The following is a 54,944-nucleotide window of genomic DNA, read 5'->3' as shown; positions in this document are numbered from 1 at the left end:
CGTGCAGGCGGAGATGATGGAACCGGCAGGCCAGGGCCTGACAGTGACCTTCTTGGACCGGGACTCCTTCTTCTACTCCGACGGGCGCAGGTCGTATCTGGCGCACCCGGCGACGTACTCCCTGATCGTCAACTACCCGTCGCCGAATCAGGCCGTGCTCGGGCCGCTCTTCGTGATGCGCGAAGCGGTCCGCTTCGAAACCCACTTCCACCCGTACGTCACCCGGTTCGCCACCGCCCTCAACACGGGCGGCGTGCCCGGCCTGCTCTCCCTGGAGACTCAGCGGCTCAGCGACTCCGGGCCCATCACCGGGCCGTTCGGTGCGGCGGTTCACGTGGCCGCCGGTGCGAGGTTCGTCAACGAGTACGCGCCGCGCTGGGACAACGTGTACCCCTTCGACTGGCCGAAGGAGACCGTCGACTTCACCGCCGACGGCGCCTACTCCTCGTACAACTGGGAGCTGTTCTTCCACGCGCCGCTGCTGATCGCGACGCGGCTCGGCAAGAACCGGCGCTTCGCCCAGGCACAGCAGTGGTTCCACAAGATCTTCGATCCCACGATCAGCTCGACCGACCCGAGCCCGGCACGCTACTGGCGGCTGCTGCCGTTCCACACCGCCGTCCTCGCCCCGCCGGTCCAGGAGTTGGCTCGGCTGCTCGCCGACAAGAACAGGCCTTCGTGGGCGCGTGAGGAGATGGTCGCCCAGGTGCGCAACTGGCGCGACCACCCCTTCGACCCGCATGCCGTGGCCCAGCTGCGGCCCAGCGCCTACCAGCAGAACGTACTGATGAAGTACCTCACCAACCTGGTGGAGTGGGGCGATCAGCTGTTCCGGCAGGACACCATCGAGTCGATCAACCAGGCCGCGCAGCTCTACGTCCTGGCCGACCAGATGCTGGGCCCGCGCCCCGAGCAACTGCCCGCCCAGGCCGGGCCGGCCCCGCTGACGTACCGGGAGCTGGAGCCGTCGCTCGACGAACTCGCCAACGCGCTCGTCGCCGTGGAGGGCCTGCTCCCGCCGCCGGCCGCCGCGCCCGGCCCGGCGAACGGCCAGGTCAAACCGCCGATACCGGTGCCGCTCACGCTGTACTTCTGTGTCCCGCACGACGACGCACTGCTACGTCATTGGGACATCGTCGCCGACCGGCTGTTCAAGATCCGGCACTGCATGAACCTCGCGGGAACCGTGCGCGAACTCGACCTCTTCGGCACGCCCATCGACCCGTCTGCCCTCGTCCGCGCACTCGCCGGCGGGGCCGACCTCGACCAGGTGCTGTCGGACGGGGCAGCGGGCCCGCCTTGCTACCGCTTCGCCGCACTGGCCCGCAAGGCAATGGAACTCTGCTCCGACGTACGGCAATTGGGCGCGCTGCTGCTCGCCGCCCTGGAGAAGCAGGACGCGGAGCGGCTCGCCGTGTTGCGTTCCGGGCACGAGCTGTCCCTGCTCGACGCGGCGCGCTCCGTACGGGAACTCCAGATCCAGGAGGCTCAGGCACAGGTCGACGCGCTGGCGAAGTCCATGACCATGGCGCGCACCCGATGCCTGTTCTACGTCGAGCAGCTCAAGGCGATGGAAACGATCACCATCCCGCCACCCACCGGGCAGACCCGCAGCCAGATCCTCGGGGCCATGCGCGAGGTCGTGGACGGGCTGCAGCCGCGCACCCCGCTGACCCGGGTCACCGACCAGCTGACCACGCTGTTCCGCGCCGAGATGGACAGCATCCACGCCAGCTTGGAGGAGGCGATCTCCCAGAAGGACCAGGACGAGGACCCGGGCGCGAGCGAGAGCTTCACGCTCCCGATGAACAGCTTCGAGCGTCGGCAGCTCGCGGAGCTGAAGACCTCGAACGAGAAGCAGCTGCGCGCCATGGACCACGAGGCCGCCGCCCAACTCTTTGCCCTCATACCCGACTTCACGCTGGGCCTGCAGGGCTGGGCGGCAAGCCCGGTGATCCAGGCGCAGATAGGCGGCACGCTGCTGTCGACGGCGGCTCGGCTGGAGGCAAGCGCCCAGAACTACGCCTCGAACGAGCACGCCTACCGCGCGAACCTCCACCAGCTCCTGGGCGGCTACCGGAGGCGGGCGGACGAATGGCTGCACCAGGCCCATCTGGCGAGCCAGGAGGGCGCGCAGATCGGCGCCCAGCTCTCCGCCGCCGGGCTGCGGTTGGCCATCGCCCGGATGGAGCTGCTCAACCACGACACCCAGACGGCCGGCGCCCGCGAGGCCGACGCCCTGCTGCGGGACAAGTACACGAACGAGGACCTGTACGCGTGGCAGGTCGAGCAGATCTCGGCCGTGCACCACGCCGCGTACGAGCTCGCCTTCGACCTGGCCCGCCGCGCCGAGCGCGCCTACCGCTTCGAACTCGGCAACCAGGACAGCGACTTCATCAGGCCCGGCCACTGGGACGGCCTCAAGCAGGGCCTGCTCGCCGGGGAGCGGCTCGCCCAGGACCTGCAGCGGATGGAGGTGTCCTACCTCGACCAGCACCGGCGGGAGTACGAGATCACCCGCCATGTGTCGCTCGCACAGCTCGACGCGGCGGCGCTGATCCGGCTCAAGGTGACCGGGGCCTGCGAGGTGGACATCCCGGAGGGTTTCCTGGATCTCGACTGCCCCGGCCACTACGCCCGCCGGATCAACTCGGTCGCGCTCAGCGTCCTCGGCGTGGCCGGCCGCCACACCAGCGTGAACTGCACCCTGACTCTGCTGCGCAGCTCGGTCCGGGTCAGTCCCGATCCGAGCGGGGGCTATCCGCGGACCGGCCCCGGAGACACCCGCTTCGTCGACGACCTCGCCGCCGCCCAGTCCATCGTGACGAGTCGCGGCACCGAGGACGCTGGGCTCTTCGAGGCGCAGGGCGCCGCCGACGAACGGTATCTGCCCTTCGAAGGGTACGGCGCGATCTCCCGATGGCGACTCGAACTCCCCTCGGAGTTCCGGCAGTTCGACTACGCGACCATCGCCGATGCCGTGATTCATCTGCGCTACACGGCGCGGGACGGCGGACGGCGCCTGGCCGACGCGGTCCGCGCCGCGCAACGCGCCGACCTCGGCAAACTGATGGCCTCGGCCGACGGCAGGGGCGGCTTCACCAGGGCCCTGAGCCTGCGGCACGAGTTCGCCGACTGGTATCGGCTCACGGCCGCCACGGGTGACCGCGAGATCACCCTGGAGATCGCGGACCGATTCCCGTTCCTGCTCCGCGACGGCACGCTCACCATCGACGAGGTGGGGGTGTTCATCAAGGCCGAGGACCGGCTGACGGACCAGCACGTGCAGCAACTGCGCAAGGCGACATTCGACGGCAAGGCCCTCACAGGCCTGACAGGCTGGCTGCGCCGCACCGACGTCGTCCAGACCGTTGTCCCGGTGCCGGATCCGGGCTGGGACCCCCGTTCGGGCAAGAAGCTCTCCCTCAAGGAGGTCGCACCGGAGACCCTGCCGTACATCGACGACCTCTGGCTGCTGTGCCACTACACGTTCAAAGCAGGACCGTCCTGAGCCCGGCGCAGCCGCGAAGCGCCCGTCTCACGGCTCTTCCGGCCCGTCCTCGTCCAGTTCGAACCACACCGTCTTGCCCTCCGGCTCCGGGCGGAGGTTCCAGCGGTGGGCCAGGAGGTCGAGGAGGACGAGGCCGCGGCCCGAGGAGGAGAGTTCGCCGGGGGCGCGGCGGGAGGGGACCTCGTCGCTGCGGTCGGAGACCTCCACGCGCAGCCGGCGGCGGCCCTCGGCGCCGCTGATGTCGGCGCGCAGGACGGCGGCCTGCTCGGTGTGGATCAGTACGTTGCCGAGGAGTTCGGAGACGAGCAGGAGGACGGTGTCCACCTGCTCGGGTCGGGCCCAGTCGTGGAGCAGGCCCTGGAACTCGATGCGGGCGTCGGCGATGCCCTGGGCCTGGTCCTGTTCGAGAGTGAAGCGCAGGTTGCGCCCCGGCCCGTCCGCGTGGTCGTCGCGGGGGTCGCGGCGCAGGAGCAGCAGGGCGATGTCGTCCTCGGTGAAGGAGGTGACGGGACGGTCGCCGGGCTGTGTGGCCTGCGGGGACACGACCGCGTTCAGGAGCCGGTCGGCCATGCCGTCGATGTCGTCGGGGCCGCCCGGCGTCAGCGCGCCGCGCACCCGGAGCCAGCCGGAGTACATGTCGTGGCCGCCGGACTCGATCAGGCCGTCCGTGCAGAGCATGAGGATCTCGTTCTCACGCAGTGTGACGACGCTGACCGGGTAGTCGTCCTCGCCGAGGTCGAGCCCGAGGGGCAGTCCGCCGCGCACGTGCTTGAGCAGGCAGGTGCCGTCCGGCAGCCGCAGGACCGGATGCGGGTGCCCCGCGCGGGCGATGCGGAGCATTCCGGTCGCGGGGTCGGCCTCCAGGTAGATGCAGGTGGCGAAGCGGCCCTCGCCCAGTGAGGCGAGGAAGTGGGAGGCGCGGACGAGGACGGCGTCGGGGCCGTGCCCCTCGGCGGCGTAGGCGTGAATGGCGGTGCGCAGTTGCGACATCAGCCCGGCGGCCTGGACATCGTGGCCCTGGACGTCGCCGATCACCACGCCGAGGCGCCCATTGGGCAGGGTCATGCTGTCGAACCAGTCGCCGCCGACCATGAGCCCGCCACCGGTGGGGACGTAACGCGCGGTGACCGTGAGTCCTTCGGGGCCCGGGCCGACGCGGCCCATGCTGCTGCGCAGGCTCTGCGAGAGGGCGTGATCGGCCTCGCCGTCGTACGTCTGCTCGATGCACTGGCCCAGCAGCCGGGCGAGGGTCACCAGGAAGGTGCCGATGCCGCCGGTCATCTCGACCGGGGCGTCGAACGCCGCCATCCACACGCCGGTGTGCTGGCCGTACGTGGTGAGCGGCAGGAACGCCCACGCTTCGTACTGCGTGAGGTACGCGTACTCACTGGCGGAGGGGAACCGGTCCAGGTACTCCTGCGGCGAGGTCAGAACCACGGGCCGCCCGGTCCTCGCCACCTGCGCGGCGGGGTGGGCGGTGCGCAGCGGCAGCCGGAACGCGTCGGCCTCGCCGTCCCCCAGACCGAACCGGCCGACGCAGTGCAGCATGTCCCGGTCCGTACGGAAGACCGCCTGCCCGCGAAGCGGGAAGGCGGCGTCGGCCAGCTGGGAGATCAGGGTGAGGGCCTCCCCCAGTGACGCGATCCCGGCCAGGGCGTGTCCGGTGACGAGGACGTCGGTGTCCCGGTGGCTGGTCCGTCCCGGCGCCCGGTCCGAGTCGGCGCCGGGGCCTCCGGAGGCCGGGCCCGCCAGCCGGTTGAGCACGTCGACCTGGCGCACCTCGGCGTCGTCCGCCTCGGGTCCCCCGTGCCCGTCGAGGTCGTCTTCGGGGATTCCGCGCTCGCGCCCGCCACCCACCTGCGGCACTCCCCTCGGCTCGACGCACTCCGGCTCCCCCCATGGTCCGACGATCGTCCGCGCCTCGCCTGATCTCGGGCGCCATGCGGGCGACCGTGCGGCGCGCCCGACCAGGACGGGGCCCGGTCGGGCGGCCAGAGGCTGTCATGCGGATCCGTCCTGAACCGAACGACAGACCCTGCGCGCGGCTACGTCACCAGGAGGACTTGGTGACTCCCGGCAGGTGTCCCGCGTGGGCCTCCTCCCGCAGTCGGACGCGGGACAGGCCGAACTTGCGCAGATGCCCGCGCGGCCTGCCGTCCACGCTGTCGCGGTTGCGGACCCGCGTCGCGCTGGCGTCGCGCGGCTGGCGGCGCAGTTCGGCCAGGGCGTCGGCACGCTCCTGCTCCGGGGTGCCGGGTCGGCGGACGATCTCCTTCAGGGCCGCGCGCCGGGCGGCGTACCGCTCGACGACCGCCTTCCGCTTCTCGTTCTTCGCGATCTTGCTCTTCTTCGCCATCAGACCTTGCCCCCTCGCGCGCGGATCCGCGCGACCGCGGCCTCGATGCCGATGACATCGACCGTCTTGACGCCCCTGGCGCTCAGGGTCAGGCGCACGTTGCGGCCCTCGCTGGGCAGCCAGTAGCGCTTGCTCTGGATGTTCGGGTCGAAGCGGCGCGAGGTGCGCCGGTGCGAGTGGGAGATGCGGTTGCCGAAGCGCGGTGCGGCGCCGGTCAGTTGGCAGTGGGCGGACATACGGGCCCTCTCTGTCGTCAGCTGTCGTCGTCTGTCGCGCCGGCCGACGCCGGTCACGACCATGGCCCCGTTATTGAACATGGAAACCATTGCCATATAGTAGCGGCATGGCACGCAACGAACTGCGCCCGATCCTCAAACTCCGCTCGACGGCAGGGACGGGCTACACCTACGTCACCCGCAAGAACCGCAGGAACGACCCGGACCGCCTGGTCCTGCGCAAGTACGACCCCGTGGTCGGCCGCCACGTCGACTTCCGCGAAGAACGCTGAGCACCGGCCGGATCCGCACCACCACCCGAACGACCCGAACCACCCGAACCAACTGGAGTCCGCCATGAAGCCCGGCATCCACCCGGCCTACCGGCCCGTCGTCTTCCGCGACAAGGCCGCCGGATTCGCCTTCCTGACCCGTTCCACGCTCACCACCGACCGCACGGTCGAGTGGGAGGACGGCAACACCTATCCCGTGTACGACGTCGAGGTCTCCTCGGCGAGCCACCCCTTCTACACCGGCACCGCCCGCGTCATGGACACCGCGGGCCGCGTCGAGCGCTTCGAACGTCGCTTCGGCCGTCGAGGGGCCCGGTGATGGGGGGCCGCGACCGGCTGCCCGTCGTGATCGTCGGCGGCCTGCACAGCGAGGCGCGCCGGGAGGTGGTGCGGGGGCTGCTCGACGCGGTGCCGTCCAGCGTGGCCCTGCACCACGACCTCGGCACCGCCCCGTCGGGCACCGTGACCCGCACCATCCGTGACGCGTCCGGTGAACTGGGCCGCGGCGAGGCCCCGTTGGTCAACGACTGCGCCTGCTGCGCCCTGCGCGAGGACCTCGTGCCGGAGCTCGAACGTCTCGCCGCCGACGGGCTGACCCGGCTTGCGGTCGTGGAGCTGTGGGACTCCGTGGAACCACAGGCCATGGCGGATGTCGTGGCGGCCCACGGCGCTCCGGCGCTGCGACTGACCGGTGTGATCACGGCCGTCGACCCCGCGCTCGTGCTCCCGTATCTGGGCAACGGGGACGACCTCGCCGAGGCCGGTCTCGCGGCGGCCGCCAGTGATCAGCGGACGGTCGCGGACACCTGGGCCCGGCAGCTGGAGTACGCCTCCGTCGTCGCCGTCACCGAGAGCCCGGAGGCGGACGAGGAGGACCGGGCGCTGCTCTCCCAGCTCCATCCGACGGGGCAACAGGTGCCGGCCCGGTCGAGCGAGCTGGCCCGGCTCGCCCTGGCCGGATTCGACGTCGAGGCGGCCCGCACCGCCCAGCATCCGGCCAGCGCCCGGCTGCCTCAGGAGGCGGAGGAGGCCGGGGTCGGCACCCTCGTGTGGCGCCGGCACCGGCCGTTCCATCCGCAGCGGCTGTTCGACGCCCTGGAGGATCTGTGCTGTGCCGCGGCCCGCAGCCGGGGGCGTTTCTGGCTCGCGGACCGGCCCGACACCCTGCTGTCCTGGGACGCGGCGGGCGGCGCCCTGGGCGTCGACGACTGCGGGCCCTGGCTGCACTCACTGCCCGACGCCGCCTGGGAGCTGGTGCCGCCCGAGCGGCGCGCGGCGGCGGCCATGGACTGGCACCCGGAGCACGGCGACCGCTGCCAGCACCTCGTGTTCACCTCCCCCGCGCTCGACCGCGAGGGTCTGGCCGCCCTGCTCGACTCCTGCCTGCTCACCGACGACGAGTACCGCGCGGGCCCGACCGGTTGGAGCCGGCTCCCCGCCGCCTTCGACCCGCTCCTCGACCCCGCGCGCTGACCCACCGAAAGGAACCGACATGCCCCGTCCCCGCACCCCGCGCAAGCCCGCGAAGCCGCGCCCGAATCCGCTCGACGCGGCCGGCATCACCTACGTCGACTACAAGGACACCGACCTGCTCCGCCAGTTCATCTCCGACCGCGGCAAGATCCGCAGCCGCCGCGTCACCCGCCTGACGGTCCGCCAGCAACGCCAGGTGACGGCCGCCGTCAAGAACGCCCGCGAGATGGCACTGCTGCCGTACGGGAACAGGTGAGGCGGGGCGGCTGCGGGCGTGTCAGGCGCAGGTCCGCAGCCGCACCGTCGTGCCCTTCGCGCCCGGGCGCACCTGCACCGTGTCGCACAGCATGCCCGCGCCCCACAGGCCGAAGCCGGAGTCGGTGACGGAGTCCGGTGGGGTCCAGCCGAGGTGGGCGTCGGGCTGCCAGTCACCGGAATCGGTGATCTCGCAGATCAGGCCGTTGTCGGGCCAGGCGCGCAGCGTGACGGGGGCGTCGCCGTGGCGGATGGCGTTGGTCGCCACCTCGGTGACGGCCACCAGGAGCTGGTGCAGGGCGTCGCCCGTCACTCCGCAGCCGCGCGCCTGTTCGGCCACGAAGGCGCGCACCGCGTGCAGGTCCGCGGGCAGGATCCGCATGGACGCGGTGGCGTGCGGCGACGCGGGCAGCGGCCGGCGGTCGAGTTCCGCGAGGAGGGCCGTCTGGTCGCCGTACACGGGGCTGTCCCGCAGGGCCTCGCCCTCGAAGACCTCGGGGTGGGTGCGGCGCACGTGATCGACGACTTCGGGTGGCAGCACCCGCGTGTCGTAGCAACAGCGGCTGTGGTAGGGCTGGTTGGGGAAACTGACGTTGAGCATCGCTTCGTAGCGGACCCATTCGATGGGGTCCGGGTAGCGCTCCCAGTCGTCGGTCGCCACCACCCAGGCGGGGCGCGGGCCGAGCGTGCGGGCGACCGCCGAGATCGCGGTCATGGCCCGTACGGGGTTCGTATAGACGTCCAGAGGGTTGATGAACTGCACGGCGGGGGCGTCCGGACCGAGCGCGTCGCGCAGCGCGTCGCTCTCGCGCACCGGGGCCACGGCGATCGTCGGCGCTCCCGCCTCGATGCCCTCGCGCAGGTGCGGCACGGTGCCCGCGAGGAACTCCGGCATGCCGTCGTACAGCACCGCCTGGTGCTGGTGGACCAGCGGCTCGTCGAAGCCGGGGGCGTCCGCCGGACCGAGCCGTTCCAGCGCCTCGATGATCTCGTCGATGGTCATGCCGTCCCCTCCACTCCCGGCACGAGGCCCGGCAGCCGGCCCCAGCCCACGATCGCGATGACGCCCGCCACCTCCGGTGCCACGTGGTCGAGGACGAGTCCCCGCTGCGGGCCGCGGCGGTGTCCGATGCCCGCCAGCAGGCGCAGCGCCCCGAGGTCGATGAAGGTCAGCCCGCGGAGGTCGAGGTGGAGTTCGCCGTCCACCTCCGAAAGGTCCGCGAGGGCCTGCGCGACGACGTCGTGCCGGGTGGCGTCCAGTTCCCCTTCGAGGCCGAGTCCGGGCGGGTCGTCGGTGCGGGTGATCCGCAGGATGCGCTGCTCGCCGGGTGCCGTGGCGTCCATGAAGCCTGCCGAGTGGTGAGGTGGGTCCTTGTGCAAGGTGTCCTTGAAGGTAGCGGGGTCCGGTAGAGCGGCGGTAGATCCGGGCGGTGCCGGCCGGCCGCCGTTCACAGCGGCGGCGGGGCCAGGGCGCCCGGGCCCATCCGCAGGCTCAGGCACGCGGGGAAGAACGCGCTCCAGGCGTGTCCGCGCCAGCGGACGTACGCGGTGAGGTCGCTGCCGAGGCTCGCGGCGCGTTCGAGGAGCTTGCCCGCCTCCGCGTTCCTGCCCTCGTACAGGAGGATGCGGCTGATCTCGTGCAGGGCGAAGCACTGCAAGCCGTCGTCGCCGGTCTCGTCCGCGATCCGGGCGCTCTCCTCGTAGGCCTCCAGCGCGTCGTGGGTGCGTCCGAGTCCGCGCAGGGCGCGGCCGAGGTCGCCGAGGCCGACCACCAGGGCCGTGCGGTCGTCGGCCGCGCGGGCCAGGGCGAGATGCGACCGCTGCACGGTGAGGGACTCCTCGTACTTCTCCGTCTCGGTGAGCGCGTCCGCGAGGCAGTACAGGGTGCGCCGCTCCCCCTTGGCGTCGGCGATGTCGCGCCAGATGGCGAGCGCCGCGTCCAGGCACTGGCGCATGTGGTCGAGCCTTCCGTGCAGCCAGTACACGGCTGCCAGGTTGTGCAGCCCCTGGGCCTCGCTCCTGCGGTCGCCGAGCCGACGGGCCGTGCGGATGCCGAGTTCGCCGAGGCTGCGCAACTCCCGTGCGCGGGCGTACGGGTACAGGTACCAGTGCAGGAGTCCGATGAGGCGGACGGCGTGGCGGGCCGCGTCGTCGGACACGGTCGCGGCGTGCGTGATGGTGGCGATGAGGTTGGCACGCTCGCTGTCGAGCCAGGCCTCGGCCTGCCCGAGGTCGTCGATGCGGACCGGTGTCGGGTCGCCGGCGCGGCGGGCGAGGCCGGGCGGCACCTCCAGGTGGGCCACGGCGCATCCGGTGGTGGCGGCGTAGAAGCGCAGGACGCGCTCCAGGGCCCCGGTGCGTTCGGCCTCGGGTTCCTCGGCGCACACCTCGCGGGCGAACAGGCGGAGCAGGTCGTGCATCTGGTAGCGGCCGGGGGCCGTGCTGTTCAACAGGTGGGCGTCGACGAGGCGTTCGAGGGCGTCCTCGGCGCGGGCGGCGGGGACGCCGAGCAGCGCGGCCGCTGCGGGCAGGCTGGTGCTCGATCCCGGGACGACGCCCAGAAGCCGGAAGGCGCGGGCGGCGGCCTGGTCGCTGGGGTGGGCGCCGTGGCACAGGGCCTGGTAGCCGGCGTGGAAGCTCGCGCGGACCGAGATGTCGCCGACGCTGATCTCGTCGAGGCGTCCCTGGGCGTCGCCGAGCCGCTCGACGAAGGCGCTCAGCGGCCAGCTGGGACGGGCGGCGAGGCGGGCGCCGACGATCCGCAGGGCGAGCGGGAGCCCGCCGCACATCCGGATGATCGCGTCGGCCGCCTCGGTCTCGGCACCCACCCGGTCCGCGCCGAGCAGCCGCTCCAGGAGCGCCATCGCCTGGTCGTGGAAGAGCACGCCGAGGTGCAGATGGCCGGCCCCCTCCAGCGTGGTGAGCATCTCGCGGCTGGTGACGAGGACGGCGCAGCCGGGCCCCGCGGGCAGCAGGGGGCGCACCTGTTCCACGCCCGCCGCGTTGTCGAGGACGACCAGGACACGCCGGTCGGCGACCATGGAGCGGAACGCGGCGGCCGCTTCCTCCGTGTTCGTGGGCACGGCGACGCGCGGCACGCCCAGCGTGCTGAGGAACCGGCCGAGCACCTCCCCCGGTTCGAGGGGGGTGAGACCCGCGGTGGCGCCGTGCAGATCCACGTAGAACTGTCCGTCGGGGAAGCGGTCGGCGAGGCGGTGCGCCGTGTGGATGGCCAGGGCCGATTTGCCGACGCCGCCCGTGCCGTCGATCGCGGCGATGGCGAGGCGGCCGCGTCCGGTGCCGCCGAGGATCTCCTGAAGGACGGACACCTCGCCCGTGCGGCCGAGGAACTCGCCGGTGGCGTGCGGCAGTTCGCGGGGGACGCGGGCGGCCGTCCCGGCGGGGGCGCGGGCGGCCTCGGCGGGCTCGCTCTCGGGCGGTTCGGGTTCCAGGAGGAGGGTCGTGTCGCCGGTGAGGATGCGCTGGTGGAGGTCGCGCACCGCAGGACCCGGTTCGATGCCCAGGTCGTCGGCGAGGCGTCGGCGCAGGTCGCGGTAGGCGCTCAGGGCGTCGGCCTGGCGACCCGATCGGTACAGGGCGAGCATGAGGCGACCCCGCAGCGCCTCTCGCAGGGGGTGTTCGTCGGACAGGGCCTGGAGTTCGTCGAGTACCGCCTCGTGGTGGCCGAGCCTGAGGCGCGCCTCGATGAGGAGTTCGCGGGCCTGGGTGTGCGCGGCGAGGAGGCGCGCGGTCTCGGTCTCCACCGCCGGGGTCGGCGGCACATCGGCGAAGGGGGTGTCGTGCCACAGGTCGAGGGCCTCGGCGAGCCGTTCGGCGGCGGCGTCGGCCGCGTTGCGGTCGAGTTCGCGTTGGGCTTCCTTGACGAGGTCGGCGAACCGGTGGGCGTCGACGGCGCCGGGTTCGACGACGAGCCGGTACCCGTGGGCCCGGTAGCCGTGCACATGCGTGACCAGGACGTCACCGGAGGCGTCGCCGAGCGCGCGGCGCACCCGCGAGACGTAGCCCTGGAGCAGTTTGTGGACGCTCTGCGGCGGGTGCGGGCCCCAGAGTTCCTCGACCAGCCGGTCGGTGGAGACGAGCTGGTTGGACTCGCACAGCAGGACGGCCAGGAGCATGCGCCATTTCGCCGGCGCGAGCGGCACCTGTGCGCCGTCACGCCACAGGCCGAGCGGCCCGAGCAACCGATACCTCATGACCTCGCGTCACGTTCCGTTTGCCGTCGCCCCGCCCTGTCGGCCGGGCGGGGTGGACCCCGATTGTGGGGCGAACCCGGGTTCGGGGCAAGGAAGTTCACCAGGGGACGTGAACATCGCGGTCGAGTTCGCCCTTGAGCTCGCGGATCAGTTCCCGTGAGTCGTCCCGTGACAGCGCGCGGGACAGGATCAGCTGGAAGGCGCGCCGGTGCTCCCCGATCCGCCCGGCGTCGACCGTGGTCCGTGCGCCGAGGGAGGACTCGCCACACAGCACGTCGGGCTCCTCGTCGAAGCCCATGAGCCGGAAGGGCGGCAGCGCCCCGGGGTGGCCCGGCACATCGAGGGGAAGCACGTGGAGGTGGATCCGGGGCAGGGCGCCCCGGTCGACGAGGTGCCCGAGCTGCCCGCTCATCACACCCGTTCCGCCGACGCGACGGCGCAGGACGCCCTCGTCGAGGAGCACCAGCAGGTGCGGCGGCTCGCGCCGGTCCAGGATGCGCCGGCGCCGGGCGAGACCCGCCAGACGCAGTTCGGTCCGCGGCGGCGGGTCGAGAGGGCGGGCCGTGGCGTCCAAGGCGCGTGCGTAGTCGTCCGTGCGCAGCAGTTCGGGGACGGCGGCGGAAGCGAACTCGTGGATGACGGCGGCCCGTTGTTCGAGTTCGGCTAGGTGCGGGGCGCGGGCCGGGCGCGGCGCCGCCGCCCCGTGGGGCAACCAGGCGACGGTGCCGTCGGGCCCCGGGGCGGCCCACGCTATCGGCGTGCGCGGGCCGGCCGCCGGGGCCTCCCCCGTTCCGGAGCGCACGCGGCTGAGCAGGCCCCATGCGTACGCGTCCGGGTCCGCGGCACCGGTCAGGGCCGCCTCGACGCAGGCCCGCGCGCCGTCCTCACTGACGCTGGTGCCGCAGGGGCCGTGCTGGTGGCGGCTGCCCGCGACCCGGTGGATGTCCCACCGGTAGACGCTCGGCCGCGGTGTGTTCATCGGGCCCGCCGCGCCGCATCGCCGCCGTCCAGGGCGAGCGTGCACCAGGTGGTCTTGCCCCGGCCCGGTTCCCTGCGCGAGCCCCAGGCGGAGGCGACGGCCTCCACGAGCTGCATCCCGCGCCCCTGTTCGTCCTCGGGCCCCGCCGTGCGCAGCGCGGGGCGGACCGGCGAGGAGTCGGTGACCTCGATAAGCAGCCGGTTGCCGAGGTGCACCACGTTCACGGAGACAGTGGTGTCGGTGGTGTGCACGACGGCGTTGGTGACGAGTTCGCTCACGAGCAGCTCGCCGTCGTCGACGGCGCCCGGCGGGCATCCCCAGGAGGTCAGCGCGGCGAGCACCGCCGCGCGCACCCGGACGACCTCCGCGGGGACCGCCCGGACGTGCCGGTGCAGTTGCCGGCCGACGCCGAGGTCGCAGTCGGCGCACGGGCGCCGGGTGCTGGAGTACGCGTACGGGCCCGCGACCAGCAGAGGCGTGCGGGGTCGCGCGGACGTGCCTTTCGAGGAACCCATGACCCTCCCCCTTGAGGTGCCGCCGCTTCGGGCGGTGTGGCTGCGTGCAGCGTGCACGGTGGGGGGAGAGCGGCGGTACAGCGCCGGTAGGCGGGCGGGGAGCCGGCCGCGGACAGCCGGATCCCCACGCCCTCAGTCCTTGTAGTCCGGCGCGATCCGCTCCACGAGGCGCAGCAGCGCGCCCCAGGCCAGGTCGTACGCGATGTCGTCCTGGACGTCCGAGGACGCCTCGCCCTCGCCGGTGAGCTGCTGGGCGGTGTACTCGCAGACCTGCTCGGAGGGGATGATCAGCTGTCCGCCCGCCTGGGCGGTGACCTGGATCTCGCAGGCCTTCTCCAGGTAGTACATGCGCAGGAACGCCTGCTTGGCGCTCTCGCCGACGGTCAGCAGGCCGTGGTTGCGCAGGATCAGCGCCGGGTGCGTCCCCAGGTCGTCGACGAGGCGCTTCTGCTCGTCGAAGTTGAGGGCGACGCCTTCGTAGTCGTGGTAGCCGACGCGGTTGTGGAACTCCATCGACATCTGGTTGACGGGGAGCAGCCCGCCCTGCTGCGCGGCGACGGCGCAGCCGGCCTTGGTGTGGGTGTGCAGCACGCAGTGGGCGTCGGGGCGGGCCTTGTGGATCGCGCTGTGGATCATGAAGCCGGCCGGGTTGACGGGGTGCGGGCTCGGCTCCACCGCGTTGCCGTCGAGGTCGATCTTCACCAGGTTCGAGGCGGTGATCTCCTCGAAGAGCAGGCCGTAGGGGTTGATCAGGAAGTGGTTGTCCGGACCCGGGAGGCGCTGCGAGATGTGCGTGAAGATCAGGTCGGTCATGCGGAAGTGCGCGACCAGGCGGTAGACGGCGGCCAGTTCGCGGCGCAGGCGCAGCTCTTCCTGGGCGGCGTCCTCGGCCGTGACGGGGGCGCTGAGGGTGTCGGTCACGCGAGGGCTCCTTGGGTCTGGGTCGTGGGGTCCACCACGGGGGTGTTCGGGCGTCCGGTGGTCCACCAGGCGATGACGTTGCGCGCGGGTTCGGTGACGTAGGCGCGCAGCGAGGCGTCGGAGAGGAAGGCGCTGTGCGGGGAGAGCAGCAGGCGGGGGTGGCTGCGCAGGCGGTCGTCCGGGGCCGGGGGTTCGACCGGGAAGACGTCGAGGGCCGCGCCCGCGATCCGGCCGCTGTCGAGGGCGGCGAGCAGGGCGTCCGGGTCCACGAGGTCGCCGCGCGAGACGTTGACGAGGACGCTGCCGGGGCGCATCCGGGACAGGAGGTCGGCGTCGACCATGCCCTGGGTCTGCGGCGTGGACGGGACGTGCAGGGAGAGGATGTCGGCCTGCTCCACGAGCGTGTCCAGGTCGAGGCGTTCGACGCCCGCGGGCCAGTTCGTGGCGCGCGGGTCGTGGGCGGCGATCCGGCCGAAGAGGGGCCCGGCGATGCGGGCGAGGGTGCGGGCGATGCGGCCCATGCCGACCAGGCCGAGCGTCAACTCGCTCGTCCGGCGCGGCACTTCGTGCAGGTCGGTGCTCCAGCCGCCGGAGCGGACCACGGCGTCGGCCTGCGGGAGGCGGCGGGCCAGGGCGAGCGACTGGGCGAGTGCGTGCACGGCGACGTCCTCGGTCGCGGCGCCCGGCAGGTTCGCCACCCACAGGCCGCGCCGCTCCGCCTCGGCGATGTCGATCATGTCGTAACCGGCGGACATGGTGGCGAGCAGCCGCACCGTGGGCAGGCGGTCGAGCAGGGCCGCGTCCACGCGCGCGTACCCGACGATCAGCGCGTCGGCGTCGTGCGCCGCGGCGGCGATCGCCTCCGGGTCCCGGCTTCCGGCGATCCGCACCTCCCAGCCGGCATCGGCGAGGAGACGGACGCCCGGTGCGGGGTCCAGCTCCTCGGTGTCGGTGATCACGACGACGGGTCGCGGCACACCATCCTCCAGGGCCATCAGAAATGATTCGGTCGACTTACAGGAGTCGAACTTACGTTTCGACTGCCATGCTTGTCCAGACCGAACGAGACGGTCGCCCTCCCGGTGACCGACAATGAGCGGGCGTCCGGCCGGGCGCGCACCGGACCACCAAGGGGAACAGCACGTGGATCTCGACGAGACCGACCTGGGCATCGTGCGCGAGCTACAGGGCGACGGCCGCCTCACGTACGAGACGCTCGCGCAGCGGGTGGGCCTGTCCCGGCCCGCGGCACGGATGCGCGTACAGCGGCTCCAGGAGTCGGGCGCCGTACGGGTCGTGGCGATCGTGCACCCGGCCGTGCGCGACCTGTCGGCCTCCGCGCACCTGGCGATCGACACCGAAGGGCCGGCGGGCCCGGTGGCGCGCGCGATCGCCGAGCTGCCCGAGGCGCCGTTCGTGACGCTGACCAGCGGGCGGCGGGCCATCATGACGGAGCTGCGCACCGCGGGCTTCGGCGCGCTCGACCGGACCATCGAGCAGATCCGCGCCCTGCCGGGCGTGCGCGCGGTGGACGCGCTCGTCGCGACCCGGCACGTGAAGGACCCCTACCTCCTCACCCGGGAGCCGACCGTGAGCGCGCTCGACGCGACGGACGAGCGGATCCTCGCCGAACTGGAGGACGACGGCCGCCTGGCCTTCGCGGAACTCGCGGCGCGCGTCGGCCTGTCCGCGGGCGCGACCCGCGCGCGCACGCTGCGCCTGCTGGACGGCGGGGTCGCCAAGGTGGTGGCGCTGGTCCGCCCCGACGTGCTCGGCATGGGCTACCTGTGCGGGTTCAGCCTGCGGGTGGACGGTGCGGCGGCGGAGGTCGCCGACCGGGTGGCCGCCTTCGACCGCGTGACGTTCCTGTCGACGTGCCTGGGCGGCGCGGAACTGGTCGGCACCATCACCGCCGAGTCGTTCGCGGCGGTGCGCACCACGCTCGAGGACATGCGCGGACTGCCCGCCGTCCGCGAGGTGGAGAGCTGGCTGCACCTGGAACTCGTCAAGGAGAGGTACGACTTGGGGCCGCGCACGGACTGACCGACCGCCCCGTACCGGGGTGCACAGTCGATACGGAACCGGATGGGCGATTCAACTTTACAAACATTCCTCGCCCAACCCTCTGGTCAACCAGGCGTTCGCTATCTATGGTTCAGCGAGCCGAATCGTCTGTCGGCGCACCCCCGTACGTTCCCGGTCGAAAGCAGCCCTGCCATGCCCCGCTCCCCCGAGCACACGCTCCTCGTCACCGGCGCCGCCGTAGCGGCCGCCGGCACCACCGTCCGGGCCGAGGCCCTCGCCGTGCGCGGCGAGCGCATCGTGCACGTCGGCACCGTCGAGGAGGCCCGCGCCGCGCTCGGCGGCCGGGTCGACGAGGAGCTGCGCCTCGACGGAGGCCTCGTCCACCCCGGCTTCGTGGACGCCCACTGCCACCCGGTGATGTACGGGCAGGCGCTCGCCTGGGTCGATCTGCGGCCCGAGCGCGTGCCGGACATCGACACGTTGGTGGAGGTGCTGCGCGAGGCCGCCCGCGAGCTGCCCGCGGGCGTCCCGATCCGCGGCTTCGGCTACGAGCACCGTCGGCTCGCCGAGGGCCGCCACCCCAGCTGCCACGACCTGGACCGCGTCGCCGAGGACCGCGAGGTCTACGTCATGAACGCCTCCGGGCACGGCGGCGTCGTCAACTCCCGCACCCTGCGCACCTGCGGCATCGACGCGAGCACCCCCTCGCCCGAGGGCGGCACCATCGGCCACTTCGCCGACGGCGAGCCCGACGGTCAGCTGTGGGACGGCGCCTGCGACCTGCTGACAGGACCGGCCGGCGTGAAGATCGGCAACCACGGTCCGAACTTCCACCTGTCCGAGCCCGACGAGATCATGGCCGACCATCTGCTGCGCGCCCAGGAGGTGTTCCTCGCCGCCGGTGTGACCACGATCGGCGACGCGCAGGTGTCGCGCCGCGAGATGGAGACGTATCTGCGGGCGCACGCCGACGGTTCGCTGCGCATGCGCGTCTCCGCCTATCTGACCTCCGCGCTGCTCGACACCGCGCTCGAACTCGGCGCGGTGCGCGGCTTCGGCGACGACCGGTTCCGCATCCAGGGCGTCAAGTTCTACGCCGACGGCACGCTCGGCGGCTGGACCGCGTACTTCCCCGAGGGGTACGCCGCCGACTGCTGCCACCACGGGCAGCTGTACCACTCGGTCGAGGAGTACACGGAGATCGTGCGGCGCGCCCACGCCGCGGGGCTCCAGACCGCGACGCACGCCCAGTCCCCGTACGCCATCGGCATGGTGCTCGACGCGATCGAGAAGGCGCAGGCCGATCGGGAGCGGCCCGGCATGCGGCACCGCATCGAGCACTCGGGGCTTCCGACGGACGAGCAGATCGAGCGGATGGGCACGCTCGGCGTCGTCCCCGTCATGCAGCCGCAGCACCATCTGCGCACCGGTGACGGCACGTTGACCGCGATCGGCGACATGGGCCACCGGTACAACCCGGCGGGGCGCTGCGCCGGGGCCGGGGTGCCGGTCGTGTTCTCCTCGGACGCACCGGTGGCTCCGCCCGCGCCGCTGGAGGCGGTGTCCGCGGCGGCCACCCGGCGCACGGTGCTCGGCACGGTGCTCGGTGACGAGTCGTTGCGGTTGCCGGTCGAGGCGGGGTTGCACGCGCACACCGCGGCCGCGGCGAGCGCGCTGCACCGTGAGGATGCGGTCGGTTCGCTCGCGCCCGGCATGCTCGCCGACTTCTGCGTCCTCGATGCCGATCCGTTGACCGTGCCCGCCGAGGAGTTGGCCGGGATCCGCGTCCGGGAGACGTGGATCGGCGGCGCCCGGGCGTGGGCGCGCGGCGCGTAGCGGGTGTCGTTGTGGCCGAGTCGTGGTGTGGCCGTGCCGGATGGTGCGCCACACCGTGGCTGGGCTCGCGCAGTTCCCCGCGCCCCTGAATGCCGCACCCACACCGCGCCCGACCGCATGACGCGCCCAACCGCGGTTGCGCTCGCGCAGTTCCCCGCGCCCCCGAAAGCCGCACCCACACCGCGCCCGACCGCATGACGCGCCCAACCGTGGTTGCGCTCGCGCAGTTCCCCGCGCCCCTGAAAAGCCCCCCACTCCCGTCCCCGACCGCACTCTTTCGCCGGAGGTCCCCTTGTCGGACCGCACCACGTCAGACCGTTCACCGCAGAGTCCGTTCAGGACGGCGTTCGCCGCTCTGTCCGGTACCTCCATCGAGTGGTACGACTTCTACGCCTTCGCCACCGCCGCGGCGATCGTGTTCAACGACGTCTTCTTCCCCGCCGACATGCCGACGGCCCTGAAGACGATCTCGTCCTTCGCGACCTTCGCCGTCGGCTTCCTGCTGCGTCCGCTCGGCGGCATCGTCTTCGGGCACATCGGTGACCGCGTCGGCCGCAAGAAGACGCTCGTCATCACGCTCCTGATGATGGGCATCGCCTCGTTCGCGATCGGTCTGCTGCCGACGTACGACCAGGTCGGCGTCCTGTCCCCGATCCTGCTGATCACGCTCCGCCTCATCCAGGGCATCGCGATCGGCGGCGAGTGGGGCGGCGCGGTGCTCATCGCCGTCGAGAACGCGCCCAAGGGCAGGGCCACCTTCTTCGGCTCGTTCGCCCAACTCGGTTCGTCCGTGGGTGCGTTGCTGTCGACCGGCATGTTCAGCCTCATGAACCTGTTCGGCGAGTCCGCGTTCAACAGCTGGGGCTGGCGCGTGCCGTTCCTCGCCTCCGCGGTCCTCGTCGTCATCGGCCTGGTGGTGCGCACCAAGCTGGAGGACTCGCCGGTGATGGAGGACATCCACGCCGCCGAGGCCGAGAAGGAGGGGCCGAGCCGGCTGCCCGTCGCCGAGGTGCTGCACAAGGACTGGAAGACGGTCCTGACCGGGGTCTTCGCGCTGGCCACCGCGACCGGCGGCTACTACGTGGTGACCAGCTATCTGCTCTCGTACGGCACCGAGTCGCTGCACCTGTCGGAGTCGATGCTGCTCAACGGCCTCTCGCTGGCCGCGTTCCTGGAACTGGTGGTCACCCCGCTGCTCGCGCTGCTCGGTGACAAGGTGGGCGCGCACAAGGTCGTCGTCGCGGGCCTCGCCGGGGTCGTACTCCTGTCGATCCCGCAGTTCATGGTGCTCGGCGGCGGCAGCGTCGTGCTGATCTATCTCATGATGCTGGCGATGCGCCTGGTGATGTCGGCGTTGTACGGGCCGATGGCCGCGATCCTGGCCGACGGCTTCGCCCCGCACGTGCGCTACACCGGCATCTCGCTCTCCTACCAGGTCTGCAACATGATCTTCGCGGGCTTCGCGCCGGTCACCGCGGTCTGGCTCTCGTCCCTGGCCGGCGGCGCGTACTGGCCCCCGGCCGCCGCGCTGATGGTGGTCTCGGCGATCGGCATCTGGTGCACGCTGCGGCTGCGCGTCCACTTCGAGCGCCGGGTCGCGGCCGAGTCCACGGCCGCGACCCAGGAGACGGTGCCCGCCTAGTAGCGCTGGGCCTTCGCCACACTCGCCTTGAGGTGCGGCTCGGGGGGCTTGGTGCTGATCGCCAGCGGTTGCGCCCTGTCCCCCGCCTTCAGGTCCTCGGCTCCGACGACCTTGGTCTCGACGACCTTGCCGTCGGAGTCGCTGAAGTCCACCTGCACGGCGTACGAGGCGGTCTTGTCGGTGGTGTTGGTGATGTGGACGACGACGGCGCGCACGCCCTTCGTGTCCGCGAGGCGTTTGCCGGTCAGTTCGACGTCGCGCACCGCGTTGCCCTGCCCGTCGGCCTTGTCCAGCTGCTTGGTGAACTCCTGGCGCTTGCGCTCCAGATTCGCCGAGACCGAAGCCTCGAACTCGCTGGCCCGTGCCGAGGCCGACTTGGCGGCCTCGGACGCCGAAGCCTTGATCGACTCCTTCTTCGACGCCAGCGCCGAGGGCGGCGTACCGGAGAACCTCGACGCGTCCGGGGAGCTGGCCGAAGCGCTGGCACTCGCACCCGTGTCCTTCTCGCTGTCGGAGCCGCATGCCGCGAGCGCCAGCACACCCACCAGCGCGCAGGCGAGCGGCGCGACCGTCCTGTGCCCGCGCATCAGAACCTCAGCACCGCGGCGACGCGCCCGGCGTCCGCGAGGGTGTCGTCGGGGACGAACACCACCTCGGCTCCGGTCTCCAGGGCGGATTCGACGACCTCGTCGACGATGTCGTGCACGGCGTCGAGATCGTCGTCGGCGGCCGGTTCCAGGTGGCCTTCGCCGGCCCGCACGGTGATCCGGTAGTTCTCCTCGACGACGAGCCGGCGGATCCGCCCGTCCTGGGCCTCCTGCCACACCTCGTCCACGCCGGCCGCGTACTTCTTCTCGCCGCGCGCCTGCTCCAGCTGGTCAAGGGCCTCGGCGACGGCGAGCCGCGCCGCTTCATCCCGGGCCGGGGCCACCGCCTGCGCCACCTCCTCGGGGGTGCCCTGCGCGAGGCCGCCGACCGGCACCTCGATCGCGCCCTGCGCGGCGCTGCCGACCTCTGTCAGAAGCGTGAGTGCGGCCGGTTCCCCGGTGACGTAGAGGGGCCTGGGTTCCTCGCCGAGCACATCGCTCAGCTCGGTGTCCGCGTCCCGGAAGAACTGGCGGGCCTGCTCGTCGCGGAAGGTGCTGGGCAGGTCGCCGATGCGCTCCTTGCGTTCGGCGTCCGGGTCGTCGAGGCTGCGGGTCAACGGGAAGCCGTGCTCCGTGTTCTCGGTGACGCGCTCGCCGCGGCCGTCCCACAGGGTGATCCGGTCGGCGGCCAGGGCCAGCACCCAGTAGGGGCGCCGCGCGGCGTCGGCTGCGACCAGGTTGCGGGTCAGGAAGGTGTCGGCGACCACGACCCGTTCGGGGACGCCGCGGTCGACGGCCCAGGCCTGGTGCTCGCCCGGCGCGGCGAAGACCACGAGGCCGTCGCGCGCATGGGCGAGGTCGATCTCCTGGACCGCCTCCCGCAACTGCGCGAGGACGTCCTCCTGCCGTTCCTTGGTCACCGCGGGATCGGCCGCCAGCTGGCGTTCCGCCTCGCTGACGAGGTTGCCGAGGCGGACCGGGTCCTGGCTGTTCTCCGGTCGACGCCGATGGGTGGGCATCGCCAGGGACACGGCGGGATAGGTGCGCGGCTCGCGCAGCTCTCTGAGGATCACCGGGGTCAATGAGGAGTGCATGGCTGCTTGTCCTTCTTCTGAGACGGCTCGCACCATGCTGCCCACAACTCGCACAATCGGCCATTTGGGATGGACAGGCCGTGACGCTCGAAAGCACCTAAAAGGTGCAGTCATCAACGTATGGGTAGAAAACTGTTCTCCGAGCGTTCCAGCTCCCCCGCACCGCAACCGAAGGGGACGTGATGGAGCAGCAAGGCTCTACGGACTCCCAGACCTCCCCACCGCCCGCCAAACTGGCCCTGTTCACCCTCACCACCATGGTCATCGGCTCCATGGTCGGCGCCGGGGTGTTCTCCCTCCCCGCACGCTTCGCCGAGCAGACGGGGGTGGCGGGAGCGCTCATCTCCTGGGCGATCGCCGGTACGGGCATGCTCATGCTCGCCTTCGTCTTCCAGTCCCTCGCCGTGCGCAGGCCCGACCTGGACGCGGGCGTCTACGCCTACGCGAAGGCCGGCTTCGGCGAGTACGTGGGATTCTTCTCCGCCTTCGGCTACTGGGCCAGCTCCTGCGTCGGCAACGTGACGTACTGGGTGCTGATCATGTCGACGGTCGGCACGATCTGGTCGGGGCTCGGCGAGGGCGACACCGCGCTCGCCGTGATCCTCTCCTCCGTCGGCCTGTGGGCGTTCTTCCTGATGATCCGCCGCGGCGTGAAGGAGGCCGCGGCGATCAACAAGATCGTCACCGTGGCGAAGGTCGTGCCGATCATCATCTTCGTGATCCTGGCGCTGGTCTTCTTCGACCCGAGCGTGTTCGCCGAGAACTGGGGCGGCGCCGACTACGCCGGATCCCTGTTCAGCCAGGTCAAGGGCACGATGCTGGCCACCGTCTTCGTCTTCCTCGGCGTCGAGGGCGCCAGCGTCTACTCGCGGCACGCCAAGCGCCGCGAGGACGTCGGCAAGGCCACGATCCTCGGCTTCCTCAGCGTCTTCGCCATCTTCGCCTCCGTCGTGATCGTCTCCTACGGGATCATGCCGATGAGCGAGATCGCCGAGCTGCGCCAGCCGTCGATGGCCGGTGTCCTGGAGAACGCGGTCGGCACTTGGGGCAAGGTCTTCATCAGCGTCGGCCTGATCGTGTCCGTGCTCGGCGCCTATCTGGCGTGGACGCTGATGGCCGCCGAGGTGCTGTTCGTCGCCGCGAAGGACGACGACATGCCGCGCTTCCTGCGCCGCGCCAACGCCGCGGACGTGCCGGTGCCCGCCCTCCTCATGACCACGATCCTGATCCAGGTCGTGCTCGTGGTCACCGCGTTCTCCGACGACGCCTTCAACTTCGCGCTCGATCTGACCAGCGCGCTCTCCCTGATCCCGTATCTGCTCGCGGCCGGGTTCGCCGCGAAGATCGGCATGCGTCCCGATCCGCTCACCACCGGCGGCCGCACCTCGAACCGAGAACTGACCATCGCGTGCGTGGCCGTGATCTACACGGCGTTCCTGCTGTACGCGGCGGGGCTGAAGTTCGTGCTCGTCTCGCTGATCTTCTACGCCCCCGCCACCATCCTCTTCGTGATGGCCCGACGCGAGCAGGGCCGCCGCCTGTTCTCCCCTCGTGAGTTCGTCATCCTCGCGGTCTCCGTCATCGGCGCGGTGCTCGGCATCGTCGCCCTGGCCGCCGGCTGGATCAGCCTGTGACCGCCCCGTCCCATCCTCTCCCCGGGAGGCACCCCGTGACCGAGCCCGACAGCCCCACTCCCGCCGCGTACGGCGTCCACTCCGAGGTGGGCCGGCTGCGCAAGGTCCTGGTCTGCGCGCCGGGGCTCGCGCACCGCAGGCTGACGCCGACCAACGCGGACGATCTGCTCTTCGACGACGTGATGTGGGTGGAGAACGCCCAGCGCGACCACGCCGACTTCGTCAACAAGCTGCGCGGGCGCGGCGTCGAGGTCGTCGAGCTGCACGAGCTGCTCGCGGAGACGATGGCGGTCCCCGGGGCCAGGTCCTGGCTCCTGGACCGGAAGATCGTCGCCAACCAGGTGGGGCTCGGTCTGATCGACGACACCCGCGCGTTCCTGGAGGGACTCGATCACCGGCAGCTCGCCGAGTACCTCATCGGCGGTCTCGCCACCACCGACCTGCCCGACGACTACCGCTCCCCGTACGTCTCGCTGGCCCGCGAAACCGCGGGCGTGCGCGAGTACCTGATGCCGCCGTTGCCCAACACGCTCTACACCCGCGACACCACGTGCTGGCTCTACGGCGGCCTCACCCTCAATCCGCTGTACTGGCCCGCGCGGCACGACGAGACGCTGCTGATGAAGGCGGTCTACGAGTTCCACCCGGACTTCGCGGGCTCGACCGTGTGGTGGGGCGATCCCGAGCAGGACTGGGGGCAGGCGAGCTTCGAGGGCGGCGACATCATGCCCGTCGGCAAGGGCGTCGTCCTGATGGGCATGAGCGAGCGCACCTCGCGGCAGGCCATCACGCAGGTCGCGGCCTCCCTGTTCGAGAACGGGGCCGCCGAGCGCGTCATCGTCGCCGGGATGCCGAAGCTGCGCTCCGCGATGCACCTGGACACCGTCTTCACCTTCGCCGACCGCGACATCGTGACGCTGTATCCGAAGATCATGGACGCGGTGCACACGTTCTCGCTGCGACCGAGCGACAAGGCGCCCGGCCTGGAGATCACCGACGAGGGCTCGGCCGCGTTCACCGACGTCGTCGCACAGGCCCTCGGCATCGGCGACCTCCAGGTGATCGAGACGGGCGGCGACGTGTACGCCTCCGAGCGCCAGCAGTGGGACAGCGGCAACAACGCGGTCGCCCTGGAGCCCGGCGTGGTCTTCACCTACGACCGCAACACCCAGACCAACACGCTGCTGCGCAAGGCGGGCGTCGAGGTCATCACCATCGTCGGCGCCGAACTCGGCCGCGGTCGCGGCGGCGGCCACTGCATGACCTGCCCCATCAGCCGGGACCCGCTCGACTACTGAGGCGGCCCCCGGACCGGTACCGTCGACGGCATGGAGAAGGTCGCGCTCCATCCGCTGCTCCGCGCGGTGGCCCTCGTCGTGGCCGCGCTCGCCACGCTGACCGTGTGCGTCACGGCCACCGTCCGCGGCACGCTGCTCGACCCCGGCTTCCACGCCGCCGTCCTCGACGAACAGCACGCCTACGACCGGCTCTACAACGAGGTGCTGGTCGATCCGAAGGCGTCCCCGGTCACCCGCGACCTGCTGGCGGGGCTCGCCGTGCCGGAGGCCCAGATCACCTCCAACCTCAAGCTGGTCCTGCCGCCGGACACGCTGCGCGACCTGACGCGGCAGCAGATCGACGCGGTGGTCGGCTATCTCAACGGCGACCGTGACGACCTGCGGCTCGTCGTCGATCTGCGCCCGGTCATCGCCAATCTCGGCGACCTCGCGCACACCTACTTCGGCGATCTCGTCGCGGGCGTCCAGAACCGCTCGGAGCCGGACTTCGACCGGTTCCGGGAGACGCTCGCCGACGAGGCCCGCGAACTCGCCGCCGGGCGGGCGCCCGAAAACCTGCCGCGGCTGCCGCTGTCACCGGACCAGGCGGACCGCGTGGCCGACGCGCTGCTCGCCCTCGTACCCGCGAGGGAGCGCGCGGAGCTGCGCCCGGAGATCGAGACGGCGCTCGCGGACGGCGACGTCGGCACCGCGCTCGCCGCCGTCGCCCCGGCCACCGTCACGGACCGCGTCCAGGGCGCGGCGACCCAGCTGCGGGCGCTGGTCGACGGCGGCACCTGGGACCTCACCGACACCCTCAAGGCCTCCGGCAACGACCTGTCGGGGCTGCGCGAGGCGCGCCCGTACACGGCGGTCGGCCTCGGGGTGCTCGAAGTCGTCGCGGCGGCGCTCCTGTTGCTGTCCCTGGCCGCGCTGTGGCTGCTCGGTCCGCCGCAGCCGGGGCGCCGGCTGATCCTGCTCGGCATCCCGCTCGCGGCGGGCGGCGCGCTCACCGCGCTGGCCGCCTGGGTGACGCGCCTGGTCACCGACGGACGGCTCGTCGCGCCTCCCGATTCGTGGCCGCCGAGCCTGGCCCGCCTCGTCGACGACGTGCAGCGCGCCGCCGTGGGCCACCTCACCGGCACCGCGCTGTGGGCCGCGCTCGTCCCCGTGCTCGCGGGGGCGCTGCTCGCCGGTGTCGGCCTGCTCATGCGGACCGGGCTCGCGGGGCGGGCGCCGCGGGTGGCGCGCGAGCGGCTCGGATCGCCGCGGCGGGCGGTCGGCCTGGGGTTCGGCTCCGCGTGCGTGGCGGTCGCGGGAATGGTGCTGATGCCGCTGGCCGCCTCCCCTGCGGCGGCCCGCGAGTGCCAGGGCAGCACCGAGCTGTGCGACCGCCGTTACGACGAGGTCGCGTACCTGACCATGCACAACGCGATGTCGACGACCGCCGACCACTTCATCGGGCCCCTCCAGGACCCTCACATCAGCACGCAGCTGGACCACGGGGCGCGCGCCCTCCAACTGGACACCTATCGCTGGGAGACGCCCGAGGAGATCACCGGGCGCCTCGACGGCTCCGAGTTCACCGCCGAGCAGCAGGCACTGGTGCGGTCCGCGGTCAACCGGGTCAACCCGCCGCGCAAGGGTCTGTGGCTGTGCCACTCCGTGTGCCGGGCGGGGGCGATCCCGCTGGTGCCGACGCTGCGCGAGATCGGCGACTGGATGAAGGACCACCCCCATGACGTGGTCACCCTGATCGTCCAGGACGCGATCTCCGCCAAGGACACCCGAAGGGCCTTCAGGCAGGCCGGGTTGGACAAGCTGGTGCACCGGCCGGACGCCGACCCGGCGAAGCCGTGGCCGACGCTCGGCGAGATGATCGACAGCGGACGGCGTCTGGTGGTCTTCGCCGAGAAGGCGGACGACGCGGGCTCCTGGTACCGCAACTTCTACCGGTACGGCATGGAGACGCCGTTCGCCTTCCGCTCCCCCGACCAAATGAGCTGCGTCCCGCACCGCGGCGGCGACGACAAGCGGCTGTTCCTGCTCAACCACTTCATCACCAACAACGGCGGCAGCCGCATCGACGCGGGCGAGGTCAACGCCCGCCGGTACGTACTCGACCGGGCGCGCCGCTGCGAACGCGAGCGCGGCAGGCCGGTCAACTTCGTCGCGGTCGACTACTCGACGATCGGCGACGCGCAGGGAGCGGTGGACGCGCTCAATGCGGGCCGGTGAGGCGCTGCGCCGAGGAGTTGTCCAGTCGGGACGCTTGGAGCCCGTGTTCATGCCGGCAGGCGCCGTTCCGTCTACTGCCGGGCAACGCCCGCGCCGTCGGCGCTCCCCTGCGAGTGGGTGCCCCCAACGGGTGACAAGCCCGGCGTGTCCACGGGGCCGAACGCCGCGGTCGTGCACGGGACGTTGCAGTCTGCCCGGAAAGCAACGATTACGAACGGATGATCCGACTATCGTAAGGAACCGCATGGTGCCCAATATCGTCCGGGACCGCCGCCGCACCGGGATCCTCGGAGCGGTCGCCCTGACCATCGGCCTGGCCGCCGTTCCAGTCTCCCAGGCCCTGGCCGCTCCAGGCGACAACGGCGACATCAAGGTCCACAGCGCGGACACCCCGGTGGGCGACGAACGGGACGAGCCCCAGGTGTGCGAGTTCTACCTGGACGCCTTCGACTTCGATGGAGTGAAGGCCGTCTACTGGCAGATCGATGAGATTCCGCCCACTGGGAACGACACGGTCAGCCAAGGCGTACTGCGCGTCAACGACGACGGTTCGGCGCACACCGCCACGATGTCGCTGCCGGACGGTCACTACGGGGTGACTTGGCGGTGGGCCACCGAGAGCGGGCAGGCCAAGTCCAAGAACTTCAAGGTGGACTGCGGCGACAATCCTTCGCCGTCGCCGACTCCCGACCCGACGAAGACTCCGACCCCCGACCCCACGCAGTCCCCGACTCCCGACCCCACGAAGTCCCCAGCTCCCGACCCCACGAACACTCCTGACACGCCAGATGGCTCCGACACACCGGGCCGCGGCGATCAGGGAAGCCATCCTGTCGGCGGGGTCGACGCGGGTGGAGGCGGCCTGAGCCGCCCCGGATCCGCAGGCTGACCGAGGCCGCCCGGTGAAGCGATCCACCCCGAGTCCGGGTGGTGCCGGGTCCCGCAACACGCAGGACCCGGCACCAGCCGAACCAGGTTCAACGTCCGCCACACAGAGGCTGGTGCGGCCCACCGCACTGCTCCTCGCCCTGCTCATCATTACGGTGACGGGCTGGTCGCAGATGACGGGCTCGCAGAGCGAGCCCCCCGGCGAGCGGGGCGCGGCCTCACATGCACAGTCCCGGAGTGGGAGTACCGCCGCGCAGGGGAACTCCCGTTCCGGCACCACGCGGACTGTCCCGACCCGCATTGTCATCCCTTCCATCGGAGTCGACGCCCCCCTGGTGGCCATCGGCCTCGATCATCTGCGACGCCTGGAACCACCCCCACTCGACCGCCCCGACATCGCGGGCTGGTACAGCGGTGCGCCCGTCCCGGGGCAGAACGGAACATCGGTGGCCGTCGGCCACCTCGACACCCGCAAGGGTCCTGCCGTCTTCGCGCGCCTGAGCCGGCTTCGCCCCGGAGCCCGGATCGATGTCGCCCGCAGCGACGGAAACGTCGCACGCTTCGAGGTCGACAAGGTTCGCAGCTACGCCAAGAGGTCCTTCCCCACCCGAGAGGTTTACGACTCCACCGGACGCCCCGAGCTGCGCACCATTACCTGCGCCGGCGCGTATGGGGCCGACACCGGATACCGCGACAATCTGGTGGTGTACTCCCATCTCGTCGGACAGCTCTCCCACCCATCGGCGCGCTCCCGCCCGGGCCCGCCCCCTCCTTGAACCGACAGTCAAGTCCGTGAGCGAGTGATGCCCGGGACGGGACGCGTGATAGCTTCGCTGAGCCAGTCTTACCTTTGTGTGTTTTTCTACGCACACGGGTCAGGGAATCCGGTGCGAACCCGGAACTGACGCGCAGCGGTGAGGGTGACGGGCGGAGCCACTGCCACTGGGCCGGCACATCGGCCTGGGAAGGCGCTTCGCGCGGACGACCCCGAGTCCGAAGACCTGCTGGCGGCCTCCAGCGCCGCGTGGCGTGGGGGCGGACCGTAGGCCGGCTCCGCGTATGAGCCCTGGACGCGAAGGAACCTCCGTGCTGTTCGCACGTCAACTCCGCCGATGCGCCCCGCTGTTGGCGCTCACCCTGCTGCTGGCCGGGTGCGGCACGACCGCCGCCACCCGGGACGATGCCGCGAGCGGCGACGGTGTCACGCTCGACAACTGCGGCGAGAAGGTGCGGGTCGAGCACGCCCCGCGCCGCGCCGTCGCCCTCGACCAGGGCTCCGCCGAGATCATGCTCTCGCTCGGCCTGGAGGACCGGATGGTCGGCACCGGCACCTGGACCGACCCGGTACTGAAGAACCTGGCGAAGGCCAACGCGAAGGTGCCGCGCCTGGCCGACCGCTACCCGTCGTTCGAGAAGGTCCTCGGCACCGAGCCGGACTTCGCCGCGGCCTCGTTCACGTACACCCTCGGCAAGGGCGGCGTGGCGCCGCGCGCGGAGTTCGAGAAGCTCGGCGTACCCACGTACCTCTCCCCCAGCGACTGCGCGGGCAAGGACAACGGCGGCGACGGGGACGGGGTGCGGACCAAGGCCCTGGGGCTCGACGTCGTGTACGGCGAGATCCGCGACCTGGCGCGCGTCTTCCACGTGCAGAAGCGCGGCGAGAAGCTGATCGACACGCTCAAGTCCCGCGTCCGCACGGCCACTTCGGGTGTCGACGCGCACGGCGTCGACGTCCTGTACTGGTTCGCCAACTCCGACTCGCCCTACATGGCGGGCTGTTGCGGCGCGCCCGGCGTCGTCACCAAGGAGCTCGGGGCGCGCAATGTCTTCGACGACACGCGTGCGGAGTGGCCGCAGGTCAACTGGGAGACGGTCGCGGACCGCGATCCCGACGTCCTCGTCATCGGCGACCTGACGCGCCGCTCGCAGTCGGCGGAGTCGGCCGCGCAGAAGATCAAGTTCCTGGAGTCGAATCCCGTCACCCAGCACATGACCGCCGTGAAGAAGAAGCGGTACGTGCGCCTGAGCGGGCAGGCCATGAACCCGACGATCCGGACGGTCGACGGCGTGGAGCGCGTGGCCGCGGGGCTGCGCCGCTTCGGGCTCGCCCGGTGACGGCCCGGCCGGTCACAGCTCGCACGGTCGCGGCTCCCCCGGCGACGGCGGCGCATCCGCCGGCCTCGCCCCGGATCACCCTGCGCGCCACGCTCGTCTGGGCGGCCGCCGTGGCCGCGCTGTGCGCCTCCGTCGCCTTCGCGATCACCATCGGCCCCGCGCAGATCCAGGTCGGGGACGTGTGGGCGGCGGTCGGCGACCGGATCGGCCTCGGGACCTCGGACCTCTCTCCGATCCGGGACGGCATCGTATGGAACCTGCGCCTGCCGCGGACGCTGCTCGCGGCGGTGTGCGGCGCCGGGCTCGCGGTGTGCGGCACGGTGCTCCAGGCGCTGCTGCGCAACCCGCTGGCCGATCCGTTCGTGCTCGGTGTCTCCTCGGGCGCTTCGACCGGGGCCGTGCTCGTCGTCGTCCTCGGCCTCGGCGGGGGCGCCGTCTCGGTGTCCGGCGGCGCGTTCGCCGGCGCCGTCTGTTCGTTCGCCCTGGTGCTGGTGCTCAGTCACACGCTGGGCGGCAGCACGGACCGGGTGGTGCTGTGCGGGGTCGCGGCGATGCAGCTGTTCTCGGCGCTGACCTCGTTCGTCGTGCTGACATCCGCCGACGCGGAGACGACGCGCGGGGTGCTGTTCTGGCTGCTCGGCTCGCTCAGCGGGGTCGGCTGGACCGAGGTGTGGCTGTGCCTGGCCGTGCTCGCCGTGGCGCTCGTGGTGTGTCTGGCGTACGGGCGCACGCTCGACGCGTTCGCCTTCGGCGCGGAGGCGGCGGCCGCGCTCGGCGTCCGGGTGGGCCGTACCCGGATCGTGCTGCTGTGCGTGACGGCGCTGCTCACGGCGGCGCTGGTGAGCGCGGCGGGGGCGATCGGCTTCGTCGGCCTGGTGCTTCCGCACGCGGCGCGCGCCCTGGTGGGTCCGGGGCACACCCGGCTGCTGCCGGTGACGGCGCTCGCGGGTGCGGTGTTCCTGGTGTGGGTGGACACGGTGGCGCGGACGGTGCTCGAACCGCAGGAGGTTCCGGTGGGTGTGGTGACATCGCTGATCGGTGTGCCGGCGTTCGTGCTGGTGCTCTACCGCCAGCGGGGTGTGCGATGACGGCGGGGCTGCGCGCGGAGCGTGTGTCGTGGTCGCCGGGCGGCGCGCTGGTGCTCGACGGGGTGTCCGTGACGCCGGAGCCCGGCACCGTCACCGGCGTCCTCGGCCCCAACGGCTCGGGCAAGTCCACGCTGCTGCGCATGCTCGCCGGGGTGCTGGCGCCGACCGCCGGCCTGGTCACGCTCGACGGCGACCCGCTCGCCTCGGTGGGCCGCAGGCAGGCCGCGCGGCGCATCGCCATGGTTCAGCAACAGGCCGACGCGCAGGTCGAGTTGACCGTCGCCGACGTCGTACGCCTGGGCCGGGTCCCGCACCGCCGCGCCTGGCAGCCCGCGTCGGCGGCCGACGAGGCGGCCGTGCGCGAGGCCCTGGAGCGCAGCGGTCTCGCCGACCGGGCACACCGGCTGTGGCACACCCTGTCCGGCGGCGAACGCCAGCGCGTCCAGATCGCGCGGGCGCTGGCGCAGGAGCCGCGCGAGCTGCTCCTGGACGAGCCGACGAACCACCTGGACATCCAGCACCAGCTCGAGCTGCTCGACCTGATCGGCACGCTGGGCATCACGTCCGTCGTCGCCCTGCACGACCTGAACCTCGCCGCCACGTACTGCGCGCGGGTCGTCGTGCTGCGCGAGGGCCGGGTGGTGGCGGCCGGCGAGCCGGGCGAGGTCCTGACCGAGGAGCTGATCGCCGAGGTGTACGGGGTGCGCGCCGAGGTCACCCGCCCCGGCGCCCGCCCGCACATCCGCTATCTGGGCACGACGGCGGGGCCCTAGGTCACTCGAAGCGCTCGACGTCCCCGGCCCCGCGCCGCACGATCTCGGCCTCGCCGCCGGAGAAGTCGATGACCGTGGTGGGCACCGTGCCGCAGTCGCCGGAGTCCACGACGGCGTCGACCTGGTGGTCGAGCTGCTCCTTGATCTCCCAGCCCTGCGTCAGCGGCTCCTCCTCGCCGGGCAGCAGCAGCGTGCTGGAGAGCAGCGGCTCGCCGAGCTCGGCGAGCAGGGCCTGCGTCACCACGTGGTCGGGGATGCGCACACCCACCGTCTTCTTCTTCGGGTGCTGAAGCTGGCGCGGCACCTCGCGGGTCGCGGGCAGGATGAAGGTGTAACTGCCGGGCGTGGCCGCCTTGATGGCGCGGAACACGTCGTTGTCGATCTGGACGAACTTGCCCAGCTGGGCGAAGTCCTGGCAGACCAGCGTGAAGTGGTGCCGGTCGTCGAGCTGCCGGATCGAGCGGATCCGGTCGACCCCCGCCCGGTTGCCGAGCCGGCAGCCGAGCGCGTAGCAGGAGTCCGTGGGGTAGGCGACGAGCGCGCTGTCGCGGATGCCGTCGGCGATCGCGGAGATCAGGCGCGCTTGCGGGTTTGCTGGGTGCACGTCGTAGTACCTGGCCATTCGGCGAGCGTACGGGATCGGACGCGCCACGCCGGGGTACACGGAGGGCGAATCGGGCGCACACGCGCGACAATCCCGACACCGGCCCACCCTGCCCTGGCCACGGCGCGTCCTCGGACCCATACTGGTCGCGCCCCGATCACTCACAGAACGACTCCATGGCGAAGAAGAACTCAACCCCGACACCCGTCCCCGACACCGTGTGGCTCGGACGCGGACGCCACCTCGGGCCCGAGCCCGAGCGCGACGTCCGGCGCAACCTGATCGCCCTCAAGGCGGCGGGTGTGCTCGACGACTTCCTCGACCTCGACCCCGAGGACGCGGCGCGCTCCACGGTGCTGCATCCGCGCGAGCCGGAGGCCGGTCCAGGACCCGGCGCCCGCCGGGTGTTCGAGGCACGGTGGCGCGTCGCCGACAACGTCACCGTGCGCGGCCAGCTCACGACGTACGACCCGGACTCCCGCGCCAAGGGCTCCGAGGGCGTCACCTGGGTCCTCGCCGCGGAGGCGGAGCGGCCCTGGGAGCTGTCCTGGCCGTCGCCCGCTCCGATGTTCTGGCCGGACAGCGAGCGGGTGCCGTGGGACCACGACACGGTGGCGGGGCTGCGCCTGCGGGCGCCGAACCACCTCCCCAAGGACGACGACGCGCTGCGCCGTCTCCTCAAGGACTGCTCGCGCTCCAGCTGGTACCTGCACGTCGTCGTCCACGAGGCGATGACACCGGACGCCCAGGGGCAGCGGTCCCTGACGCGGTTCCTGCCGCCGAGCCTCCAGCACCGCGTGATCGAGCACCGGGCGACGCCCGACCAGGCGCAGATCGTGGACTTCGGGCTGCGCAAGGACTTCAAGGCGGGGATGCCGCGCGGCGGCGCCGTCGTGCTGCCGACCACGCCGCCGCACCCGGACTACGCGGCGGACCGTTTCACCGTGCGCAGCGTCTTCCTCGACGGCAGCGAGCCGACGGAACTGCTCGACCGGATCCGGGAGTTCACCGCGTTCCCGCGGCCGCTGACCGACGAGGCGGAGGCCGCCCTCACGCGGCTGCGCGACGGCTGGCATCTGCTCACGCCCGACGAGGAGCTGACGCACGCGCAGGACATGGTCACGAAGTACGCCGAGGCGCTCGACGCCATGACCCGCTCCCGGGACAGCTACCGTGAGGCGGCCGAAGCGGCACGGGCCGCGCTCGCCGAGGCGCCGCGCGCGGAGAGCCCGTCGCACGCGCCGGCGGACCCGGATGGCAAGGACGCCTCACCGTTCGGCACGCTCGGCAAGGCGTTCGGACGGTTCCGGGGGCCGCACAAGTAGGTGGCAGGACTCACTGGTTCAGGTCCGGTGGGTTCGGGCGCCCGCCGCACGAGCGGGCGCCCGAACACTTCACTCCTCCTCCGCCTCCTCCTCGGCTCCCGGATCGGACATCCGCAGCGCGATCTCCTGCAACAGCTCGCTGGAGTTGACGTCCATGCGGCCCTCGTCGTGGACCTTGGCGAGCTGCGTGAAGAGGAACGCGAACGCCTCCACGAGCGACACGCTCGCCGGCATCAGCGCGGAGATGGTCAGTTCCGCCGCTTCCTCCGCGCTCGCCCCCGATGGGATCTCGATGGTCGGGAACACCTCCGACACGAGCCGCCCCAGCTGCGTCAGGTCGGTGTCCAGTGCCTCGCCGTCGCTGAGCCTGCGCACCATTTCGTGCGTCTCGGTGAGCACGCCGATGGCCCGCAGAATGATCTCCCTCTGTTCCATGTGCGGAGCTTATGCCGGGGCCCGCGCCGCGCGTGCAACGTGGTCGCAACGTCCCACCCCTTTGACTGTCCGGCATGAGCGACGTACCCCGCGTGGAGCTGACGGACGCGGCCGCCGAGCTGGTGCGGCGGCTGCGCGAGGCCCACGGTCCGCTGATGTTCCACCAGTCCGGCGGCTGCTGCGACGGCAGCGCCCCGATGTGCTACCTGGCGGGCGAGTTCCGCACGGGCGCCTCGGACGTGCTCCTCGCCGATCTCACGGTGGAGGGGGTGGCGGAGCCGGTGCCGTTCTGGATGTCCAAGAGCCAGCACGAGGTGTGGAGCCACACCCGCCTCATCGTCGACGTCGTCGAGGGCCGCGGCAGCGGCTTCTCCCTCGAAGCACCCGAGGGCGTACGTTTCCTCATCCGTTCCCGACTTGTCGGTACGTAGCCATCGACGCGCGACCCCGCGTCTGCTGAACTCCCCGCATGCAGACGAGAGTTGGCAAGAGAGGCAGAAGAGTCCTTGCGGCCCTCGGGGTCGCGTCGATGCTGGCCGGTGCCGCGCTGTCGGGTGCGGCACCGGTCGGCGCCACTTCGGGCGAGCGGGTCGCCCCCGGCGTCACGTACACGGAGTTCGACGTCCCCGCCGCCAAGGGCACCGCGCACGCCCATGTCCTCACCGTCGATCTGACCGACCCGCGTGTGCGGGTCGACCTCCTGCACCCCGGCGCGGTCGCGGCCCGCGCCACCGTCTCCTCGATGTCCGACACGGCCGGCGCCGTCGGCGGGGTCAACGGGGACTTCTTCAACATCACGGAGAGCCAGCATCCGGGCGTCGAGGTCACCGGAGCCTCCGTCGGCCCGGCCATCGCGAGCGGGCACACCCTCAAAGCGGCCGTGCCGAACGGGCAGCGCTTCGGCCCGGCCCTGCCGCCGGGCACCTCCACCCGGGACGTCCTCGGCGTCGGCGTCGACCGGCGGGCCCGCCTCGACAGCCTGGACCTCGACGGCTCGGTGCGCACCCCGGACGACCGGTTGCCGCTGGGCGGGCTGAACCAGTACGCCCTGCCGGTCGGCTCGGTGGGGGCGTTCACGTCCGACTGGGGCAGCGTGTCGCGGGTGCGGGCGACCTGCGGCACCGACACCCAGCGGGCGGCTCCGTGCAGCACGGACACGTATGAAGTGACCGTGCGGCGCGGGCGTGTCGTCTCCTCGGCCGACACACCCGGCAGCGGGCCCATCGCTGCCGGTTCCACGGTCCTGGTCGGCAGGGAGGCCGGGGCGCAGTGGCTGCGCAAGCTGTCGCCGGGCGACCCGGTCTCGGTCCACCACCGTCTCGTCGCCGCACGCTCGGACGTCCCGTACCGCTTCGCGGTGGGCGGCTATCCGGTGCTGCGCGACGGCGCGCCGCTGCCGGGTCTGGACGCGACGACGTCGGCGGTGCGCACGGCGGCGGGCATCGGTGACGGTGGCCGGAAGCTGATCCTGATGGCGCTGGACGGCGCCCCGGCCTACCGCACCGGCATGTCGATGACCGAAGTGGCCGCCACGATGCGGTCATTGGGCTCGTCCGACGCGTTCAGCCTGGACGGCGGCGGTTCGTCGACCCTTGTGGCACGCGCGCCCGGCGCGCCTTCGGTGACGGTCCGCAACCACCCCAGCGACCCGCCGGAGCGTGCGGTCGCGAACGGGATAGGGGTGTTCTCGGCCGCGAAGTAGAGCCACTGGAACGTCGGTCGCCCGGACGCACGACTGAGGTTCGTCCGGGCGACCGCCGGCGAGCGGGTTGCCTCAAGGGCTGAGGCTGCTGACCAGCCCTGCCGTGGACGTGATGCCGTCGTGGATGGTCGGGGCCGCGTCGGTGCCCGCGAGCAGGAAGCCCAGCAGGACGCACACGAGGGCGTGCGAGAACTTCATTGCCCCGTTGCGCAGGAACAGCACCGCGACGATGAGCAGCAACAGCACGACGGAAATGGACAGAGACATCGCCGAACCTCCTCCGCCACGTCAACACCGTGGCTATCGGCCGCAAGTGTGACGCAGCGGAGGGCGCCGACCGGGGCATGACCTGTCCCCCGAACGGGTGTTAACCCGGGGTCACCGGCCCGGACTCTTGTCGTGGGCCTCCAGGAACGCCCGAAGGCCGGCGAGATCGTCGGTGTTGAGGTGGTCGACGTCGGCGGCGATCAATTCGGTCCAGACGGCGTCCCGTTCGGGCCCGGCGACATCGGGTGTCGCCCAGAAGCGGACGCGCTGGCCGCGCGCGTGGGCGGCGCCGACGATCCCGCGCAGCTTGTCCCGCTCGGCGGCGGGCATGGGGCCGCTGCCCAGCCACGTGAAGTTGTTGGCCCAGTTGTCGCTGATGAGCGGGATGAACGAGGCGGGCGCCGGGGTGCCGAGGTCGGTGAGGCGGCCGTCGTAGAAGGCGCTGCGCCTGGTCTGCGCCTCCATCGGCGGGCGGGCGGCCCGGTCCCCTGAGACGACGACGGTGACGGCCCCGGTGTGCACGCGCCCGCGGTCGTACGTGGTGAAGAGGCGACCGTAGCGGCGCAATTGGCGGTCGAGTTCCTGATACGTCGCCGCGCCGTCGGTCTTGATGTCGACGAGGAGCTGCAACGGCGTGCGCCAACCCCGGTACACGGATCCGTGGTTGGCCTTCACGCGGGCCGCGAGCGGGTCGAGGTAGAGGGAGGCCAGGGTGCGGGAGGGGTCGAGGTCGACCGGGTCGTGGGCGACGAGGAGGTCGCCGTTGACGAGGTAGATGTCGGCCTCGACGCTGTTGAACCGCTGGTCGAGCGCGTCGAACAGGGGTCTCGGGTGCTCGTAGTCGTTGTGGGCGTGGGCGCGCCGCAGGGGTGCGGGCCCGCGCTTGGGCCCGGCGGCCTGGGCCGGGCCGGGTGTGGTGACACCAACTGCCAGCGCGGCGGCGAGGGTGCCGAGGGCTCTGCGGCGGGTGGTCGGGGCCATGCGTGCCTCCCGTGGTGGGCCGGTGGGACACGGCGAGTATGCGGGGCCCGGGTGGGCAACCGGCAGTAGTGGGAAGGGAGTTGGCGTGACTGGCACCCCCGGTTCACCGCTGGTCCACCACAACCCACTGGTCACGGGCGTGCATGATGGCGGGGAGGGGCGAAGGATCGACGGAAAGCGAAGGGAGTCGGCGGTGCGCCTGGCGGAGGGCGTGGTGGAGGAACTGCGCGAGGTGCTCGGTCCCGAGCTGGTGGCCGCGTATCTGTACGGCTCGGCGGTCTCCGGCGGCCTGCGCCCGCACAGCGACGTGGACGTGTTCGCGGTGACCGGCGCCGCCACGACACACGGTCAGCGCGCACGCCTCGTCCGCGGGCTGCTGGCCCTGTCGGGGGCGGGTGCGGCGCACGGCCAGGAGCGCCCGGTGGAACTGACGCTCGTACGGCTCACGGCGGTGCAGCCCTGGCGGTTCCCGCCGGTGCGGGAGTTCCAGTACGGCGAGTGGCTCCGGGACGCGTACGAGCGCGGGCGGACGCCGTCACCCGAGCCGGACGAGGACCTGGCTCTGCTGGTCACAATGGTGCGGCAGAGCGGTGTCGCCCTGTTCGGACCTCCGGCCGCCGAGCTGCTCGAACCGGTGCCGGCGGCCGATGTGCGGAGCGCGACGGTGGCCGGGATCCCTGCACTGCTCGACGAGTTGGAGACGGACACCCGCAATGTCGTCCTGACCCTGGCCCGCGTCTGGGCCACCCTCACGACCGGCGAGATCCTCTCGAAGGACGCGGCGGCGGACTGGGCACTCGCCCGCCTCCCGGAGCAGGGCCGTGCGGTCCTCGCACATGCCCGCGCGGTGTATCTGGGCGAGGCGAAGGAGTCGTGGGAGCGGCTGCGTTCCCGGCTGCGGCGCGAGGCGGAGGCACTGGTGACGGAGATCGAACGGGTCGTGTGAGCGTCAACTCCTTCAGGCGACGGCGTAGTCGCCGAGCGCAGGCTCAAGGAGGCCGAAGGCGGCTTCCGCCTCCTCGGTGACGATCCGGGCGATCTCGGTCTGGGACCGTCCCGCCAGCGTGAGGTCCTGGATGCGCTGGAACAGGATCCGGTGGGCCGTGCCGAGCAGTCCGGCGACGGTCTGCACGGTGATGTCGTCCGGCGCGGCACCGACCGCTTCCGCGAGCGCCTCGGCAAGGGCGCGCTCGCGCTGGTCGTGCAGGCCGCGCAGGCAGACCACGAGGGCCGGGCTGTCGGCGACCATGCGGGCGAAGTCGGGGCCCGAGAACCCGGAGACCGGATCGGCGGTCTCGACGGCCTCGACGAAGTCCCGGCGCAGCGCCGCGAGGGCGGACTCGCCGGCCTGCCGGGCGGCCACCGTCCGCGCCAGGGACTCGACGAACGCGTCCTGGTGATCCAGAGCCAGATCCTCCTTGCGCGGGAAGTAGTTGGTCACCGTCTTCTTGGCGACACGCGCGGCGACGGCGATCTCGGCGATGGTGGTCCGCTCGAACCCCTGGGACAGGAAGAGCCGGGTGGCGTGGTCGGAGATGAGCTGCCGGGTCTCCTGCTTCTTGGTCTCCCGCAGGCCGGCGGGGTGTGCGGGCGCGGTGCTGTCGATAGCCATGAAGAGAAACTTACCACCGTGGCATTTTTATATTGACACCCCCGATGAACCCCAGCTAACTTTACGTCCGTCGTAAGTTTGCCCCGAGACCCCACAAAGGAGACCCCTCTTGCAGATCACCGCGTCCACCGTCTCGCTCACCGTCGCCGACGTCACCGCGTCCCAGCGCTTCTACACCGCCCACCTCGGCTACGCCGTGCAGGCCGAGGCCGACGGCTTCGCCTCCCTGACGCGCGAGGACGCGGCCCTGGACATCGTGCTGCTGGCACGCGGCACCGAGGCGTGCTCCCCGCCGACCAGCGCGACCAGCACGCCTCGGGTCTGATCGTCGCGTTCACCGGCACCGGCATCGAGAAGGAGGAGCAGCGGCTGCGCGAAGAGGGCGTCGAGATCACGATGCCGCTGCGCGAGGAGCCCTGGGGCGAGCGGCTGTTCCAGGTGACGGACCCGAACGGGGTGGTCGTCCAGTTCGTGGAGTGGGCCGCCGCTGCCGAAGGAGCAGGCGTGGAGGCCTGATCCCATCGACTAGTCCCCCGCCACCTCCGCCCACTCCACGGTCCGCCCGCACCACCGCTCGAGCAGCACCCGGTCGTGGCCCACGGCAAGGAGGCCCGCCCCGGTCTCCCGCCGGTAGTCCTCGACCACGCCCACCAGCGCGGCCGTGGTCGACGCGTCGAGCATCGCGGTCATCTCGTCGCAGATCAGCCAGCGGGGGCGCAGGGTGAGGGCGCGGGCGAGGCAGGCGCGCTGGAGCTGGCCGTCGCTGACCTCGTGGGGGCGGCGGGCCAGCAGGTCGGTGGAGAGGCCGACCGTGTCGGCCAACTCCCGTACGCGGGCGGTATGGTCGGCGCCGTTCGCGCGCAGGGGTTCCGCGATCAGGTCCGCGAGGCGCAGGCGCGGGTCGGCGGACAGGCGGGGCTGCTGGAAGACGACGCCGAACGCGGTGCGCTGGGCGCGTGGGGCGCGATGTCGCCAGCCGCGCACCTCCTCGCCGTCGACGACCACACGGCCTGCGTCCGGGGCGTGCAGCAGCGCCGCGACGCGGGCAAGGGTCGACTTGCCACAGCCGCTGGGGCCGAGGAGGCCGACGCTCTCGCCGGGACGGACGGTCAGTGTCGCGTCGCGGACGACCGGGGCGCGGCGGTCGTAGCCCGCGGTGATGGAGTGCAGTTCAAGCACGGGTGGCCTCCTGGTGGGCCGGTACGGGGTGGTGGCAGGCCACGCCGTCCGTGAGCGCGGGCAGCGCCGCGCACCGGTCGTCGGCGCCCGGGCAGCGCGGCGCGAACGCGCAGCCCTCCCCCAGCGCGCCCAGTTCCGGCGGCATCCCGGGGATCGGGGTGAACTCGCGGTCGGGCAGGGCGTTCAGGAGCCCCCGGGCGTACGGGTGTCGGGGGCCCGGCGCTCCGAAGAAGGCGTCCGCGTCGGTGAGTTCGACGATGCGGCTCGCGTACATGACCGCCACCCGGTCCGCGATCCGTTCCGCCGCCGCGAGATCGTGCGTGATCAGCAGCAGCCCGCGGTCGCCGCCGATGTGGCGGCGCAGTTCGTCCACCGTGCGCTCGACGAGCTCGCGGTCGAGGCCGGTGGTCGGCTCGTCCGCCAGAAGCAGTGGCGCGTCCCCGACGAGGGCGAGCGCGGTCGCGGCGCGCTGCGCGAGTCCGCCGGAGAGTTCGTGGGGGTGGCGGTCGAGGTGGTCGAGCGGGAAGGCGGCCCGCTCGGCCGCCGTCACGACGGCTTCCTCCAGGCGCGGGCCCCTGCGCGGAGCTCCCGTCAACTGCCGCAGCGTCTCCGACAGTTGGGAGCGGACCGTGCGGACCGGCGTGAGGTGCGCGGCCGGGCTCTGCGGCACCAGGCCGATCCGGCGACCGCGCACCGTGCGGGCGAGCGTCGTCTCGTCGGCCGCCATCAGGTCCAGGTCGCCGAGGCGCGCCGCCCCCGCCGTCTCCGCATTCTGCGGCAGCAGGCCGAGGAGCGCCGAGGCCAGCACGGACTTGCCGCAGCCGCTCTCGCCGACGAGGGCCAGGCACTCCCCCGCCCCCAGGTCGAAGGTGGCGTCGCTGACGGCCCGTACGTACGCGCCGTCGCGCATCCGGAACCGTACGGACAGGCTTTCCACCGAAAGCACCGTGGTCACAGGGTCAGCTCCGATCGGCGGCGGGGGTTCAGGCGCTCGCGCCAGGCGCCCGCGAGCCCGGCGATGGCCAGCGTCGGCACGATGGTGAACAGGCCGGGGAACAGGGTCGGCCACCAGTCGCCCGCGAGGAGCGAGCCGCGTGCCGTCTGTACGAGCGTGCCGAGACTGGCCTGGTGGGTGGGCAGGCCCAGGCCCAGGAAGGACAGGGCGGATTCGTGCCAGATGGCGTGCGGGACCATGAGGACCGCGGCGAGCGCGGCCTGTGGCAGGACGCCGGGGAGGAGGTGTCTGGCCGTCACCCGCCACCGTGACGCTCCGCCGGAGATCGCCGCGTCCACGTAGGGACGCGAGCGCAGCGACAGCACCTCCGCGCGCACGATGCGGGCGGTCGACAGCCAGTGCGTGAGGCCCACCGAGATCACGACCGGCCACACGCCCGGCCGGAACATCGCCACGATGAAGATGCCGAGCAGCAGGTGTGGCACGGACGAGAAGGTGTCCACGACCCGCATCACTCCGCGGTCCACCCAGCCGCCGAGCGCGCCCGCGAGCGCCCCGACGGCGGTGCCGATGACGGTCGCGACGACGGCGGCGACGACACCGACGAGCAGCGAGACCCGCAGCCCGTACACACAGCGCAGCAGCAGATCCCGGCCGACGTCGTCGGTGCCGAACGGGTGCGCCCAGGACGGCGGCCGGAGCTTCGCGGCGAGGTCGACGGCCTGCTGGTCGAGATCGGTGAGCGGCGGCACGAGCAGCACCGCGAACACCACCGCCGCCACGATCACGGCGGACGAACGCACCCGCCACGCGCGCGTGGAGCGGCGCCGCGCCCCGCGCGTACGCCAGGGAAGAGTCAGGTCAGCCATCGAAGCCCACCCTCGGATCGGCGATGCCGTACAGGAGGTCGGCGGCCCAGTTCCCGGCGAGCACGGCGAGCGTCGCGAGGACCGTGACGGCCGCGAGCAGCGGGAAGTCAACGGACGTGGCCGCCTGCACGGTCGCGGCGGCGATGCCCGGCCAGCTGAACACCGTCTCCACGAGCAGCGCCCCGGTGATGAGTTCGGGCACCCGGGAGCCGATGAGCGTGAGCACGGGCAGCGTGCCGGAGCGCAGAGCGTGCCCGAACAGGACGGTGCGCGGTGCGATGCCGCGCGCCCTGGCCCCGCGCACGGGGTCCTCGTCGAGCGCGTCGCCGACGCCTTGGCGGACGTACAGGACGAACCACGGAAGCTGCGAGATGGCCAGCACGCCCGCGGGGAGCGCGAGATGGGACAGCACCTGGCCTGCGGTGATCGTCGACGAGCCGGTATCGGTGAGGCCGCCTGCGGGCAGCACGCCGAGTTTCAGCGCGAACAGCCACACGGCGAGCAGGCCGAGCCAGAACGGGGGCGCGGCCTCCAGCGTGTACGCGAGCGAGGTGATCGCCCGGTCGAGCCAGCCGCCCTGGCGGCGCGCGGCCAGCACGCCCAGGAGCGTGCCGAGGACGACCGCGACGAGGAACGCGGTGGCGGCAAGCAGTACGGACCAGCCGAGCCGTTCGCCGATGACCTGCGCGACCGGCTGCCGCATGACGGCCGAGTCGCCGAGGTCGCCGGTGAGCGCGGACGTGAGCCAGTCCCACCAGCGCGCGAACAGGGGTTGATCGACGCCGAGGTTGACCCGCAGCTGGTCGAGGTTCTCCTGTGACGCGGTGAGCCCGGCCGTGCCCGCGTAGGCCTTGACCGGGTCGAAGGGGGACGCCGCGGCGATCGCGAAGACGCCGAGGGTGACGGCGGCCAGGACGGGCACGGCGAACACGATCCGCCGGCCCGTCAGGCGCGCCATCGGCCCCCAGGGGAGCCGCCTGCTCATGCCTTCCAGTCCTCCACGTTCCACCACGGCCCGGAAGCCAGCCCGTGGTCGTGGGGTTCGACCTGCGTGGTCAGCTCGCCGAACTTCTTGTCGACCACGTAGAGGTGGTCGATGTGGGTGAGGAAGGTGTAGCCGGGGTCCTTCACCAGTTCGCGCTGGACCGTGTCGTAGGCGGTCTGCCGCTTCGCCTTGTCGTCGGTGCGGCGGGCGTCCTCCAGGGCGGCGTCGACCTTCTTGTTGTCGTAGTGCGCCATGTTGTTGAAGCCGTCGCCCGCGAGGGAGGACTTGAGCATCGTGTACTGGTCGAAGTCGGGGTCGGCGGGGGCGCCGCCGCCCGCGAGCACCGCATCCTTGGGCATGCGGGGCATGATGACCTCCCAGGTGCCGCTCTCGACCTTGACGTCGATGCCGAGCTTCTTGGCGTCGGAGGCGTAGGCGAGGGCGTGGTCCTGGCGGAGCTTGTCGCCGGTGAGGTACCAGAGCGGGAACGCGGCGCGGACGCCGTCCTTCTTGCGGATGCCGTCCTTGCCGGGCTTCCAGCCGGCCTCGTCGAGCAGCTTCTTGGCCTTGGCGAGGTCGTGCGCGCGCTCGGTGCCCTGGGTGAACCAGGGGCTGTCGGTGGGCACGGGCCCGTAGGCCGCCTTGCCCGCGCCCTCCAGGATCTGGTCGACCATGGCCCTCCGGTCCACGCCGATGTCGAGGGCGCGGCGGATGTCGTTGTCGCCGGTCACCTTGTTGCCGGTGGGCAGGGTGACGACGCGGTAGTCGAAGGAGTTCGCCGCGTAGGTCTTCTTCGCCGTGTCGGACTTGAAGGTCTTGGCGAGGTTGGGCGGCAGGATCGCGCCGTCCAGGTCGCCGGAGCGCAGCCGGGTGGCGCGCACGTCGTCGTCCTTGATGATCGCCATGGTGAAGTTCTTGATCTTCGGCGCGCCGCCCCAGTAGTCGGGGTTGGCCTTGAAGACGAGCTTCTCGCCCTTGGACCACTTCACCAGCTCGTACGGTCCGGTACCGATGGGCTTGGTGGTGAACCGGCCGTTGTTCACGTCCTGCCTCCCCGCCACGTGCTCGGGCGCGATGGGCAGGACGGTGCGCTCGGCGAACGGCGCGTAGGGGTACTTGAGGTGGAAGACGACGGTGTCGTCGCCCTTCGCCTCGACGTCCTCGACGGCGTCCAGCTCGGTCTTGGAGGCGTTGTTGGTCTTCTCGTCGAGGATGCTCTCGTACGTGAAGACGACGTCCTTCGACGTGAACGGCTTGCCGTCGCTGAACTTCACGCCGTCGCGCAGCTCGTACGTGTAGGTGCGCCCGTCGTCGGTGACCTTCGGCAGCTCGGCGGCGAGCGCGGGCTTGAGCCTCATGTCGGCGTCGTGCGTGAGCAGTCCGTCGAAGATCTTCGAGTTGCCGTCCTTGCCGTAGCCGAGGAGCGGGCTGAGGCTGTCGGGCTCGTAGGCGATGCCGACGACGGCGCTGTCACCGCCGCCGCCCTTGGCGTCGTCGTTGGGCGCCGCGCAGGCGGCGGTCAGTGTCAGTGCGCCGACCGCCGCCCCCGCTATGACGCTCCTTGCCGGACGTGCCACGCCACCCACCCCTATTCAAGATCAACGGTTATTGCGAACGAGTCGCAATAATGTCATCTCGTCAAGGAGAGGTAAAACCCGGCTGTGCAGTTGTTGTGCGCGCGGGACCTGCTCAGGGAGCGCGCAGGTCGACCAGTTCGGCCAGTTCCTCCCGGTGCCGTCCCGCGGTGCCGAGCGCGATCGAGTCGGCCTTGGCGCGCTTGAGGTAGAGGTGGATCGGGTGCTCCCACGTCATGCCGATGCCGCCGTGCAGTTGCAGGGCCTCCTCGGCGGCGTGCACCGCGACGGGCGCCGCGTACGCCTGGGCGACGGCGACCGCGATGTCGGCATCCTCGCTGCCGGTGGCCAGCGCGTCGGCGGCATTGCGCGCGGCGGCACGGGTGTTGACCGTCTCCAGCCACAGCTGGGCGAGGCGGTGCTTGAGCGACTGGAAGGAACCGACGGGCCGGTTGAACTGGTTGCGCTCCTTCGTGTAGCGCACCGTCTCCGTCAACAGCCAGTCGGCCAGCCCCAGTTGCTCGGACACCAGCAGCCCGGCACCGGCGCGCAGCGCACGCCGCACGGCCGTGGCCGCGCTGCCGGTCAGCTTCCGCCCGGCGGCCCCCGCGAAGGTCACGGCGGCCAGCGGGCGCGTGCGGTCCAGCGAGACCTGCGGCTCGACCGTGACACCCTCGGCGCCCGCGTCGACCGCGAACAGGCCGCTCGCGGTCGGCACCAGGAACACATCGGCGGCGACCGCGTCCGCGACTCCGGTCACGCGGCCGGTCAGGGCCCCGCCCTCGTCCCGTACGTCCCTGAAGTCCTGCCCGGCCGTGGCCGACAGCGGCACGGTGAGCGCGCCGACGGAGCGGCCGGAGGCGAGCGCGGCGAGCACACCGGTCGCCTCGTCGCCCTCGCACGCGAGCAGCGCCTCCGTGGCGATGACCGCACTGGTCAGGTACGGGACCGGGGCGACGGCCCGCCCCAACTCCTCCAGGACGACGGCCGCCTCGCGGTGCGAGGCACCCTGGCCGCCCTTGTCCTCCGGGACGAGGAGCCCGGCCAGGCCCATCGTCTCGGCGAGGTTCTTCCACAGCTCGCGGTCGTGCGGCGCGTCCGTGTCGACGCGGGCGAGGACCTCGGTGGCATCGCAGTGGTCGGTGAGCAGGTCGCGGACCGCGGAGCGGAGCGCTTCCTCCTCCTCGGAGTAGAGGAGGTGGGGCTCACTCGTGGCAGTGGTGGTCATCGGGCGAGGTCCTTCCAGGCGACGTCCTTGTCGGTGCGCGGCTCGGACGGCAGGCCCAGGACGCGCTCGGCGACGATGTTCAGCAGGATCTCGCTCGTCCCGCCCTCGATGCTGTTGCCCTTGGCGCGCAGATACCGGTATCCGGCCTCGCGGCCCGCGAAGTCGACGATCTCGGGCCTGCGCAGGGTCCAGTCGTCGTACAACAGCCCTTCCTCGCCGAGGAGTTCGACCTCAAGGCCGCTGATCTCCTGGTTGAGACGGGCGAAGCCGAGCTTCATGCCGGCGCCCTCGGGTCCCGGGTGTCCGGCGACGAGCTGCTGACGCAGTCGTTCGGACGTGAGCCGGGCGACCTCGGACTCGACCCACAGCTTGACGAGGCGCTGGTGCAGGTCGTGGGTGCGCAGCTCGGGGCGCTCGCGCCAGGTCTTGGCGACGATGCCGACGAGCCCGCCCTCGCGCGGCACCCGCATGCCACCGATGGAGACGCGCTCGTTGTTGAGGGTGGTCTGGGCGACTCGCCAGCCGTCGCCGACCTCGCCGAGCCGGTGGGCGTCGGGGATGCGGACGTCGGAGAGGAACACCTCGTTGAACTCGGCCTCGCCGGTGATCTGGCGCAGCGGCCTGACCTCGACGCCGGGGTCGGTCATGTCGCACACGAAGTACGTCATGCCCTTGTGCTTGGGCACGTCCGGGTCGGTGCGGGTGACGAGGATCGCGAAGCGGGCGTTGTGCGCGTTGGACGTCCACACCTTCTGGCCGTTGACGACCCAGGTGTCTCCGTCGCGGACGGCGCGGGTGCCGAGCGCGGCGAGGTCGGAGCCCGCGCCGGGCTCGCTGAAGAGCTGACACCAGATCTCCTCGCCGACCCACAGCGGCTTCAGGAAACGCTGCTTCTGCTCGTCGGTGCCGTAGCGCAGGATGGTGGGGGCGGCCATGCCGAGGCCGATGCCGTTGCGCCGCGGGTTGTTGTCGGGCGCGCCCGCGGCCGTCAGCTCGGCCTCGACGACGGCCTGGAGCGCGCGCGGCGCGTCGAGCCCGCCGAGGCCCTCCGGGTAGTGCACCCAGGCGAGCCCGGCGTCGAAGCGGGCGCTGAGGAAGTCCTCGCGCGACGTGCTCGCGGGCGGGTGCGCGGCGAGGAACTCCTGGGTCTTCTCGCGCAGATGTGCTGCGTCGACGGTCATGCCGCGGCTCCTTCCGTCGTACGGGAGTTCAGGCCCGGCACGACCACGACGCGGCCCGTCGTGACGCCGTCGGCGACGCGCTGCACGGCGGACGCGGCGTCGCTCAGGTCGACACGCTCGCTGACCAGGGGCTTGATGGCGCCGCTCGCGGCCAGCTCGGTGAGCTTCTGGTGGCAGTGCGGGATGAGCTTCGGGTTCTTGGTGGCGTACAGGCCCCAGTGCAGCCCGAGGATCGAGTAGTTCTTCACCAGCGCGTGGTTGAGCGCGGCGGTCGGGATGACGCCGGAGGCGAAGCCGACGACGATGATGCGCCCCTCGAAGGCGACGACCTTCGTGGACTGCTTGTACGCGTCGCCGCCCACCGGGTCGTAGATCACGTCGGCGCCGCGGCCGCCGGTGGCCTCCTTCACGGCGGCGATGACGTCCTCGGAGCGCCGGTCGATCACCACGTCACAGCCGAGTTCGGCCGCGACCTTCGCCTTCTCGGGCCCGCCGACGACGCCGATGACGCGGGCGCCCGCGGCCTTGCCGAGCTGTACGGCGGCGCTGCCGACCCCGCCCGCGGCGGCGTGCACGAGCAGCGTCTCGCCCGCCTGGAGGTGGGCGCGCTGGTGCAGGCCGAACCAGCCCGTCTGGTAGCCGATGTGCAGGGCGGCGACCTCTGCGTCGTCCAGCGAATCGGGCGCGGGCAGCAGGGACTTCGCGTCCGCGACCGTGTACTCGGCGAGCCCGCCGCGCGGCAGCACGGGGTTGGCGATGACGCGGCGGCCGTCCTCCGTCTCGCCGCAGATCTCCACGCCAGGCGTGAACGGCAGCGGCGGTGTGACCTGGTACTGCCCCTTGCAGAGCAGGGCGTCCGGGAAGTTGATGTTGGCGGCGCGCACCTTGAGCAGAACCTGCCCCTCGCCGGGCACGGGACGCTCCACCTCTTCGAGGCGCATCACCTCGCTCGGCTCGCCGTTCTCGTGCACTTGCCATGCCTGCATGCGGAGCCTCCACGGGACTGCTTCGTCAAACCGGGTTCGGCCGCATACTAAGCGGTCGCTTGCCGATCTGTGAATGCCCTGGAGGGGTACGGATGCCGGTCGGGCGGCGCGGAGCTCAGTCGGACTTCTTGCGCGCGGGCCGCGCCCGTACGTGCATCCGCTCACCCTGCGGTCCGAACAGCACCAGGAACTCGGCGGGGCCCTCGCCGGTGGACCCGAACCAGTGCGGCACGCGCGTGTCGAACTCGACGGCCTCCCCCGGCTCGAGCACCACATCGTGCTCGCCGAGCAGCAGCCGGAGCTTCCCGGAGAGCATGTACAGCCACTCGTAGCCCTCGTGCGTCTTCTGCTCGGGCTCGATGCGGCGCTTCGGCTCGATCACCTTGTACGCCTGGAGCCCGCCCGTCTTGCGCGTCAGCGGGATCATGGTCCGGCCGCCCCGCATGATCGGCTTCGCCTGTACCCGCGGGTCCTCCACCGGCGGGGCGCCGACCAGCTCGTCCAGCGGCACCTTGTGGGCGCGGGCGATGGGCAGCAGCAGCTCAAGGCTGGGCTTGCGCAGGCCCGATTCCAGGCGGGAGAGCGTGCTCACGGAGATGCCGGTGGTCTCGGAGAGCCCGGACAGCGTGGCCCCGCGGTCCTTGCGCAGCGCGCGCAGCCGGGGCCCGACGCCGGACAGGACGGCGTCCATGCTCGCCTCGGACTGCTCGTCTTCCAGATGCTCATGACCTTGCCGATTCATGCGTCCATTGCAGTTTCAGCAAGCTTGTTTGTCAATACGGCGAGTTCGGGTGCACCTTCGGGAGCAAGGCAATTTCGAGTGCGAGGTGGGCACCATGCAGACTCCGATGCAGGTCGACGTCCAGGTCGAGAAGAACGCGTACGACGTCGTGGTCGTCGGCGGCGGGACGGCGGGCCTGTCGGCCGCGCTGATCCTGGGCCGCTCGCTCCGCTCGGTCCTGGTGGTCGACGCGGGCGAACCCCGCAACGCGCCGGCCGCGCACATGCACGGCTTCCCCTCGCGGGACGGCATGCCGCCGGCCGAGTTCCTGGCGGAGGTGCGGCGCGAGGTCACCGGGTACGGCGTCGAGCTGGTGCGGGACCGGGTGGCGGCGGCGGAGCCCGACGGCGCGGGCGAGTTCGAGGTGACCCTGGCGCAGGGCGGCCGGGTGCACGCACGACGCCTGATCGTGGCGACCGGCCTGGTGGACGACCTCCCGGACATCCCCGGCCTCGCCGAACGCTGGGGCGACGACGTGATCCACTGCCCGTTCTGCCACGGCTACGAGGTCCGCGACCAGCCCATCGCCGTCCTGTACCGCAAGGCGACGGGCATCCACCAGGCTCTGCTCTTCAGCGGCCTGTCCTCCGACGTGACGCTGTTCCTGAACGGCGCGGACGAGGACGACCTCCCCGACGAGCACTGGCAGAGCCTTGCGGCGGCCGGGGTGAGCGTGGTGAGCGGCAAGGTCGACGGCGTCGAGGTGACGGACGGCCGGCTGAGCGGGGTGCGCCTCGAGGGCGGCCGGGTGTTCCCGCGCTCGGTGGTGGTCGTCCCGACCGTGATGGTGCCGCGCGACTCCCTGCTGAGCGTCCTCGGGGCCCGGACCAAGGAGACCCCGATGGGGCCGTTCGTCGAGGTGGACCCGACCGGCCTGACCAGCGTCCCGGGCGTCTGGGCGGCGGGCAACGCGACCGGCCCCGCGGAACAGGTCGTCAACGCGGCGAGCGCGGGCTACCGGGCGGGCGTCGCCCTCCACGCGCAGCTGCTCCAGGCGGACCTGGACCGGGAGGTGGCCCGGCGCCGCGCCGGGGTGTTCTCACCGGAGGGCGAGCAGGCCGTGGCGCGGGCGCGCGGGGTGTCGGCCGCGGCGTGAGGGCGAAGCGGCGCCGCCCGGCTCAGGCGTACTCGGCGACAGGAGCGTCCTGCGCGAGGGGCCGGTTCCGCCGGTGCCGGCGGTGGGTGAGCAGGAAGACGAGCAGTCCGAGCAGCGTCATCGCGGCGCCGACCACGGCCAGCACCGGATAGTGCGGGCCGTGGTCCAGGACGAGGCCGCCGACCGCGGACCCGAAGGCGACGCCCGCGTTGAACGAGGCGGCTGCGAGGGCGGAGACCAGGGCGGAGGCAGCACCGGCGAGGTACAGGACGTAGGACTGGAGCGGGGGGACCATCCCGAAGCCCGCGCCGCCGAGCAGCACCAGCAGGACCAGCACGGCGGGAAGGACCGAGCCCAGCGCCCACAGCGCCAGCAGTGCGGCGATCAGGAGGCCGAGGATGACGATCACCGTTCGGGTCACCGACCGGTCCGCGTACCGGCCGCCGAGGGTGTTGCCGGCGATCAGGCCCGCGCCGAACAGGAGCAGGAGCCAGGTGACGGAGCCGGTGGACACACCGGTCACGGTGGTCAGGTACGGGGCGATGTAGGTGTAGACGACGAACAGGCCCCCGTAGCCGAGCGCGATGGCGAGGAACGCGGCCCACAGCGCTCCGCCGCGCAGGACGCCGAAGCCGCGGTCCTCCCCTTCCCCGGCACCGCCCGCGGTCGTGCCGGGCAGGAGCAGCCACATGGCAAGGGCTCCGACGGCAGCCAGGGCGGAGACGACCCAGAAGGCGGACTCCCAGCCGGCCGCGCGGCCGACGACGTTGCCGATGGGAACACCGATCACGTTGGAGACGGTGAACCCGGTGAAGACCACGGCGATGGCCGTGGCCCGCCGGTTCGGGGCGACCAGACCGCCCGCGATGGTGATCGCGGTGCCGAGGAAGCCGCCGAGCATCGCCCCGGCGAGCGCGCGGGAGACGGACACCATCAGCAGGCTCCCGGCGAGGGCGGTGAGGGCGTTGGCGATCAGGAAGACGAGGGCCAGGCCGGTCACGAGGGGCTTGCGGGGCAGCCGGAGCGTGGCGGCGGCGACGAGCGGGCCGCCGATCATCGCGCCGAGCGCGAAGCTGGTGGTCACCCAGCCGGCCTGGGAGACAGGGACCCCGAGATCGTTGCTGATCAGGGGCAGCAGGCCGTTGGGGACGAGCTCCGCCGTGCCCAGGGCGAAGGCGGTCAGAGCGAGGGCGAGGATGGGGAGTGGCATGCGTTCGATCGTGGGAGATGCGCAGCTCAGCTACCAGATCCCGGTTTTTGCCCTCCTGCGCGAGGGTGGCACTCACAGGGATATGGTCGCGCGTCGGCACCCCGCATACGGTTGATATATGAACGATCCGGGTGATCTGGCCGTGTTCCTGCGGGCCAAGCGCGCCGTGCTGGCGCCGGAGGCGACTCCCCTCAACGGGTTCGGGGTGCGCCGCCGCGTCCCCGGGCTGCGCCGGGAAGAGGTCGCGCAGCTGGCCGGGGTCAGCGTCACGTACTACACGCGCCTGGAGCAGGGCCACAGCCGACACGCCTCCGACGAGGTCCTGCTCGCCCTGGCGCGGGCGCTGCAGCTGTCGGTCACCGAGACCGAGCACCTGCTCGACCTGGCACGCGCCAAGCGCACCGCCGCGCCCGCACAGGACACCGGTCCGGAAACCGTCAGCCCGAACGCGCGGACCTTGCTGTCCCTGGTCTCCGCGCGGCCCGCGGTCGTCCTCGGCCGCCGCAACGACGTGCTGGCCTGGAACGACCTCGGGCACGCCCTGATCGCCCCGCACCTGCCCGCCGACGCGCCCGAGCACCCCGGCACCCGGCCCTCGCTGCCCCGCCTGCTCTTCCTCGACCCGCAGTCCCGGTCCTTGTACCGGGACTGGGACCAGGAAGCCGCCGACTACGTCGCCTACCTGCGGCTGATCAGCGGCAAGTACCCGGAGGACGAGGCCCTGACCCGCATGGTCGGCGAACTGTGCGTGCACGACGACGCGTTCGCCGCCCTGTGGGCCTCGGGGCGCGTCGGCGAATGCGTCGCCGGCACCAAGCGCATGGTCCACCCCGGTGCCGGGGAGATCACCGTCGACTTCCAGCTCTGGGCCCAGACGGACCGGCCCGAGCACCGCATCGAGATCTACGAGCTGCGGGACGACGCGGACGGAACCCGCACCCGCGCCCTGCTGGACGCGTCCGCGGCCCGTACGCCCCGGTAGGCGCGCCCCTCCAGAAACGCCGCCTCACTCGCAGGGCGCCGGCGGGTTCTACGCCCGCTCTTCCGCCACCGGCGGCGACTCCCACCGCAGCAGGTCCCCCGGCTGGCACTCCAGGACCTCGCAGAGAGCGGCGAGTGTCGTGAAGCGGACCGCCTTGGCGCGGCCGTTCTTCAGGACGGCGAGGTTGGCGGGGGTGATGCCCACGCGCTCGGCCAGCTCGCCCACGGACATCTTCCGCTTGGCCAGCATCACGTCGACGTCGACGACGATCGGCATCAGATCACCTCGTCCAGCTCGGCCTTCAGCTCCGTCGCCTGCGCGAGCAGCATGCGCATCACGAGCACCACGAGCGCGACGCCGAGGATCGCCAGGCCGATGCCGCCCATGATGAGCGTGACGCCCGGGTCCTCCCGCTGGCCGGGCGCGTTGACGGCCGTGACCGTGAACCACAGGAGGGCGACGGCGACGATCGCGCCGATCACCCCGTTCACGTAGCGGAAGGCCGCGTGCGAGAAGACGGTGCCGCGGCGGACCATCCCCACGAGTCGGCCTACGCAGACCAGCGCGAACTGCGCCGCCAGCATGCCCAGGACGGTGATCACGCGGAAGGCCGTCAGGGGGCGGGTCCCGTCCTCCGGGTCGCTCCCGCTGATCAACATCCACACCATCGACACCTGCACGAACACCGTGCCGACGAACACCACCGCCAGTACGGCGCGCAGCGCCCTCACGGCCCAACTCCCCATGACTCCACCCCACTCTTGCATCGAATGACGATGGGAATCTATCGAAAATCGATAGGCGCGGCAAATGACGGCCTCGTCCTGGGCATGGAAGGTTGAGCGTTCAGGAGGTATCCATGTGCGCCATGACGCACTCCTCGTCCGCCCCGCGCGGCCTCCCCGCCCCTCCCCCGCTCGGCGCGTCCGCGCTGCCGCCGGACACCTACGACGGCCGGCTCGTGCTGGTGACCGGGGGTGGGACGGGGCTCGGGCGGGCCGTCGCCACGGAGTTCACACGGCTCGGGGCCGACGTGATGATCGTCAGCCGGAAGTCGGAGCATCTGGCGCCCGCGCGCGAGGAGTTGCAGGCGGTCGAGGGCGCGGGACTGATCACGGCGGCGACCTGCGACATCCGGGACGCGGCCCGGATCACGGAGGTCTTCGACGCGGCGATCGCGGCGCACGGTCGGACACCGGACGTCCTGGTGAACAACGCGGCCGCCAACTTCCCCGTACCGGCCGAGGAGTTGTCACCGAACGGCTGGCGCTCGGTCGTCGACATCACGCTCAACGGCACGTACTTCATGACCCGCGAGTTCGGCCGCCGCCACCTGGCCGCGGGCACGCCCGGCTCGGTGATCGCCATCGGCGCGTCGTACGCGTGGACGGGCGGCCCCGGCTACGCGCACAGTTCGGCGGCGAAGGCGGGGGTGAAGAACCTGGTGGAGACGCTCGCCGTGGAGTGGGGCCCGTACGGGATCCAGGTCAACGGCCTCGTGCCGGGCCTCATGCCGCACGAGGACATGACGCCCGACATCCGCGGGAACCTCGACCGCGCCGAGGACCCGGCCGCCCGCCAGCCCGCGCTCCGGGTGGGCGCGCCAAGGGAGTTGGGCTGGGCGGCGACGTTCCTCGCCTCGCCCTACGCCCGGTTCGTCAGCGGCCACACGCTGGTGGTGGACGGCGCGAACTGGCAGCGGCGCGCCCTGGTCAACGATCCGGTGATACCGGTGCGGGAGCAGTTGGGGCGCGGCCCGTTCGCACCGTGACCGCGCCGCGGGACATCAGCCGATCAGCCGAGCCGCTGCCCGTACACACGGTCCACCGCCATCGCCATCAGCACCCGGCGGTCGGACACCATCACGGACCGGTACTCGTTCCAGTCCGGGTGTTCACCGGCCGCCTTGCGGTAGTACTCGACGAGCGCCTCGACCTCGGGCCCCTTGGGGTCGGTGCCCGGCCCGACGAGCGTCACGGCGCCCTCGGCGGTGGCCCAGGCCCGACCGTCCGGGTCCGTCACCTCCAGTGCGGCGCGGGGGTCGCGGCGCAGGTTCGCGGTCTTGGCGCGGCCCTCGGTCATCGACACGTACAGGGTCTCGGTCTCGGGGTCGTAGAACGGCTGCACCGGCGAGAGCTGCGGCCGGCCGTCGGCCTTGAGCGTGGCGAGGACGCCGAGCCTGCTCTCGGCGAGGAGGGTGCGGGGATCGAAGGGTGCGGAGGTCATGGTCACCTTTCGGGCGGGGACGGACGCTGCGGCGTCGACGCGCTCCGCCGACACCTTTGCGAACATCTCACGCGCCCCGGTATTCCGGCGGCCTGCGCCGCGCCTTCGCCGTGAACCCTTCGGTCGCGTCCTCGGAGGTGAGGGTCAGCGCCGCGCTCATGGCGACCCGGTCGAGCGCCGCGTCGAGTCCCGTGTCGGCGTAGGCGTCGATGTCGCGCTTGACGGACTGCACGGCGAGCGGCGCGTTTCCGGCGATCTCGGCGGCCACCTCGCGCGCGGCGCGCTCCAACTCGTCGACCGGTACGACCTGTTGGAGGAGGTTGAGCCGGTGTGCGGTATCCGCGTCGATGCGCCGCCCGGTCAGCGCGAGGAACTTCGCCCACCCGGCCCCCGCCTCCCGCGCGATCCGCAGATCCCCGCCCGCGTCGACGGCCACGCCCAACTGCGCCTCCGGCAGCGCGAACACGGCGTCGTCGGCCGCGATCCGCACATCCGCCATGAGCGCCAGCTCGAACCCGAAGCCCAGGCAGTACCCCTGGACGGCGGCGACCACCGGCTGCGGAAGCCCCGCGAACGCGGCGAAGCGCTCGTGCACCCACCGGATGCCTTCGTAGTACGCCCGGTGCCGCGCGGAACCGCTCTCCCCCTCGATGCCCCCGCCGGGCGCCGTGACATCGATCCCGGCGCAGAAGGCCCGCCCCTCGGCGCGCAGGAGCACCACCCGTATCCGGTCGTCGAACCGGATCCGGTCGGCCATGACACCGAGCTGCCGACTCGACTCCCAACTCCAGGCGTTGAGCTTGGCGGGACGGCACAGGGTGAGCACACCGACGCCGT

54 protein-coding genes, 1 pseudogene and 1 riboswitch (2 of these 56 cut by a window edge) are annotated in these 54,944 nt (G+C 72.0%); of the genes and pseudogenes, 24 read left to right on the top strand and 31 right to left on the bottom strand.

The window, feature by feature from the left end:
* On the top strand, positions 1–3,511 hold the final stretch of the coding sequence (locus ACNYS0_RS41180; RefSeq protein ID WP_422481772.1) for a Tc toxin subunit A-related protein. 6,194 nt of this gene lie to the left of the window's left edge; 3,511 of the gene's 9,705 nt are visible here — the last part of the coding sequence; the start codon falls outside the window, past its left edge; it ends in the stop codon at positions 3,509–3,511.
* Between the two features lie 27 nt (positions 3,512–3,538).
* On the opposite strand, the gene ACNYS0_RS41175 is transcribed toward ACNYS0_RS41180, so the two are convergent.
* The 3 genes from ACNYS0_RS41175 to rpmB all read right to left on the bottom strand — a co-directional run bounded on the left by ACNYS0_RS41175 (position 3,539) and on the right by rpmB (position 6,103).
* Positions 3,539–5,368 carry a SpoIIE family protein phosphatase gene (locus ACNYS0_RS41175; RefSeq protein WP_422481770.1) on the bottom strand — a complete coding sequence of 610 codons (1,830 nt, stop codon included), beginning with the start codon at positions 5,366–5,368 and terminating at the stop codon, positions 3,539–3,541.
* A gap of 193 nt (positions 5,369–5,561) precedes the next feature.
* Positions 5,562–5,867 carry a 30S ribosomal protein S14 gene (gene rpsN, locus ACNYS0_RS41170; RefSeq protein ID WP_422428851.1) on the bottom strand — a complete coding sequence of 102 codons (306 nt, stop codon included), beginning with the start codon at positions 5,865–5,867 and terminating at the stop codon, positions 5,562–5,564.
* On the bottom strand, positions 5,867–6,103 hold the full coding sequence (rpmB, locus tag ACNYS0_RS41165) for a 50S ribosomal protein L28 (protein ID WP_422482907.1): 237 nt from the start codon (positions 6,101–6,103) through the stop codon (positions 5,867–5,869). The genes rpsN and rpmB overlap by 1 nt, the downstream gene beginning before the upstream one ends.
* Before the next feature lie 107 nt (positions 6,104–6,210).
* On the opposite strand from rpmB, the gene rpmG reads away from it, so the two are divergent.
* The 4 genes from rpmG to rpsR all read left to right on the top strand — a co-directional run bounded on the left by rpmG (position 6,211) and on the right by rpsR (position 8,104).
* A complete protein-coding gene (gene rpmG, locus ACNYS0_RS41160; RefSeq protein ID WP_422481768.1) occupies positions 6,211–6,375 on the top strand; it encodes a 50S ribosomal protein L33 in 165 nt (54 codons plus the stop codon).
* Positions 6,376–6,439: 64 nt separating this feature from the next.
* Entirely contained in the window at positions 6,440–6,694 is a 255-nt protein-coding gene (locus tag ACNYS0_RS41155; RefSeq protein ID WP_385755001.1) for a type B 50S ribosomal protein L31, read from the top strand.
* Entirely contained in the window at positions 6,694–7,848 is a 1,155-nt protein-coding gene (locus ACNYS0_RS41150) for a CobW family GTP-binding protein (RefSeq protein ID WP_422481766.1), read from the top strand. The genes ACNYS0_RS41155 and ACNYS0_RS41150 overlap by 1 nt, the downstream gene beginning before the upstream one ends.
* A gap of 19 nt (positions 7,849–7,867) precedes the next feature.
* The gene (gene rpsR, locus ACNYS0_RS41145) at positions 7,868–8,104 is read left to right on the top strand and encodes a 30S ribosomal protein S18 (protein WP_422481764.1); all 237 of its coding nucleotides are present in this window, start codon (positions 7,868–7,870) and stop codon (positions 8,102–8,104) included.
* Positions 8,105–8,125: 21 nt separating this feature from the next.
* Here the strand turns inward: rpsR and ACNYS0_RS41140 are convergent, their stop codons facing one another.
* From ACNYS0_RS41140 to ACNYS0_RS41110, 7 genes are all read right to left on the bottom strand, one after another.
* A complete protein-coding gene (locus ACNYS0_RS41140) occupies positions 8,126–9,106 on the bottom strand; it encodes an anti-sigma factor RsbA family regulatory protein (protein ID WP_422481762.1) in 981 nt (326 codons plus the stop codon).
* Positions 9,103–9,447 (bottom strand): STAS domain-containing protein, encoded by a 345-nt coding sequence (locus ACNYS0_RS41135; RefSeq protein WP_422481760.1) that lies wholly within the window; start codon positions 9,445–9,447, stop codon positions 9,103–9,105. The genes ACNYS0_RS41140 and ACNYS0_RS41135 overlap by 4 nt, the downstream gene beginning before the upstream one ends.
* A gap of 104 nt (positions 9,448–9,551) precedes the next feature.
* Positions 9,552–12,317, bottom strand: a complete 2,766-nt coding sequence (locus ACNYS0_RS41130) for an AfsR/SARP family transcriptional regulator (RefSeq protein ID WP_422481758.1) — start codon at positions 12,315–12,317, stop codon at positions 9,552–9,554.
* A 97-nt stretch (positions 12,318–12,414) separates the two neighbouring features.
* Positions 12,415–13,296: a DUF5753 domain-containing protein gene (locus ACNYS0_RS41125; protein ID WP_422481757.1), complete on the bottom strand. Its 882-nt coding sequence runs from the start codon at positions 13,294–13,296 to the stop codon at positions 12,415–12,417.
* Positions 13,293–13,811: an ATP-binding protein gene (locus ACNYS0_RS41120; protein ID WP_422481755.1), complete on the bottom strand. Its 519-nt coding sequence runs from the start codon at positions 13,809–13,811 to the stop codon at positions 13,293–13,295. The genes ACNYS0_RS41125 and ACNYS0_RS41120 overlap by 4 nt, the downstream gene beginning before the upstream one ends.
* A 132-nt stretch (positions 13,812–13,943) precedes the next feature.
* Positions 13,944–14,732, bottom strand: a complete 789-nt coding sequence (locus tag ACNYS0_RS41115; protein WP_422481753.1) for a class II aldolase/adducin family protein — start codon at positions 14,730–14,732, stop codon at positions 13,944–13,946.
* Complete coding sequence (locus tag ACNYS0_RS41110) at positions 14,729–15,709, bottom strand: C-terminal binding protein (RefSeq protein ID WP_422481751.1); 981 nt, start codon at positions 15,707–15,709, stop codon at positions 14,729–14,731. The genes ACNYS0_RS41115 and ACNYS0_RS41110 overlap by 4 nt, the downstream gene beginning before the upstream one ends.
* 166 nt (positions 15,710–15,875) lie before the next feature.
* Here ACNYS0_RS41110 and ACNYS0_RS41105 point away from each other — a divergent pair, with 166 nt between their 5' ends.
* The 3 genes from ACNYS0_RS41105 to ACNYS0_RS41095 all read left to right on the top strand — a co-directional run bounded on the left by ACNYS0_RS41105 (position 15,876) and on the right by ACNYS0_RS41095 (position 20,235).
* Entirely contained in the window at positions 15,876–16,775 is a 900-nt protein-coding gene (locus ACNYS0_RS41105; protein WP_422481749.1) for an Lrp/AsnC family transcriptional regulator, read from the top strand.
* A 174-nt stretch (positions 16,776–16,949) separates the two neighbouring features.
* Positions 16,950–18,593 carry an amidohydrolase gene (locus tag ACNYS0_RS41100; protein WP_422481747.1) on the top strand — a complete coding sequence of 548 codons (1,644 nt, stop codon included), beginning with the start codon at positions 16,950–16,952 and terminating at the stop codon, positions 18,591–18,593.
* 292 nt (positions 18,594–18,885) lie between these two features.
* Positions 18,886–20,235 carry an MFS transporter gene (locus ACNYS0_RS41095; protein ID WP_422481745.1) on the top strand — a complete coding sequence of 450 codons (1,350 nt, stop codon included), beginning with the start codon at positions 18,886–18,888 and terminating at the stop codon, positions 20,233–20,235.
* Here ACNYS0_RS41095 and ACNYS0_RS41090 read toward each other — a convergent pair.
* Both ACNYS0_RS41090 and ACNYS0_RS41085 read right to left on the bottom strand, forming a co-directional pair.
* Positions 20,232–20,822 (bottom strand): hypothetical protein, encoded by a 591-nt coding sequence (locus tag ACNYS0_RS41090; RefSeq protein ID WP_422481743.1) that lies wholly within the window; start codon positions 20,820–20,822, stop codon positions 20,232–20,234. The genes ACNYS0_RS41095 and ACNYS0_RS41090 overlap by 4 nt on opposite strands.
* Positions 20,822–21,916, bottom strand: a complete 1,095-nt coding sequence (locus ACNYS0_RS41085) for a baeRF3 domain-containing protein (protein ID WP_422481741.1) — start codon at positions 21,914–21,916, stop codon at positions 20,822–20,824. Before ACNYS0_RS41085 ends, ACNYS0_RS41090 begins: the two co-directional genes overlap by 1 nt.
* Positions 21,917–22,098: 182 nt before the next feature.
* Here ACNYS0_RS41085 and ACNYS0_RS41080 point away from each other — a divergent pair, with 182 nt between their 5' ends.
* The 8 genes from ACNYS0_RS41080 to ACNYS0_RS41045 all read left to right on the top strand — a co-directional run bounded on the left by ACNYS0_RS41080 (position 22,099) and on the right by ACNYS0_RS41045 (position 31,929).
* Positions 22,099–23,550: a basic amino acid/polyamine antiporter gene (locus ACNYS0_RS41080; protein ID WP_422481739.1), complete on the top strand. Its 1,452-nt coding sequence runs from the start codon at positions 22,099–22,101 to the stop codon at positions 23,548–23,550.
* Between the two features lie 35 nt (positions 23,551–23,585).
* The gene (locus ACNYS0_RS41075; protein ID WP_422481737.1) at positions 23,586–24,848 is read left to right on the top strand and encodes an arginine deiminase; all 1,263 of its coding nucleotides are present in this window, start codon (positions 23,586–23,588) and stop codon (positions 24,846–24,848) included.
* A 30-nt stretch (positions 24,849–24,878) separates the two neighbouring features.
* Entirely contained in the window at positions 24,879–27,065 is a 2,187-nt protein-coding gene (locus ACNYS0_RS41070) for a phosphoinositide-specific phospholipase C-related protein (RefSeq protein WP_422481735.1), read from the top strand.
* A 244-nt stretch (positions 27,066–27,309) separates the two neighbouring features.
* Positions 27,310–27,954 (top strand): hypothetical protein, encoded by a 645-nt coding sequence (locus tag ACNYS0_RS41065; RefSeq protein ID WP_422481733.1) that lies wholly within the window; start codon positions 27,310–27,312, stop codon positions 27,952–27,954.
* Between the two features lie 112 nt (positions 27,955–28,066).
* On the top strand, positions 28,067–28,729 hold the full coding sequence (locus ACNYS0_RS41060) for a class F sortase (RefSeq protein WP_422481731.1): 663 nt from the start codon (positions 28,067–28,069) through the stop codon (positions 28,727–28,729).
* A 76-nt stretch (positions 28,730–28,805) separates the two neighbouring features.
* Positions 28,806–28,958, top strand: a riboswitch (cobalamin riboswitch).
* Between the two features lie 54 nt (positions 28,959–29,012).
* Positions 29,013–30,068, top strand: coding sequence for an ABC transporter substrate-binding protein (locus ACNYS0_RS41055; protein ID WP_422481729.1), 1,056 nt, complete (start codon positions 29,013–29,015; stop codon positions 30,066–30,068).
* Between the two features lie 74 nt (positions 30,069–30,142).
* The gene (locus tag ACNYS0_RS41050; protein WP_422482906.1) at positions 30,143–31,156 is read left to right on the top strand and encodes a FecCD family ABC transporter permease; all 1,014 of its coding nucleotides are present in this window, start codon (positions 30,143–30,145) and stop codon (positions 31,154–31,156) included.
* Positions 31,153–31,929, top strand: coding sequence for an ABC transporter ATP-binding protein (locus ACNYS0_RS41045; protein WP_422481727.1), 777 nt, complete (start codon positions 31,153–31,155; stop codon positions 31,927–31,929). The genes ACNYS0_RS41050 and ACNYS0_RS41045 overlap by 4 nt, the downstream gene beginning before the upstream one ends.
* 1 nt (position 31,930) lies before the next feature.
* Here ACNYS0_RS41045 and ACNYS0_RS41040 read toward each other — a convergent pair whose 3' ends face one another.
* On the bottom strand, positions 31,931–32,551 hold the full coding sequence (locus ACNYS0_RS41040; protein WP_422481725.1) for an L-threonylcarbamoyladenylate synthase: 621 nt from the start codon (positions 32,549–32,551) through the stop codon (positions 31,931–31,933).
* 158 nt (positions 32,552–32,709) lie between these two features.
* Between ACNYS0_RS41040 and ACNYS0_RS41035 the strand changes: the two genes are divergently transcribed.
* Complete coding sequence (locus ACNYS0_RS41035) at positions 32,710–33,858, top strand: hypothetical protein (protein ID WP_422481723.1); 1,149 nt, start codon at positions 32,710–32,712, stop codon at positions 33,856–33,858.
* 69 nt (positions 33,859–33,927) lie between these two features.
* Here ACNYS0_RS41035 and ACNYS0_RS41030 read toward each other — a convergent pair whose 3' ends face one another.
* Entirely contained in the window at positions 33,928–34,293 is a 366-nt protein-coding gene (locus ACNYS0_RS41030) for a hypothetical protein (RefSeq protein WP_422481721.1), read from the bottom strand.
* A 74-nt stretch (positions 34,294–34,367) separates the two neighbouring features.
* Between ACNYS0_RS41030 and ACNYS0_RS41025 the strand changes: the two genes are divergently transcribed.
* A complete protein-coding gene (locus ACNYS0_RS41025) occupies positions 34,368–34,724 on the top strand; it encodes a DUF779 domain-containing protein (RefSeq protein ID WP_422481719.1) in 357 nt (118 codons plus the stop codon).
* Positions 34,725–34,762: 38 nt separating this feature from the next.
* The gene (locus ACNYS0_RS41020) at positions 34,763–35,995 is read left to right on the top strand and encodes a phosphodiester glycosidase family protein (protein WP_422481717.1); all 1,233 of its coding nucleotides are present in this window, start codon (positions 34,763–34,765) and stop codon (positions 35,993–35,995) included.
* A 72-nt stretch (positions 35,996–36,067) separates the two neighbouring features.
* Here the strand turns inward: ACNYS0_RS41020 and ACNYS0_RS41015 are convergent, their stop codons facing one another.
* The gene (locus ACNYS0_RS41015; protein ID WP_385755053.1) at positions 36,068–36,262 is read right to left on the bottom strand and encodes a hypothetical protein; all 195 of its coding nucleotides are present in this window, start codon (positions 36,260–36,262) and stop codon (positions 36,068–36,070) included.
* A 111-nt stretch (positions 36,263–36,373) separates the two neighbouring features.
* Positions 36,374–37,243: a phosphatidylinositol-specific phospholipase C/glycerophosphodiester phosphodiesterase family protein gene (locus tag ACNYS0_RS41010; RefSeq protein ID WP_422481715.1), complete on the bottom strand. Its 870-nt coding sequence runs from the start codon at positions 37,241–37,243 to the stop codon at positions 36,374–36,376.
* A gap of 85 nt (positions 37,244–37,328) precedes the next feature.
* On the opposite strand from ACNYS0_RS41010, the gene ACNYS0_RS41005 reads away from it, so the two are divergent.
* On the top strand, positions 37,329–38,189 hold the full coding sequence (locus ACNYS0_RS41005) for an aminoglycoside adenylyltransferase family protein (protein WP_422481713.1): 861 nt from the start codon (positions 37,329–37,331) through the stop codon (positions 38,187–38,189).
* Between the two features lie 12 nt (positions 38,190–38,201).
* Here ACNYS0_RS41005 and ACNYS0_RS41000 read toward each other — a convergent pair whose 3' ends face one another.
* Positions 38,202–38,855 (bottom strand): TetR/AcrR family transcriptional regulator, encoded by a 654-nt coding sequence (locus tag ACNYS0_RS41000; RefSeq protein WP_422481711.1) that lies wholly within the window; start codon positions 38,853–38,855, stop codon positions 38,202–38,204.
* Positions 38,856–38,964: 109 nt separating this feature from the next.
* Here ACNYS0_RS41000 and ACNYS0_RS40995 point away from each other — a divergent pair.
* Positions 38,965–39,371: pseudogene (locus ACNYS0_RS40995) on the top strand (VOC family protein).
* Positions 39,372–39,380: 9 nt separating this feature from the next.
* On the opposite strand, the gene ACNYS0_RS40990 reads toward ACNYS0_RS40995, so the two are convergent.
* The 9 genes from ACNYS0_RS40990 to ACNYS0_RS40950 all read right to left on the bottom strand — a co-directional run bounded on the left by ACNYS0_RS40990 (position 39,381) and on the right by ACNYS0_RS40950 (position 48,554).
* Positions 39,381–40,034: an ABC transporter ATP-binding protein gene (locus ACNYS0_RS40990; protein ID WP_422481709.1), complete on the bottom strand. Its 654-nt coding sequence runs from the start codon at positions 40,032–40,034 to the stop codon at positions 39,381–39,383.
* Complete coding sequence (locus tag ACNYS0_RS40985; RefSeq protein ID WP_422482905.1) at positions 40,027–40,944, bottom strand: ABC transporter ATP-binding protein; 918 nt, start codon at positions 40,942–40,944, stop codon at positions 40,027–40,029. The genes ACNYS0_RS40990 and ACNYS0_RS40985 overlap by 8 nt, the downstream gene beginning before the upstream one ends.
* 41 nt (positions 40,945–40,985) lie before the next feature.
* Positions 40,986–41,858, bottom strand: a complete 873-nt coding sequence (locus ACNYS0_RS40980; protein WP_422481707.1) for an ABC transporter permease — start codon at positions 41,856–41,858, stop codon at positions 40,986–40,988.
* Positions 41,851–42,843, bottom strand: a complete 993-nt coding sequence (locus ACNYS0_RS40975; protein WP_422428883.1) for an ABC transporter permease — start codon at positions 42,841–42,843, stop codon at positions 41,851–41,853. The genes ACNYS0_RS40980 and ACNYS0_RS40975 overlap by 8 nt, the downstream gene beginning before the upstream one ends.
* Positions 42,840–44,420 (bottom strand): ABC transporter substrate-binding protein, encoded by a 1,581-nt coding sequence (locus ACNYS0_RS40970; RefSeq protein WP_422481705.1) that lies wholly within the window; start codon positions 44,418–44,420, stop codon positions 42,840–42,842. Before ACNYS0_RS40970 ends, ACNYS0_RS40975 begins: the two co-directional genes overlap by 4 nt.
* Positions 44,421–44,532: 112 nt before the next feature.
* Positions 44,533–45,645: an acyl-CoA dehydrogenase family protein gene (locus tag ACNYS0_RS40965; protein ID WP_422481703.1), complete on the bottom strand. Its 1,113-nt coding sequence runs from the start codon at positions 45,643–45,645 to the stop codon at positions 44,533–44,535.
* Positions 45,642–46,826 carry an acyl-CoA dehydrogenase family protein gene (locus ACNYS0_RS40960; protein WP_422481701.1) on the bottom strand — a complete coding sequence of 395 codons (1,185 nt, stop codon included), beginning with the start codon at positions 46,824–46,826 and terminating at the stop codon, positions 45,642–45,644. The genes ACNYS0_RS40965 and ACNYS0_RS40960 overlap by 4 nt, the downstream gene beginning before the upstream one ends.
* The gene (locus ACNYS0_RS40955; protein ID WP_422481699.1) at positions 46,823–47,812 is read right to left on the bottom strand and encodes an NADPH:quinone oxidoreductase family protein; all 990 of its coding nucleotides are present in this window, start codon (positions 47,810–47,812) and stop codon (positions 46,823–46,825) included. Before ACNYS0_RS40955 ends, ACNYS0_RS40960 begins: the two co-directional genes overlap by 4 nt.
* Positions 47,813–47,927: 115 nt before the next feature.
* Complete coding sequence (locus ACNYS0_RS40950; protein WP_422481697.1) at positions 47,928–48,554, bottom strand: helix-turn-helix domain-containing protein; 627 nt, start codon at positions 48,552–48,554, stop codon at positions 47,928–47,930.
* A 94-nt stretch (positions 48,555–48,648) separates the two neighbouring features.
* On the opposite strand from ACNYS0_RS40950, the gene ACNYS0_RS40945 reads away from it, so the two are divergent.
* Positions 48,649–49,689, top strand: a complete 1,041-nt coding sequence (locus ACNYS0_RS40945) for an NAD(P)/FAD-dependent oxidoreductase (protein WP_422481695.1) — start codon at positions 48,649–48,651, stop codon at positions 49,687–49,689.
* A gap of 22 nt (positions 49,690–49,711) precedes the next feature.
* On the opposite strand, the gene ACNYS0_RS40940 is transcribed toward ACNYS0_RS40945, so the two are convergent.
* Complete coding sequence (locus ACNYS0_RS40940) at positions 49,712–50,899, bottom strand: MFS transporter (RefSeq protein WP_422481693.1); 1,188 nt, start codon at positions 50,897–50,899, stop codon at positions 49,712–49,714.
* 118 nt (positions 50,900–51,017) lie between these two features.
* Here ACNYS0_RS40940 and ACNYS0_RS40935 point away from each other — a divergent pair, with 118 nt between their 5' ends.
* On the top strand, positions 51,018–51,881 hold the full coding sequence (locus ACNYS0_RS40935) for a helix-turn-helix domain-containing protein (protein WP_422481691.1): 864 nt from the start codon (positions 51,018–51,020) through the stop codon (positions 51,879–51,881).
* Between the two features lie 48 nt (positions 51,882–51,929).
* Here ACNYS0_RS40935 and ACNYS0_RS40930 read toward each other — a convergent pair whose 3' ends face one another.
* A complete protein-coding gene (locus tag ACNYS0_RS40930; RefSeq protein ID WP_422481689.1) occupies positions 51,930–52,157 on the bottom strand; it encodes a helix-turn-helix domain-containing protein in 228 nt (75 codons plus the stop codon).
* A complete protein-coding gene (locus ACNYS0_RS40925; protein WP_422482904.1) occupies positions 52,157–52,627 on the bottom strand; it encodes a DUF2975 domain-containing protein in 471 nt (156 codons plus the stop codon). Before ACNYS0_RS40925 ends, ACNYS0_RS40930 begins: the two co-directional genes overlap by 1 nt.
* A 113-nt stretch (positions 52,628–52,740) precedes the next feature.
* Between ACNYS0_RS40925 and ACNYS0_RS40920 the strand changes: the two genes are divergently transcribed.
* A complete protein-coding gene (locus ACNYS0_RS40920) occupies positions 52,741–53,652 on the top strand; it encodes an SDR family oxidoreductase (protein ID WP_422481687.1) in 912 nt (303 codons plus the stop codon).
* 23 nt (positions 53,653–53,675) lie between these two features.
* Here the strand turns inward: ACNYS0_RS40920 and ACNYS0_RS40915 are convergent, their stop codons facing one another.
* Both ACNYS0_RS40915 and ACNYS0_RS40910 read right to left on the bottom strand, forming a co-directional pair.
* Positions 53,676–54,107, bottom strand: coding sequence for a PPOX class F420-dependent oxidoreductase (locus ACNYS0_RS40915; protein ID WP_422481685.1), 432 nt, complete (start codon positions 54,105–54,107; stop codon positions 53,676–53,678).
* Between the two features lie 67 nt (positions 54,108–54,174).
* Positions 54,175–54,944, bottom strand: partial view of an enoyl-CoA hydratase/isomerase family protein gene (locus ACNYS0_RS40910; protein WP_422481683.1) — the 3' portion only. 70 nt of this gene lie beyond the right edge of the window; 770 of the gene's 840 nt are visible here — the last part of the coding sequence; its start codon lies beyond the right edge, outside the window; the stop codon is at positions 54,175–54,177.

This window comes from Streptomyces anthophorae, from assembly GCF_049310305.1.
In the GTDB taxonomy this organism is placed as follows: Bacteria; Actinomycetota; Actinomycetes; order Streptomycetales; family Streptomycetaceae; genus Streptomyces.
Note: the sequence above shows the minus strand (reverse complement) of the source record. Positions and strands in the feature narration are given on the sequence as shown.

Coding starts and splice junctions, on each gene's coding strand:
- rpsN (WP_422428851.1), bottom strand. CDS start 5,867: ATGGCGAAGAAGAGCAAGATCGCGAAGAACGAGAAGCGGAAGGCGGTC.
- rpmB (WP_422482907.1), bottom strand. CDS start 6,103: ATGTCCGCCCACTGCCAACTGACCGGCGCCGCACCGCGCTTCGGCAAC.
- rpmG (WP_422481768.1), top strand. CDS start 6,211: ATGGCACGCAACGAACTGCGCCCGATCCTCAAACTCCGCTCGACGGCA.
- ACNYS0_RS41155 (WP_385755001.1), top strand. CDS start 6,440: ATGAAGCCCGGCATCCACCCGGCCTACCGGCCCGTCGTCTTCCGCGAC.
- ACNYS0_RS41150 (WP_422481766.1), top strand. CDS start 6,694: ATGGGGGGCCGCGACCGGCTGCCCGTCGTGATCGTCGGCGGCCTGCAC.
- rpsR (WP_422481764.1), top strand. CDS start 7,868: ATGCCCCGTCCCCGCACCCCGCGCAAGCCCGCGAAGCCGCGCCCGAAT.
- ACNYS0_RS41140 (WP_422481762.1), bottom strand. CDS start 9,106: ATGACCATCGACGAGATCATCGAGGCGCTGGAACGGCTCGGTCCGGCG.
- ACNYS0_RS41135 (WP_422481760.1), bottom strand. CDS start 9,447: ATGGACGCCACGGCACCCGGCGAGCAGCGCATCCTGCGGATCACCCGC.
- ACNYS0_RS41130 (WP_422481758.1), bottom strand. CDS start 12,317: ATGAGGTATCGGTTGCTCGGGCCGCTCGGCCTGTGGCGTGACGGCGCA.
- ACNYS0_RS41125 (WP_422481757.1), bottom strand. CDS start 13,296: ATGAACACACCGCGGCCGAGCGTCTACCGGTGGGACATCCACCGGGTC.
- ACNYS0_RS41120 (WP_422481755.1), bottom strand. CDS start 13,811: ATGGGTTCCTCGAAAGGCACGTCCGCGCGACCCCGCACGCCTCTGCTG.
- ACNYS0_RS41100 (WP_422481747.1), top strand. CDS start 16,950: ATGCCCCGCTCCCCCGAGCACACGCTCCTCGTCACCGGCGCCGCCGTA.
- ACNYS0_RS41090 (WP_422481743.1), bottom strand. CDS start 20,822: ATGCGCGGGCACAGGACGGTCGCGCCGCTCGCCTGCGCGCTGGTGGGT.
- ACNYS0_RS41085 (WP_422481741.1), bottom strand. CDS start 21,916: ATGCACTCCTCATTGACCCCGGTGATCCTCAGAGAGCTGCGCGAGCCG.
- ACNYS0_RS41080 (WP_422481739.1), top strand. CDS start 22,099: ATGGAGCAGCAAGGCTCTACGGACTCCCAGACCTCCCCACCGCCCGCC.
- ACNYS0_RS41070 (WP_422481735.1), top strand. CDS start 24,879: ATGGAGAAGGTCGCGCTCCATCCGCTGCTCCGCGCGGTGGCCCTCGTC.
- ACNYS0_RS41065 (WP_422481733.1), top strand. CDS start 27,310: ATGGTGCCCAATATCGTCCGGGACCGCCGCCGCACCGGGATCCTCGGA.
- ACNYS0_RS41055 (WP_422481729.1), top strand. CDS start 29,013: ATGAGCCCTGGACGCGAAGGAACCTCCGTGCTGTTCGCACGTCAACTC.
- ACNYS0_RS41045 (WP_422481727.1), top strand. CDS start 31,153: ATGACGGCGGGGCTGCGCGCGGAGCGTGTGTCGTGGTCGCCGGGCGGC.
- ACNYS0_RS41040 (WP_422481725.1), bottom strand. CDS start 32,551: ATGGCCAGGTACTACGACGTGCACCCAGCAAACCCGCAAGCGCGCCTG.
- ACNYS0_RS41035 (WP_422481723.1), top strand. CDS start 32,710: ATGGCGAAGAAGAACTCAACCCCGACACCCGTCCCCGACACCGTGTGG.
- ACNYS0_RS41030 (WP_422481721.1), bottom strand. CDS start 34,293: ATGGAACAGAGGGAGATCATTCTGCGGGCCATCGGCGTGCTCACCGAG.
- ACNYS0_RS41025 (WP_422481719.1), top strand. CDS start 34,368: ATGAGCGACGTACCCCGCGTGGAGCTGACGGACGCGGCCGCCGAGCTG.
- ACNYS0_RS41020 (WP_422481717.1), top strand. CDS start 34,763: ATGCAGACGAGAGTTGGCAAGAGAGGCAGAAGAGTCCTTGCGGCCCTC.
- ACNYS0_RS41015 (WP_385755053.1), bottom strand. CDS start 36,262: ATGTCTCTGTCCATTTCCGTCGTGCTGTTGCTGCTCATCGTCGCGGTG.
- ACNYS0_RS41010 (WP_422481715.1), bottom strand. CDS start 37,243: ATGGCCCCGACCACCCGCCGCAGAGCCCTCGGCACCCTCGCCGCCGCG.
- ACNYS0_RS41000 (WP_422481711.1), bottom strand. CDS start 38,855: ATGGCTATCGACAGCACCGCGCCCGCACACCCCGCCGGCCTGCGGGAG.
- ACNYS0_RS40985 (WP_422482905.1), bottom strand. CDS start 40,944: ATGCGCGACGGCGCGTACGTACGGGCCGTCAGCGACGCCACCTTCGAC.
- ACNYS0_RS40980 (WP_422481707.1), bottom strand. CDS start 41,858: ATGGCTGACCTGACTCTTCCCTGGCGTACGCGCGGGGCGCGGCGCCGC.
- ACNYS0_RS40975 (WP_422428883.1), bottom strand. CDS start 42,843: ATGAGCAGGCGGCTCCCCTGGGGGCCGATGGCGCGCCTGACGGGCCGG.
- ACNYS0_RS40965 (WP_422481703.1), bottom strand. CDS start 45,645: ATGACCACCACTGCCACGAGTGAGCCCCACCTCCTCTACTCCGAGGAG.
- ACNYS0_RS40960 (WP_422481701.1), bottom strand. CDS start 46,826: ATGACCGTCGACGCAGCACATCTGCGCGAGAAGACCCAGGAGTTCCTC.
- ACNYS0_RS40955 (WP_422481699.1), bottom strand. CDS start 47,812: ATGCAGGCATGGCAAGTGCACGAGAACGGCGAGCCGAGCGAGGTGATG.
- ACNYS0_RS40950 (WP_422481697.1), bottom strand. CDS start 48,554: ATGAATCGGCAAGGTCATGAGCATCTGGAAGACGAGCAGTCCGAGGCG.
- ACNYS0_RS40945 (WP_422481695.1), top strand. CDS start 48,649: ATGCAGACTCCGATGCAGGTCGACGTCCAGGTCGAGAAGAACGCGTAC.
- ACNYS0_RS40940 (WP_422481693.1), bottom strand. CDS start 50,899: ATGCCACTCCCCATCCTCGCCCTCGCTCTGACCGCCTTCGCCCTGGGC.
- ACNYS0_RS40935 (WP_422481691.1), top strand. CDS start 51,018: ATGAACGATCCGGGTGATCTGGCCGTGTTCCTGCGGGCCAAGCGCGCC.
- ACNYS0_RS40930 (WP_422481689.1), bottom strand. CDS start 52,157: ATGCCGATCGTCGTCGACGTCGACGTGATGCTGGCCAAGCGGAAGATG.
- ACNYS0_RS40925 (WP_422482904.1), bottom strand. CDS start 52,627: ATGGGGAGTTGGGCCGTGAGGGCGCTGCGCGCCGTACTGGCGGTGGTG.
- ACNYS0_RS40920 (WP_422481687.1), top strand. CDS start 52,741: ATGTGCGCCATGACGCACTCCTCGTCCGCCCCGCGCGGCCTCCCCGCC.
- ACNYS0_RS40915 (WP_422481685.1), bottom strand. CDS start 54,107: ATGACCTCCGCACCCTTCGATCCCCGCACCCTCCTCGCCGAGAGCAGG.